Below are 44,296 nucleotides of genomic sequence, written 5' to 3' on the forward strand. Positions count from 1 at the left end.
ATGGGTGAAGCGCGAGAGTTCTTAAGGAAGAACTCAAATATCGAACGCGCGTAACCCATCAGGCGGCGCAAGCCGCCGTTTTTCGTGGCAAGCGCAAATGCCGGCTTGCGCCGGCCGATGGGTTACGCGCGTTCAGCAATAGCGTTCTTTCTTAAGAACTCTCGCGCTCCACCCATCCTACACCGCCCTGATTCCTGTTGCGGCGAGTTTCAACTGCGGGCCGCGATGCTGGAAACCGGGACGGTCTAGTAGACAATACGGCTTTCCCCGCCAGCGCCCGAACCGTTCCATGTCCGAAAGCCGTCCTGTCTCTCCGCCCGCCCGTTGGAACCGCCGCCGTCTCGTCGGCCTGGCGGTGCTGTTGCTAGTCGCGGCGGGCATCGCCTGGCTGGTCCTGCGGCCATCGGCGAAGCCGGGCGGCGCGGGCGGGCCCGGGGGGCGACCCGGCGGCCGCCCGCCCGCGGGGGCCATGGCCAGCGTGGCGGTGCCGGTGCGCATCGCCACCGCCACCCAGCAGGACATCGACATCTACCTGAAATCGCTGGGCACCGTCACCGCGTACAACACGGTCACCGTCCGCAGCCGGGTCAGCGGCGAACTGGTCGAGGTTGCCTTCCAGGAAGGCCAGCGCGTGAAGGCAGGCGACCTGCTCGCCCAGGTGGATCCGCGCGCCTTCCAGGTGGCCCTGGACCAGGCGCGCGGCACCCAGATGCAGAACCAGGCGCAGCTGGAGAACGCGCGGCGCGACCTGCAGCGCTACCAGGCCCTGTTCAAGCAGGACTCGATCGCCAAGCAGCAGGTCGATACGCAGGCCGCGCTGGTGCGGCAGTACGAGGGTACCGTCAAGAGCGACCAGGCCAACGTGGACAACGCCCGCCTGCAACTGGAATACGCGCGCATCACGGCGCCGATCAGCGGCCGCCTGGGCCTGCGCCAGGTGGACCGCGGCAACCTGGTGTCCAGCTCCGATACGAACGGACTGGTGGTGATTACCCAGACCCAGCCGATTTCCGTGGTCTTCACCCTGCCCGAAACCCAGCTGCCCGAGGTGCGCGCCGAGATCGCCGCGGGCAAGACACTGGCCGTGGACGCCTACGACCGGGCCGACACCCGGCGCATCGCCACCGGCGAGCTGGAAACGTTGGACAACCAGATCGACGTGACCACCGGCACCCTCAAGCTGAAGGCCCGTTTCGACAACGCGGACGACGCGCTCTTTCCGAACCAGTTCGTCAACGTGCGCCTGCACGTGCTGACGCGCAAGGACGTCACCGCCATCCCCACGGCCGCGATCCAGCAGGGCTCGGCCGGGGCCTTCGTGTTCCTGGTGCAGCCCGACAACACGGTCCAGGTGCGCCAGGTGAAGCTGGGCGCGATCAACAACGGCATGGTCGCCGTCAACGAGGGCCTGCAGCCCGGCGACCGCGTGGTCGTCGAAGGCACCGACCGCCTGCGCGCGGGCGCCAAGGTGGAAGTGGTGGGCGGCGGCGACGTGATTCCCGCCACCCGCGACAAGACGCTGGGCGCCGGCGCCCCGGCCGGCACCACGCCGCCGTCGAAGTAAGCCAGGAAACGCCGTGAGCCCGTCGCGCCTGTTCATTCTGCGTCCGGTGGCCACCACCCTGTCGATGGTGGCCATCCTGATCGCCGGCTTCATCGCCTACCGGCTGCTGCCCGTTTCGGCGCTGCCGGAAGTGGACTACCCGACCATCCAGGTCGTGACGCTGTATCCCGGCGCCAGCCCCGACGTGATGACTTCGCTGGTCACCTCGCCGCTGGAGCGCCAGTTCGGGCAGATGCCGGGCCTGAACCAGATGTCGTCCACCAGTTCGGGCGGCGCGTCGGTCATCACGATGCAGTTCAACCTGAGCCTGCCGCTGGACGTGGCGGAGCAGCAGGTGCAGGCGGCCATCAACGCGGCCTCGAACCTGCTGCCCACCGACCTGCCGGTGCCGCCCACCTACAACAAGGTGAACCCGGCGGACGCGGCGGTGCTGACGCTGGCCATCACCTCCCCCACCATGCCGCTGCCGCAGGTGCGCGACCTGGTGGACACGCGGGTGGCGCAGAAGCTCTCGCAGATCCCGGGCGTGGGCCTGGTCAGCGTGGCGGGCGGGCAGCGGCCCGCGGTGCGGGTGCAGGTCAACCCGCAGGCGCTGGCGGCCAACGGCCTGTCGCTGTCGGACCTGCGCACCGCCATCGTCGGCGCCAACGTGAACCAGCCCAAGGGCAACCTGGACGGTCCCCTGCGCTCGACCACCATCAACGCCAACGACCAGCTCAAGACCCCGACCGACTACAACGACCTGATCGTCGCGTACAAGAACAACGCGCCGCTGCGCCTGTCCGACGTGGCGCGCGCGGTCGAGGGCGCCGAAGACACCCGCCAGGCCGCCTGGGCCGGCGACAAGCCCGCGATCCTGCTCAACATCCAGCGCCAGCCGGGCGCCAACGTGATCGATGTGGTCAACCGGATCCAGGCGCTGCTGCCGCAGCTGCGCGCCGCCTTGCCGGCTACCCTGGACGTGACCGTGGTGTCCGACCGCACCCAGACCATCCGCGATTCGGTCGCCGACGTGCAGTTCGAGATGCTGCTGGCCGTGGCGCTGGTGGTCATGGTGACCTTCGTGTTCCTGCGCAGCCTGACGGCCACCCTGATCCCCAGCGTGGTGGTGCCGCTGTCGCTGGTGGGCACCTTCGGCATCATGTACCTGGCCGGCTTCTCCATCAACAACCTGACCCTGATGGCGCTGACGATCGCCACCGGCTTCGTGGTGGACGACGCCATCGTCATGATCGAGAACATCGCCCGCCACATCGAAGAAGGCGAGACGCCCCTGCAGGCGGCGTTGAAGGGCGCCGAACAGATCGGCTTCACCCTGATCTCGCTGACGTTCTCGCTGATCGCCGTGCTGATCCCGCTGCTCTTCATGACGGAGGTGGTAGGGCGGCTGTTCCGCGAATTCGCCATCACGCTGGCGGTGTCCATCCTGATTTCGCTGGTGGTGTCGCTGACGCTCACGCCCATGATGTGCGCGCGCCTGTTGCGCGCCGAGTCCGAACAGAAGCACGGGCGCTTCCACCAGGCCACCGGCGCCTTCATCGACCGGGTCATCGCGGGCTACGACCGCTGGCTGCAGGTGGTGCTGCGCCACCAGCCGCTGACCCTGCTGGTGGCGCTGGGCACCTTCGCGCTGACGGTGGTGCTGTACCTGGCGATTCCCAAGGGCTTCTTCCCGCAGCAGGACACCGGCCTGATCCAGGCGATCACCCAGGCGCCGCAATCCATTTCGTTCAAGGCGATGGCCGAGCGCCAGCAGGCGGTCGCGCGCCTGGTGCTGGAGGACCCCGACGTGGAGGCCGTGTCCTCGTTCATCGGCGTGGACGGCAGCAACGCCACGCTCAGCGCGGGACGCCTGCAGATCGCGCTCAAGCCGCACGCCGAGCGCGACGGCGACCTGCGCACGGTGATGGCGCGCCTGGACCAGGCCCTGGCCAGGCAGGACGGCCTCACGGTGTACATGCAGCCGGTGCAGGACCTCACCATCGAGGATCGCGTGAGCCGCACGCAGTACCAGATGACGCTGTCCAATCCCGACCTGAAAGTGCTGAGCGAGTGGACGCCCAAGCTGGTGGACCGGCTGCGCCAGGTGCCGGGGCTGAAGGACGTGACCGACGACCTGCAGGACGACGGCCTCCAGACCTGGGTCGAGATCGACCGCGACGCGGCCTCGCGCCTGGGCATCACGGCGGCGGTGATCGACGAGGCGCTGTACAACGCCTTCGGCCAGCGTCTGATCTCCACGATCTTCACCCAGTCCAACCAGTACCGCGTGGTGCTGGAAGTGCAGCCGCAGTTCCAGATGACGCCGGCCTCGCTGGGGCAGATCCACATCCCCACCTCGGCGGGCGGCCAGGTGCCGCTGTCGTCCGTGGCGCACATCACAGAGGGCAAGACCGTGCTGGCCGTGAACCGGCTGGACCAGTTCCCCATGGTGACGGTGTCCTTCAACCTGGCCCCGGGCGCCTCGCTGTCCGGCGCGGTCGAGTCCATCGTGGCGGCCGAGGCCGAGATCGGCCTGCCCGCGAGCGTCGAAACGCGCTTCCAGGGCGCGGCGCTGGCGTTCCAGAATTCGCTGTCCAGCACGCTGTGGCTGATCCTGGCCGCCGTGGTCACGATGTACATCGTGCTGGGCGTGCTGTACGAAAGCTATATCCACCCGATCACCATCCTGTCGACGCTGCCCTCGGCCGGGGTGGGCGCGCTGCTGGCGCTGCTCATCAGCGGCACCGAGCTCGACATGATCGGCATCATCGGGATCATCCTGCTGATCGGCATCGTGAAGAAGAACGCCATCATGATGATCGATTTCGCGCTGGACGCGGAGCGCAAGCGGGGCCTGAGCCCGCGGGCGGCCATCCATGAGGCGGCGCTGCTGCGCTTCCGTCCCATCCTGATGACGACGCTGGCCGCGCTGTTCGGCGCGCTGCCGCTGATGCTGTCGACCGGCACGGGCGCCGAGCTGCGCCAGCCGCTGGGCCTGGTGATGGTGGGCGGGCTGCTGCTGTCGCAGGTGCTGACGCTGTTCACCACGCCTGTCATCTACCTGATGTTCGACCGCATGTCGCGCCGCTGGCGCGGCGCGCGCGCCGCCTCGGCGGAGGATGCGTCATGATCCTGTCGGCGCCCTTCATCGTCCGGCCGGTGGCGACTACGCTGCTGAGCCTGGCGGTCGTGCTGGCAGGCCTGCTGTCTTTCTTCCTGCTGCCCGTGGCGCCGCTGCCGCAGGTGGACATCCCCACCATTTCGGTCTCGGCCAGCCTGCCCGGCGCCAGCCCCGAGACCATGGCGTCCAGCGTGGCCACGCCGCTGGAGCGGTCGCTGGGCAGCATCGCCGGCGTGACCGAAATGACCTCCAGCAGCTCGCAGGGCTCGACCCGCATCACGCTGCAGTTCGATCTTTCCCGCGACATCAACGGCGCCGCCCGCGACGTGCAGGCCGCGATCAACGCGGCGCGCTCGCTGCTGCCGACCGGGCTGCGCAGCAATCCCACGTACCACAAGTCCAATCCCTCGGACGCGCCCATCATGACGCTGGCGCTGACCTCCGACACGCTCAGCCAGGGCCAGCTCTACGACATCGCCTCGACCATCGTGGCGCAGAAGCTATCGCAGGTGGACGGGGTGGGCGAGGTGACGGTGGGCGGCAGTTCGCTGCCAGCCGTGCGCGTCACCGTGCTGCCCGGCGCGCTGGCCAACCGCGGGGTGTCGCTGGACGAGCTGCGCGCCACCCTGGCCAATGCCAACGCCAACCGCCCCAAGGGCGTGCTGGAGAACGACCGCTACCACTGGCAGATCATGGTCAGCGACCAGCTCAGCCGCGCCGAGCAGTACCGGCCGCTGATCGTGGCCTGGCGCGACGGCGCGCCCGTGCGGGTCTCGGACGTGGCCCGCGTGGAGGATTCGGTCGAGGACCTGTACCAGACCGGCTTCTTCAACGACCGCAAGGCCATCCTGATGATCGTGCGGCGCCAGGCCGACGCCAACATCATCGAGACGGTGGACGCGGTGCGCGCGCAGCTGCCTGTCCTGCAGGCGCTGATGCCGGCGGACGTGAACATGACGGTGGCGCAGGACCGCACGCCCAGCATCCGGGCCTCGCTGCACGAGGCGGAGCTGACGCTGATCATCGCGGTGGGCCTGGTGGTGCTGGTGGTGCTGCTGTTCCTGCGGCGATGGCGCGCGGCGATCATCCCCAGCGTGGCGGTGCCGGTGTCGCTGATCGGCACCTTCTGCATCATGTATCTCTGCGGCTTCACGCTGAACACCATTTCGCTGATGGCGCTGATCGTGGCCACGGGCTTCGTGGTGGACGACGCCATCGTGGTGCTCGAAAACATCATGCGCCACGTCGAGCGCGGCATGTCGCCCATGCGCGCGGCGTTGCGCGGCTCGCGCGAAGTGGGCTTCACCGTGCTGTCGATGAGCCTGTCGTTGGTGGCGGTGTTCATTCCCATCCTGCTGATGGGCGGGGTGGTAGGCCGCCTGTTCCGCGAGTTCGCGGTGACGCTGTCGGCCGCGATCCTGGTGTCGCTGGTGGTGTCGCTGACGCTCACGCCGATGATGTGCGCGCGCCTGCTGCGCAACGAGCCCGAGGATGCGCGGCCGCCTGGCAGGCTGGCGCGCTGGTCGGAACGCGGCTTCGAGGCCATGCTGGGCGGCTACCGCCGCTCGCTGCACTGGGCGCTGGACCACGGCCGCCTCATGATGCTGACGCTGGCGATCGCCGTGGGCCTGAACGTCTACCTGTACACCGTCGTGCCCAAGGGCTTCTTCCCGCAGCAGGACACGGGCCAGCTGCTGGGCTTTTTCCGCGTCGACCAGGGCACGTCCTTCCAGGCCACCGTGCCCAAGCTGGACGCGTTGCGCAAGGTCGTGCTGGCGGATCCGGCGGTGCAGAGCATGACGGGCTACGCCGGCGGGCGCGGCGGCAGCAACAGCAGCTTCATGCAGATCCAGCTCAAGCCGCTGGAAGAGCGCAAGGTGTCGGCCGAGGTGGTCATCAACCGGCTGCGCGGAAAGCTGCAGAACATGCCGGGCGCGCGCATGTTCCTGGTATCGCAGCAGGACATCCGCATCGGCGGGCGCCAGAGCCAGGGCTCGTACGACTACACCCTGATGTCGGGCGACCTGCAATTGCTGCGCGCCTGGATGCCCAAGGTGCAGCAGGCGATGGCGAAGATTCCCGAGATCACGGACGTGGATACCGACGTGGAGGACAAGGGCCGCCAGATCAACCTGGTGATCGACCGCGAGGCCGCGACCCGGCTGGGCGTGAGCATGTCCACCATCTCCACCGTGCTCAACAATTCCTTCAGCCAGCGGCAGGTGTCGGTGATGTACGGGCCGCTCAACCAGTACCACGTGGTCCTGGGCGTGGATCCGAAGTTCGCCGAGGACATCGAATCGCTCCGGCAGGTCGAGGTCATCACCGCGGCGGGCGCGCGCGTGCCGCTCTCGGCGTTCACGCGGCTGGAGAACGCGAACGCGCCGCTCAGCGTGCAGCACCAGGGCCTGTTCGTGGCCGATACGGTCTCGTTCAGCCTGGCGCCCGGCGTCTCGCTGGGCCAGGCCACCAGCGCCATCGACGCCGCGGTGGCGCGCATCGGCCTGCCTTCGGACCAGATCCAGGCCGGCTTCCAGGGCACGGCCGCGGCCCTGCAGCAGACCCTGGCGCAGCAGCCCTGGCTGATCCTGGCGGCGCTGGTCACGATGTACATCGTGCTGGGCATCCTGTACGAGAGCTTCGTGCATCCGCTCACCATCCTGTCGACTTTGCCCTCGGCCGGCCTGGGCGCGCTGCTGGCGCTGCTATTGGTGCGCTACGACTTCACGCTGATCGCGCTGATCGGGGTGTTCCTGCTGATCGGCATCGTCAAGAAGAACGCCATCATGATGGTGGACTTCGCGCTGGAAGCCGAGCGCGGGCAGGGCATGAGCCCGCGCGAAGCCATCTTCCAGGCGTGCCTGACGCGCTTTCGCCCGATCATGATGACCACCATGGCCGCGATCTTCGGCGCGCTGCCGCTGGTGCTGGCCACCGGCGCCGGCGTCGAAATGCGCCAGCCGCTAGGCATTACCATCGTGGGCGGCCTGGTCCTGAGCCAGATCCTCACGCTGTACACCACGCCCGTGGTCTATCTTTACCTGGACCGATTCCGCCTGTGGGCCGCGCGCGGGCGCGCCCGCGGGAACGGATCCGCCGCTTCCATAGAACAAATATGATGCGCAACGCCAAGTATTTCCCGAACGCCTTCCTTCCTCGCGTCGCCGCCGTGGCGGCGCTGTCCGCGCTGCTGGGCGCCTGCGCGGTCGGCCCCGACTACCAGCGGCCGACGCTGGACGTGGGCGCGGCCTACAAGGAAGGGCAGGGCGAAGTGGAGGGCTGGAAGCCCGCGCGGCCGCGCGACGAGGCCGACCGCGGCGAGTGGTGGCGGGTCTACGACGACGCCACGCTGGACGGCCTGGTGACGCGCCTGAACGCCTCGAACCAGACCATCGCGCAAGCCGAGGCCAATTACCGCCAGGCGCTGGGGCTGGTGCGCGGCGCGCGCGCCGGCTTCTTCCCCACGGTGGGCGCGGGCGCCGGCATGACCCGCGCGGGCACCGGCGGCGGACAGAGCGGCTCGTCCGGCGGGTCGGGCAGCAACGTATCGAACCAGTATTCGCTCACGGGCAACGTCAGCTGGGAAGTGGATCTCTGGGGCCGGGTGCGCCGCAACGTCGAGTCCTCGGAGGCCAGCGCCGCGGCCAGCCTGGCCGACCTGGGCGCCACGCGCCTGAGCGCGCAGGCCGCGCTGGTGCAGTCCTACCTGCAACTGCGGGTGCTGGACGAGCAGAAGCGCCTGCTGGACGCCACCGTGGCGGCGTATGAAAAGTCCCTGCAGCTGACGCAGAACCGCTATGCCGTGGGCGTGGCGGGCCAGGCCGACGTGGCCGTGGCGCGCACGCAGGTGGAAAGCACGCGCGCGCAGTCCATCGACCTGGACTGGCAGCGCGGCCAGCTCGAACACGCCATCGCCGTGCTCATGGGCCAGGCGCCTTCCCAGTTCAGCTTGCCGCCCGAGGCCTTCGCGCTGCGCCTGCCGCAGATCCCGGTGGGCCTGCCGTCCGAACTGCTGGAGCGCCGCCCCGACGTGGCGGCGGCCGAACGCCGCGCGGCGGCGGCCAACGCGCAGATCGGCGTGGCGCAGGCCGCCTGGTTCCCCACCCTGACGCTGTCGGCCGACGGCGGATTCCGCAACGGCCAGTTCGCCGAGCTGCTGACCGCGCCGGCGCGTTTCTGGTCGCTGGGGCCGGCGCTGGCGCTGACGATTTTCGACGGCGGCGCGCGCGAGGCCCAGGTCGAACAGGCGCGCGCGTCCTACGATTCGCAGGCCGCGGCCTACCGCCAGGCGGCCCTGACCGGCCTGCGCGAGGTCGAGGACTACCTGATCCAGCTGCGCGTCATGGAGAACGAACAGACGGTGCAGCGCCGCGCGCTCGAAGCCGCGCGCGAGTCGTTGCGGCTGATCCAGAACCAGTACAAGGCCGGCCTGGTGGACTACCTGAGCGTGGCCGTGGTGGATGCCACCGCCCTCAACAGCGAGCGCAACGCGTTGAGCCTGCTGGGCAGCCGCCTGACCGCCAGCGTGAACCTGATCGTGGCGCTGGGCGGCGGCTGGGACGGGCTGCCTCCGGCCGGGGCGCAGGCGCGCGCGGACAATCAGCCCGCGGGCGCGCCGCCCGCGCAGCCCTGAGGTGCCGCCGGACGGATGCGCGACGGCGCATCCGCCCGAACGCGATCAACGCCGGCGCCGATTCACGCGCGCGGCAGGAACGCGACGAGCAGCCACGCCGCTGCCGCGGGCACCGCGAACACCAGCAGCAGGATCGGCAGTTCCTCGCGCACCGTGTAGCCGGCGCGCGTGACGCCGACCCACATGTTGACGATGGCCATCAGCAACCATGCGGGCAGGAACAGCTTGGCGGCGGCAATCGAGCCGGCGGCATCGCCGCCCCATTGCCTGCCGAACAGCGCGAACACGGCCAGCAGCAACAGGCCTCCGACGATGGTCCACAGGACGTGCATGGCGTTCGCTCCTATTTGGTGGTGTAGCCGCCGTTGATCAGCATCGTCTGGCCCGTGATCCACCAGCCGTCCGACACCAGGAAGCGGATGAAGGGCACCACGTCCTCGATATCGGTCAGCCCGGTCTTCGAGAACGGCGACAGGGCGGCCGCGGTCTTGTGGTAAGCCACGGCATCGGCGCCTTCGGCCGGATAGAAGAATGGCGTGTCCATGGGGCCGGGGCCCACCGCCGTCACCGAAATGCCGCGGGCGCCGAACTCCTTGGAGGCCGCGCGCGTGTAGTGTTCGACCGGCGCCTTGGTGCCGGCGTAGGCGGCGTAGAAGGGCGTGTAGGCGCCCAGCAGCGAGGTCACCAGGGTGCAGATCTTGCCGTTATCGTTGACGTGCCGGCCCGCTTCGCGCAGGAAGAAGAAGGCGGACTTGGCGTTCACCGCCGCCATCTCGTCGTACTCCGCCTCGGTGATTTCGGTGAAGGGCTTTTTCAGCACCTTGCCGACGGTGTTGATCGCGATGTCCGGCCTGCCCACCGCGGCGACGGCGTCGGCGAACAGCCGTTCCATCGCGCCCGCCGTGCTCAGGTCGGCCTGGAGCGCCACCGCTTGCGCGCCCGCGGCCTGGACGGCCGCCACCGTGGCCTGCGCGTCTTCCCGGGAGCCGGGGCTGTTGTAGTGGATCGCCACCGCGCGGGCCCCTTGCTGCGCGAGATCCCGCGCGATCAGGCCGCCCAGGTTTTTCGCGCCGCCCGCGATGATGGCCGTTTTGCCTTTGATGCCATGGTCTGCCATGTCCGTCTCCGCTGTCCGGGCCGCCCGATGCAAGCCCTCTGCGGACGATGATATATTCCAGAAAATCGGGATAAAACCGATAATCCTGGTATATCCATCCAGAAAATACGAACAATAAAATGCGCGGCCCCGCCCGCGCCGGAGCGCCGCCCATGGATCGCATCGACCTGTTCCGGGTCTACGCCCGCGTCGTCGAATGCGCGAATTTTTCCCGCGCCGCGGACACGCTGGCGCTGCCGCGCTCGACGGTGTCCGCCGCCGTCCAGGAGCTTGAGGGCCGGCTGGGCGCGAGGCTGCTGAACCGCACCACGCGCCAGGTCGCGCCGACGCAGGAAGGCGCGGCGTTCTATGAACGCTGCTTGCGCCTGATCGCCGACATGGAAGAGGCCGAGAATCTCTTCCGCCACGCCGCGGGCGGGCCGAGCGGCACCTTGCGCGTCGACGTGCCGGGGCGCGTGGGCCGCCTGATCGTCGCGCCGGCGCTGCCGGAGTTCCTGGAAGCGTATCCGCAGATCGACATCGCGCTCGGCGTCACCGACCGCGCCGTCAATCTCATCGAGGAAGGGGTGGACTGCGTGCTGCGGGTGGGCGCTCTGCCGGACTCCGGCCTGGTGGCGCGGCCCATCGGCATGTTGCCGCTCATCAACGTCGCCAGCCCGTCCTACCTGGCCCGCCACGGCGTGCCGGCAACGCCGGCGGACCTGGCGGGGCACGGTTGCGTCAACTATGCCTCGCCCACCACCGGACGGCCGGCGCCGTGGGAATGGCGGGAGGGCGGCGCGACGCGCAGCCAGCCGCTGCGCGGTCGCGTCACGGTCAATAGCGCGGAGGCCTACATCGCGTGCTGCGTGGCCGGACTGGGCCTGATCCAGATCCCCGCCTACGACGTGCAGGCGCAGATCGCCGCCGGCGAACTGGTGGAAGTGATGCCCGGCCATCGACCCGCGCCCATGCCGATGACCTTGCTTTACCCGCAACGGCGGCCGCCTTCGCGTCGCGTCCAGGTATTCGCCGACTGGCTGGAAGTGCTGCTGAAGCCGGCCTGCGGGCTGCGCTGAGCCGGCGCTGGCCGGGGCGGCCTTGAGGTTTGGCCCTCCATCGCTTACCATTGCTAATAGTTCTTATTTATATTTAGCATTTGCGTCCGCAATGGCGGGGTGGTGGGCAGTGACTGAGCAATCCTCTTCTTCGATCGTCGAAACGCTGTACTCCGACCATCACGGATGGCTGCAGGGGTGGCTGCGCCGCAAGCTGGGCAATGCCACCGAGGCCGCGGACCTCGCGCACGACACCTTCGTGCGTATCCTGGGCAGGCGCCAGCGGGACGCCATCCAGGAACCGCGGGCCTATCTCGCGACCATCGCCAACGGGCTGGTCGTGAGTCACTGGCGGCGGCGCACGCTGGAGCAGGCCTGGCTCGATGCGCTGAAGGCGCAGCCCGAGCCGCTGGCGCCCTCGCCCGAGGAACGGGCGCTCATACTCGAAACGCTGGAAGAGATCGCCCGCCTGATCGACGGACTGCCCGAGCGGGTCCGGGAAATATTCCTGTATTCGCAGATCGAGGGCTACACGTATACGCAGATCGCCCAGAAGCTGGCGCTGAGCGTGAACGTCGTGCAGAAGGCGATGACGCGCGCCGTGGCGCACTGCTACAAGGCGCTCTATGCCTAGGACCGCGGGTCATTGCGCGCCGGCCGCGCGGGCGGCGGCGTGAGCGCCGCCTCCGTCCGTCCCCAGGCCGGCCCGGCCGCGGCCGGGCCTTCCATTCCCGAAGACGTGGTGGATGCCGCCATCCAGTGGTATGTGCTGCTGGCGTCCGGCGCCGCGACCGCGCAGGACCACGCCGCGCTCGTTCGCTGGCGCGCGGAAAGCGCGACGCATGCCGCGGCCTGGTCGCGGTTCGAAGCCATGGGGGGCCGGCTGCAAGGCGGCGCGGCGCGCCAGGCGCCGGCGGCGGCGCACGCCGCGCTGACGCAAGCCGCGTCCGCCTCCGGCCGGCGGCGCGCGCTCAAGACGCTGGCCTGGGCCGGCCTGGGCGGTACGGCGTTCTATCTCGCGCAAGCGCAGCTGCCGTGGCGCGGCCAGCTCGCCGGCGCGCTGGCCGACCTGCGCACCGGCACGGGCGAACGCCGCAGCCTGGTCCTGGAAGACGGAACGCACCTGCAATTGAACACCGCGACGGCGGTCGACCTGCGGTTCAGCGCCGGCGAGCGGCGCATCGTGCTGCGCGAAGGGGAGATCCTGGTCGCCACCGCGGCCGACGCCCTGGGCCGTCCGCTGGTGGTCGAGAGCCCGGCGGGCACGCTCGTGCCGCTGGGCACGCGCTTCACCGTGCGCCATGTCGCCGACGAGGCGGATTGCAGTCCGACACGGCTGGCGGTCATCGAGGGCGCCGTCCGCATCTACGCGGATGGCCGGCCCGACGGCGAGACCGCGCTGGTGATGGCGGGGCAGCAGGCGCGGTTCACGCGCAAGCGCATCCACGCGCCCGCGCCGCTGGACGAGGCCGGCCATAGCTGGGTCGACGGCACGTTCAGCGCCGAGGGCATGCGGCTGGCGGATTTGCTGGCCGATCTGGGCCGTTACCGGCCGGGAAGGCTGCGATGCGTGCCTCAAGTGGCGGACCTCCGCATCACCGGCGCCTGGCCGCTGGACGGCCCGGACGCCACGGACCGCATCCTGGATGCGCTGGCGCGCAGGCTGCCGGTGCGCGTCAGCCGCTATACGCGGTATTGGGTCACTGTCGGGCCGCGATGAGCGGCGATGCCGGGCCTAAATATTCAGTAACAAAATAAGCGGCAGGTTTTTCGGTCTGCTGCGGCCTCCTCTGTGGAAGCCGAGCCTGACTGCGCCTCGCAAGGGATGTTCTGCGGTGCTTCTGACCATCAACAAGCATCAAGGAATCCGTCCATGGCCCTGGGTCACGCCTCGCCGCCGCCTCTCGTTCCGTTCGCCTCCGTCCTGCTGTGCGCCGCCCTGGGATTGGCGGGCATGGCGGCGCCCGCGCCCGTCCATGCGCAGGCCGGCGAGGCCGCCGGGGCGCTGCGCCGTTTCGACATTCCGGCCGGCACGCTCGACCAGGCGCTGAGCCGCTACGGCCGTCAGGCCGGGGTGTCGATTTCCGTCAACGCGAGCCTGACCGCGGGCCTGCGCAGCGGCGGGCTGAGCGGCAGCCATACGGCGGCCGAGGCGCTGGATTTGCTGCTGGCGGGAACGGGCCTGCAAGCCGAGCGCGAGGGGCAGGGCGAGTACACGCTGCGCCGGATGCCGGCTGCGCCGAGCACGGAAGGAAGCGTCGCCGCGCTGCCGGCCATCACCGTGACCGGCCGCGGAGCGGGCGAGCTGCCGCCGGCCTATGCCGGCGGCCAGGTGGCCACCGGCGGACGCGTGGGGTTGCTGGGCGAGAAGGACTTCATGGAGACGCCTTTCAGCACCATTGTCTACACCGAAGACTACATCCAGGACATTCAGGCGCAGGACGTCTACCGCGTGATCGGCCTGACCGATCCTTCCGTCTACCTCAACGGCAGCACGGGGATGATCACGGAGTACTTCAATCTGCGCGGCTTCGGCGTTTCGGCCAACGACATCGCCTACAACGGGCTCTACGGCATGATCCCGTACTACCGCGCGACGGCCGAACTGGCCGAGCGCGTCGAAGTGCTCAAAGGACCTTCCGCGCTGCTGAACGGCATGCCGCCGGGCGGGTCGGTCGGCGGCAGCGTCAACGTCGTGCCCAAGCGGGCCGGCGACAAACCGCTGGCGCGCGTCACCGGCACCTACGCCTCCGATTCGCAATTCGGCGTGCACGTGGACGTGGGGCAGCGCTTCGGCGACGAGAAACTGTTCGGCATCCGCTTCAACGGCGTCTACCGGGACGGCGACACCAGCGTGAACGACCAGTCGAAGCGGACCAAGCTTGCCGCGTTGGGCCTGGACTGGAGAACGCAGCGCGTCAGGCTGTCCGCCGATTTCTACACCAGCGAAGACCACTTGAACGGCCTGAACCGCGGCGTCTCCCTCGCGCCCGGCCTGGGCGTGCCCAGGCCGCCCAAGGCCGACACCTTGCTGGCCCCCGACTGGACCTTCACCAATACCAAGGACGACGCCATCATGTTGCGCGGCGAGGTGGACATCGCCGATAACCTCACCGCCTACGCCGCCTGGGGGCACAGCGAAACCGATTTCCAGTCGTTGGCTTCTTCGACCAACACCATCTTCAACGAGCGCGGCGACTACCGCAACAACTTCTCCTTCCAGCGCATCCAGCTTTCCAAGAATTCCGCGGAGATCGGCACCCGGGCGCGCTTCAGGACGCTGGGCGTGGGCCACGAACTGGCGTTGACCGGCACCTACTACCAGCACGACTACAAATTCGGCTTCCAGCGCAACATGCTGGCGAAGGACTGGGTCACCAACATCTACGACCCGGTCTGGGGACCCGCCGTGGACACCAGCTTCCGGCATGCCACCCTGCCCAAGACGGCCGAACTGCGCACCACCAGCTACGGCATTGCCGATACCTTGTCGTTCGCCGACGACCGGGTCCTGTTCACCGCGGGCGTGCGTCGCCAGAACGTGGTCAGCGACACGTTCAACCCGGCAACCGGCGAGCGGACGGCGCGCTACGACGCCGGCGCCAACACGCCCGCGTTCGCGCTGCTCGTCAAGGCCACCGACCGGCTTTCGCTCTACGGCAACTACATCGAAGGCCTGAGCCAGGGCGCGACCGCGCCCGTGACCGCGGTCAACGCGGGCCAGGTCTTCCCGCCCTACAAGACCAAGCAGCGCGAGGTCGGCTTCAAGGTCGACCTGGGCAGCTTCGCCGGCACCGTCAGCGCATTCCAGATCGAACGGCCCAGCGCCTATACGGATCCGTTCACCAATGTGTATTCCTTCGGCGGAGAGCAGCGCAACCGCGGACTGGAATTCGGCTTCTTCGGGGAACTGATGCCCGAACTGCGGCTGCTGGGCGGCGTTTCCTATACGCAGGCCAAGCTGACCAAGACGGCCGGCGGCGTGAACCAGGGGCTTTCGGCCACCGGCGTGCCCGCCTGGCAGGGCAAGCTGGGCGTGGAGTGGGACGTGCCCGCGCTGCAGGGCCTGACGCTCACCGGCAACGTCGTTTCGATGTCCAAGCAGTACGTGAGCGCCGACAACGCGCTGTCGGTGCCGGGCCGCACCGTCTACGACGTCGGCGCGCGCTATCGCGCGACGGTCGCCGATCATCCGGTCACGCTGCGGGCCAACGTGCTGAACCTGACCAACAAGGCGTACTGGGCCGGCGGCCTCGGCAACGGCCTGGGCGCGCCGCGCACGTTCCTGCTGTCCGCCAGCGTCGAATTCTGATCCTTTCCCTCTCTGGAGACTTGAATGAAGAAAACCCTCATCCTGCTGGCCGCCGCCCTGGGCCTGGCCTCGACGGCGCACGCGCACCAGGCCTGGCTGGAACAGGCCGACGGCAAGGCCGCGGTACTGCGCTTCGGCGAGTTCGCCGAGAACCTGCGCGAAACCTCGCCCGGCCTGCTGGACCATTTCGGCAAACCGGCGGCCACGCTGATCTCCGCCAAGGGCGAATCGCCGCTGACCATCACCAAGCGCGCCGACGGCTTCGGGCTGTCGTCGGGCGCGGCGCCGGGCCAGAGCATCGCCGTCGAGGATCCCGTGTTCCCGCTGCGCACCTTCAAGCAGGGCGACAAGGACATCACCAGCTGGGTCTGGCCGGCGGCCCGCTACGTCACCGGCTTCGCCGCGCAGCAGCCGAAGCTCGCGCTGGACCTGGTGCCCACCGGCACGGCCGGCGAGTTCCAGGTCCTGCTCAAGGGCCAGCCGCTGCCCAAGGCCAAGGTCGCCATCGCCGTGCAGTCCGGCTGGGGCAAGGAGGCCCATGCCGACGAGCAGGGCAAGGTCCGCTTCGACCTGCCGTGGAAGGGGCAATACGTCATCGAGACCAGCCACATCGACCGCAACCCGGGCGAACGCGCGGGCGCTTCCGGCGCCGAGAAATATGACGGCATCAACTACGTGACCACGCTGAGCTTCGTCAAGGCCGACGGCGCGGCGCCGTTCCCCGCCGGCCCCGCGGCCGCGCCCGCCAAGTAGGAGGCCGAGCGCGTGGCAGCCGGCCGCCCAATCCCTTTCCCCTTGATCTCCCGGATCGCGGCGGCCCTTTGCGGCGGATACGCGCTCGCGGCGCTGGCCTCCGTCGCCGCGCTGGCGCTGCCGCTGGCGCGCACCGAGGCCGTCTTCACCGGCATGATGGCCAGTTTCCTCGTGTATGCGGGCGCGGTGGTCTGGGTGTTCGCGGTGCGTTCCGCGCGGCGCGCCTGGATCGGGCTGGCGGTGGCGGCGATGCCGCTGCTGGCGGCCGCCTGGCTTGCCTGAGGCGGCCCGCCATGAACTCCCCACGCAAGCCGGCGGGCAAGGCGCGCGGCATCCGCCAGACCATGTCCGAGCTGCACATCTGGACCGGCCTGCTCGCGGGCTGGCTGCTCTATGCCATGTTCCTCACCGGCACGGTGAGCTATTTCCGCGACGAACTGTCGGCCTGGATGCGGCCCGAACTGCCCGCCGCGCAACAGCGCCCGGACCCGGCCGAGGTCGCGCAGCGCATGATCGACGCCCTGGGCGAACGGCACGCGCCGGGCTCGGCGCAGTGGAGCATCGGGTTGCCCACCGCGCGCAATCCCGCGGCCTCGGCCTTCTGGCGAGGCGGCCCGCGCTTCAAGAGCGGCGTCTTCGATGCGGCCACCGGCAACGAGCTGTCGGCGCGCGACACCCGCGGCGGCGATTTCTTCTACACCTTCCATTTCAATCTGCACTACATCCCGACGCTGGCGGGGCGATGGATCGTCGGCCTGTGCGCCATGTTCATGCTGGTGGCGATCGTCAGCGGCGTGATCACGCACAAGAAGATCTTCGCGGACTTCTTCACCTTCCGCCGGGGCAAGGGCCAGCGCTCGTGGCTGGACGCGCACGCGGCCCTGTCGGTGCTGGGCCTGCCGTTCCATTTCATGATCACCTACAGCGGGCTGGTGATGCTGGTGCTGCTCTATATGCCCTGGGGCGCGGACGCGGCCTTCAAGACGCCGCCCGAGCGCCAGGCGCTTTTCGCGCAGATGAGCGCGCTGGTGCCGGCCGGGCCGCCCTCGGGCACCCGCGTGCCGCTGGCCCCGGTCGGAGACATGTTCGGGCAGGCCGAAACGCGCTGGGGCAAGGGCCAGGTGGGCCGCGTGACGGTCAACAATCCGGGCGATGCGGCGGCGCGGGTGGTGATGGTGCGGGGCGAAGACGGGCGCGTGTCCGTCAGTCCGCGCTACCTGGTGTTCGACGGCACGAACGGGCGGCTGCTCCAGGAGCAGGACGCAGTCGGCCCGGCGGCGGAGACGCGCGGCGTCCTCTACGCGCTGCACCTCGGGCGGTTCGGCGACACCGTGCTGCGGTGGCTCTACTTCCTGGTGAGCCTGGCGGGCACGGCCATGGTGGGGACCGGCCTGGTGCTCTGGACAGTGAAGCGCAGGGCGAAGCTGCCGGACCCCGGGCGGCCGTATTTCGGCTTTCGCCTGGTGGAGCGGCTCAACATCGCGGCGATCGCCGGACTGTCCGTCGCCATGGCCGCGTTCCTGTGGGGCAACCGGCTGTTGCCGCGCGGCGTGCCCGCCAGGGCGGACTGGGAGATCCACCTATTCTTCATCGCCTGGGCGCTGGCGGCCGCCTACACCGCGGCGCGGCCGCCCAAGCGCGCCTGGGTGGAGCTGCTGTGGCTGGCGTGCGCCCTGCTGGCGCTGCTCCCCGTGCTGAATGCCCTCGTCACGCCGCGCGGCCCGTGGCGCAGCCTGGCGCAAGGAGACTGGGTCTACGCGGGCATGGACCTGACGCTGTGGGCGCTGGCCATGCTCCACGCGGCGCTGGCCTGGCGGACTGCCCGCCACAAGCCCCGGGGTTCGCCCAGAGGCGAGCCGGCGAGGGCGCGCGCCGCCGCGCGAGACGCCGGCGAACCGGCGGCGTGACCGGGCAAGGGCCGGCGCGGCGGCGGATCGGCTATAGCCCGATCGTCGCGAGGTCGGGCCGCCGCAGGTGCCAGTCGGTGGCCGCCTGGAACGCCATGCCGAGCCGGCCCAACGCGGCTTCCCCTTCGGGCCCGCCCAGCAGTTGCACGCCGATGGGCAGGCCGTCCGCGGTGAAGCCGGCGGGCAGGGCCAGGCCCGAGGCGTTGACGTAGTTGCCCGGCCGGGTGAATGCCGCCAGCGGCGTGGCGTTCTCGTCCACTTCCTCCAGCGGGCAGGCGGCAAACGGCAGGCAGGGCGCCAGCACGGCGTCGAAATCGCGCATCCAGTTCCGCCATGCCGCGCAGGCGGCGGCATGGGCCTGCAATGCCCGGATGTAATCGGCGGCCGTCACCTGCTTGCCGCCCAGCACGCGGGCGCGCACGTAGCGGCCCAGGGGCAGCGCGTCGTCTTCGATGTAGTCGCGGTGCTGCGCATAGGCTTCGGCCGCGATGATCAGGCCGTTGCGCAGCATCATGTCGTGGAAGTCGAAGGGGAAGGGCGCTTCCACGAATTCCGCGCCCAGCGCCGCCAGCACGCGCTGCGCGTCGTCCAGCGCGCCCTGCACCGCGTCGTCGACGGCGATGGGATATTGCGCCGCCGGCATGACGGCGATGCGCGTGCCGAGCAGCGGCTTCGCGCCCGCGAGCGGTTCGCGGAAGCGGTAGGCGGGCACGCCCCGCGTGACGGGGTCGAGCGGATCGGCGCCGGACAGGGCCTCGGTCAGCAGCAGCGAGTCGCGCGTGTCGCGGGTGAGCGGGCCGATGGAATCCAGCGTGTGCGACAGCGCCACCGAGCCGTGCAGGCTGATGAGGCCGCGCGTGGTCTTCAGGCCGGTGATGCCGTTGAGCGCGGCGGGAATGCGCACCGAGCCGCCGGTGTCCGAGCCCAGCGCGGCGGGCGCGAGGCCCGCGGCGACGGCCACGCCGGAACCGCTGGACGAGCCGCCCGGGATGCGGGCGCGAACCAGGTCCCAGGGATTGCGCGGCGTTCCCATCACGGGATTCGTGCCCCAGCCGCCGAAGGCGAACTCCACCATGTGCGTCTTGCCGAGCACCACCATGCCGGCGTCGAGCAGCCGGGTGACGGCGGTGGCGGTGAGCGTACTGCGGCGCTGCCGCCAGGCTTGCGAGCCGGCAGTGGTGACCTGGCCCTGGATGTCGCACAGGTCCTTCACGGCCACGGGCAGGCCGTCCAGGGGGCCGAGCAGGCCGTAGCCCGCGCGTCGGCGCGCGTCGGCGGCCTCGGCCAGTTTCAGCGCGCCGTCGTGGTCGACGCTGACGTAGGCGCCCAGGGCGGGATTGGCCCGGTCGATGCGGTCCAGGTAGTGTCGCGCCAGTTCCACCGAGCTGTAGCGGCCGGCGGCCAGGCCTTGCGCCAGCTCGCCCAGGGTGGCAAATGCGATGTCAGACATGTTTTCCTCGGGTGATGTCCGGGCGGCACGGCAAGCCGTGCCGCCTTGCGGTTCGCGCGGGTTCAGCGCTTGTTCCAGTCGGGAGTGGGGTACACCGGCTTCTGCGTGGCCACGTCCTCGGGCCAGACGGGCACCATGCCCTTGCCCGGCAGGAGCTGCACGACCGGGAAGGGCATCAGCAGCTGCTTGCCCGTATCGTCGATGGCATACGGGCCGGCCATGACGGTGAGCTTGCCGGACAGGTCCACCGATGCCTTCTTCAGCGCGGCCGCGTCGGTGTTGCCGGCCTTCTTCACGATCTCTTCGGTCAGCGCGCCGGCGCCGTAGGCCAGCGCGGTCTGGAAGTCGGGCGGGAACTCGGCCTTGGGGAACTGGCGGTCGTAGGCGGCGGCGAACTGCTCGCGCGTCATGCCCGCGTTGACCTTCCAGTTGATCGCGGGGTGGTAGTTGGTGTGGCTGTAGATGTAGTTCGCGTCCGCGCCGATGGCCTGGAACTGCGGCGTCGAGGCGTACACCATGAAGACGTACGGGAAGTTGATGTCCAGCTGCTTCATCTGGCGAGTCATGCTGATCAGGTCGCCCTCGTACGAGGTCGGCACCAGCGCTTCAGCGCCCGCGGCGCGCGCCTTCTGCAGGATGGTGCTGAAATCCTTCTGGCCCTTCGGGTACTTCTCGAACAGCACCACCTGCATGCCGTTCTTGGCGGCCTGCTCGCGTCCGCCTTCGGCCAGGCCCGCGGGGAACGGTTCGTCCGAATACAGCAGCGCCACCTTCTTCACGCCTTGCTTGGCGGCCAGCTCCATGTTGGCGCGCAGCATGGCCGACACCGGCATCTGCGTGCCGGAGACCATGTTCTTGAAGCCCTGCTTGTAGAGATCGTCGCTGGCGGCGGACCAGACCATCATGTACTTGCCGAGCCGTTCGGTCACGGTCGCGGCGGCGGCCGTCAGTGTGGAGCCGAAGGGGGCGAACACCAGATCCACTTTTTCATCGACAATCAGGCGTTCGTAAACGCGGGTAACCATCTGCTTGTCGCTGCGGTCGTCCAGCTTGACCAGTTCGACCGGGTATTTCTTGCCATTGACCTCGATGCCGCCGCGGCGGTTGACGTCTTCCACCCACAGTTCCACGCCGCGCACGCCGGACTGCGACGCCAGGGCAAAGCTGCCGGTGGATGACACCGTCATGCCTACCCGGATCTTGTCCGAGGTCTGCGCGGTGCCGATGGATGGGGTGAGGGCGGCCATGGCCAGGGCCAGCGCCGGTAAGCGGAACAGCCAGGATTTCGCGAACATGGGTTGTCTCCTATCGTTTTTGGATGTGGGGCCGGTCCTCCCGCGGAGCTTGAGTCCCAGGCCCGGTACTGGGCAATAATTGCTCAATACGCGAGAAAGCGTATAACAAATAGGCATGGAGTGCACGTCTTGAATAAATTGAGCTACCGACAGACCGAAATGCTCTGGGCCATCGTGATGGCCGGATCGATCAGTGGCGCCGCGCGCCTGCTGAATATTTCGCAGCCCGCGGTCAGCCGGATGTTGGCGCAGACCGAGAAATCCATGGGGCTGACGCTGTTCGAGCGGGTGCGCGGGCGGCTTCGTCCCACACCGCAAGTCCATAGCCTGTTTGAGGAAATCGAGAAAACGCAGCGCATGATGCAGCGCGTCAACGACCTGGCGGACGCGCTGTCCGAGCATGGCACGGGCGTGCTGCGGCTGGCTTCCATCCCGAGCCTGGCGCAGTTCCTGGTGCCGCGCGCCGTGGCGCGCTTCCAGCAGCGCCATCCCGAACTGCTGTTGCGGCTGAACACCAGCGCGCTGCCCAACCTCATCACCGAGGTGCTGCAGGGCGAGGCCGAGCTCGGGCTGGTGGTCATGCAGGCCGATCATCCCTTCCTGACGTCCGAGCCTCTGCACGTGGGGCGCATGGTGGCGGCGATCCCGAAAGCCCATCCGCTGGCCCAGCGCGGCCTGGTCAGCCTGGCCGACCTGTCCCCGCATCCGCATATCGTGGTGGGCACGCGCATGCCCTTCGGCATGCTGGTGCTGGGCGCGTTCGAGCAGGCCGGGCTGCCCTGCAATATGTGCGCCGACGTGCCCTGGAGCCAGCTGGCCTGTGCGCTGGTCAACGCCGGGGTCGGGATCGCCATCGTGGACGAATTCACCGTGATGCAGAACACCATGCCCGACGTCGTGATCGTGCCCCTGGCCGAGCGCATTCCGCTGAATATTTCGGCCGTCTACGCTGGTGGCCGGGAGCCTTCCCAGATCGCCGTGCAGTTCATCAAAGAGCTGCGCCAGGTGCTGAGCGAGGCATTTCCGGCGCCTGCTCAGGGTTAATACTTAACCTGAAGTTATGGTTTTATCAGTCATAATCGCCTCCAAATAAATCGGCCGTCCACCCCGGACAGGCCCGGAGGAAGACACCATGAGCAGCAGTCCCGCCCTGGCGGCGGGCGCGGCTTCGCATCGCGCGCAGGATCAGCGCGCGGTGCGATTGCGCACCCGCATCGCAATGACCGTCTTTGTCGCGTTGACGGTCGTCCTGGCCTCGATTCCCCTGGCGACTTCGAACATTTCGTTCGCGTTCTACCTGATGCTGTGGATCACCATGGCCAGCGCCATGAACATCTGCGTGGGCTTCACCGGCTACCTGCCGTTCGGCTACGTGGTGTTCTACGGCGTGGGTTCCTACGCCACCGGCATCTGCTACAAGATCCTGGGCTGGCCCATCGTGCCTTCGCTGCTGGCCGCGGGCGGCGTCGGGGTGGCCATCGCCTTGCTGCTGGCGCCCACCCTGCGCCTGCGGGGGGTGTACTTCGGCATCGTCAGCCTGGCGCTGGCCACCATCGTGAAGCTGGTCATCTCCAACCTGCCGCAATCCTTCACCGGCGGCAGCATGGGCATCATCCTGTCCAACGCCAATAATCCTGCGCACAGCTATTACGCGATGCTGATCGTGATGGGCGCCACGCTGGCCACCGTCACCTGGCTGTCGGTGTCGCGCCTGGGGCGCGCGCTCAAGGCGATCCGCGACGACGACGGCGCCGCGGCCTGCGTGGGCATCCACGTGCCCAACACGCGCCTGAAGGCCTGGCTGCTGGCGGCGCTGTTCCCGGCGCTGGCCGGCGGCATCGAGGCCTGGTACACCAACGTGGTCGATCCGGAATACGCCTTCCACGTGCTGATCACGGCCAAGAGCATCATCTACGCCATGGCGGGCGGCTTCGGCACCATCCTCGGGCCGGTCGTCGGCACCCTGGCGCTCCTGGGCATCGACCACGTGATCTGGCAGAAATTCCCGGTTGTGAACCTGCTGCTGCTGGGCCTGATCATCGTGCTGCTGATGCTGTTCCTGCCGCGCGGCATCGTCGGCAGCCTGATCAAGCGCAAGCCGCAATTGCGCCGCTACATTGCCTGAGGGATACCCATGACCGGACTGATTATCCAGGGCCTGATCAACGGCCTTATCCTGGGCGCCATCTACGGCCTGATCGGCGTGGGGCTGAACGTGGTGTTCGGCGTGCTGCGGGTGGTGAACTTCGCGCACGGCGAGTTCCTGGTGCTGGGCGCCTACTTCGCGTTCTACCTGATGGAGTACGCCGGCATCAACCCGCTGCTGGCGCTGCCGCTGGCCTTCGCGGCCTTCTTCCTGGCGGGGTACCTGCTGTACTTCGTGCTGATCCCGCGGCTGAACAAGGCGGACGATCCGGAGATCAGCTCGCTCTTGCTGATGTTCGGCGTGTCCATCATGCTGGGCGCGCTGATGCTGTTGGCGTTCGACGCCGACGCGCGTTCGCTGCCGTACGAGATCGAGCCGGTGTTCCTGAAGTTCGGCCCGGTGCTGATTCCCACCGTGCGCCTGCTGGCGCTGGTCATCGCGCTCGCCATCATCGGCGGCCTGACGCTGTTCCTCTACCGCAGCCAGGTGGGCAAGGCGCTGCGCGCCATCATCATGAACCGCGACGCGGTGCGCATCGTGGGCATCAACGCCGAGCGCCTGTCGGCGGTGGCGTTCGGCCTGGGCGTGGGGCTGGCGGCGGCCAGCGGCGTGCTGGTGGCGATGGTGTTCCCGGCGTTCTCCCCCTTCATGGGCAACGACTACACGCTGATCGGCTTCATCGTCATCGTGCTGGGCGGGCTGGGCCATCCGGTCGGGGCGCTGGTCGGCGCGCTGCTCTACGGTATTACCGAACAGGTGTCGGTGGTGTTCTTCAACCCGTCGATCGCCACGATCTGCGGCTTCGCGCTGATGGTCGCGATGATTTTCGTGAAGCCCAGCGGCCTGTTCGGCCGCCAGGCGTTGCGCTGAACGGGAGCCGGACATGTTGAAAGTCACGAATCTCAAGAAGCGCTTCGGCGGGCTGGTCGCTTTGCAGGGCGTGGACCTGGAGGTGCCGCGAGGCTCCATCCTGGGCGTCATCGGCATGAACGGGTCGGGCAAGACCACCATGCTCAATTGCATCAACGGCATCTACACGCCGGACGAAGGGCGCATCGAACTGGACGGCCAGGACATCGCGGGCCGCCAGATCCACGAGGTGGCGAGGCTGGGCGTGGGGCGCACTTTCCAGGTGCCGCGCATCTTCCGCCAGCTGAGCCTGCTGGACAACCTGGACGTGGCGCAGCAACAGGCGGGCCGCAGCGCCGACGAGCGCTATGCGCAGTCGGAATATTGGCTGCACAAGGTGGAGCTGCACCGCTTGCGGCACAACTATGCCGAGGAGCTGTCCGGCGGGCAGCAGAAACTGGTGGAGCTGGCGCGCATCATGGTGGCGCGGCCCAAGGTGGTGCTGCTGGACGAGCCTTTCGCGGGCGTCAATCCGGCGCTGGCCCAGTTGCTGATCTCGGTGATCCGCGAGCTGCCCACCGAGCACGATTGCTCGGTGGTGCTGGTGTCGCACGACCTGACATCCATCTATCAGCTGTCGCACCACATTATCGTGATGAACGAGGGCGCCATCCTGTGCGAAGGCGACGCCGACCGCGTGCGCGCCGACCCGCGGGTGGTCGAAGCCTATCTGGGAGCCTGACATGAGCACGCCTATCATTGCGCTGGAGGACGTGACGGTCGCCTATCACGGCGATATCACGATCCTGAACCGCATCAACGTGCAGGCGCGCGCGGGCAAGGTCACGGGGGTGATCGGGCCGAATGGCGCGGGCAAGTCCACGGTGCTCAAGACGCTGTTCGGCTTCCTGCCGCCGCGCACCGGCCGCATTACGCTGCGCGGGCAGGACATCAGCGCCCAGCCTTCGCATGAGCGCGCGAGCCACGGCGTGGCGTTCGTGCCGCAGCATCGCAGCCTGTTCGGCGAGCTGTCGGTGCACGACAATCTGCTGCTGGGCTGCTGGCCGTTTCGCGGCGACAAGGCGCGGGTGCGCCAGCGCATCGATTCGGTGTACGACCGTTTCCCTATCCTGGCGCAGAAGCGCAACGATCCCGTGTCGAGCATGAGCGGCGGGCAGCAGCGTTTCGTGGAGTTCGGGCGGGCGCTGCTGATCGAGCCTTCGGTGATTCTGCTGGACGAGCCGACCGCGATGCTGGCGCCGAAGATTTCCAAGGAGATCTACGGCCTGATCCGCGGCTTCGCGGACGAGGGCATGACGGTGGTGCTGGTGGACCAGAACGTGCGCCGTTGCGCGGAGGTGTCCGACTATATGTATATCCTGGAACTGGGGCGCAACAAGGCCGAGGGCGGCCGTGAGTCTTTCGAGGACGGCGGCGGGCTACGGGAGATGGTGGCTTCCTGGATGGATTACAAGATCGATTGAGGTGCCGCTTTTCTTTGCGCTTGAGGGTGTCGGTTGTTTTCTTGGCGGGATGATTTGAGTCCTCGGGGCCTTGAGTTCTTGAGACGCCGGCCACGGCGAGGGCCGGGGGTGCGCGGGGCCACGATTGCGGTCCGGAGCCTTCGCTCCGGACTTCCCCATCGTCATCCTCGTTGTCGCCTGCGGCGACTGCCTTCGGATTCCCTCGGGCTTATCGACGCCCCGCGCACCCCCGGCCCTCGCCGCGGCCGGCTCCAATGGAGTTGATTTCACGGGCGTTGGGGCGGTTCGAGTTCTTGAGGTTCTTGCCGGGATTTGGGGATGCTCGGACGATCTTGCGGGGCCCGCCCCATGCCGGCCGCCCGGGCGGCCTCGTGGGGCTTACGCGGTGTCTTGCGTCGCGCGACGACGCTGCGCGCCGCTGGTCATCTCTTGCGATTCATGAAGCCCTGCTCACCATCGCCGTTACGTCGAGTTCTGGGCGCCTGCCTGCGAGGGCTTGTATCCGGATAGGCCAGTTGCAGTTTGGCGGCTATCTCGTACAGGCGCGAGATATCGATGCGCGCTTGTTTAGTGCGCTCGGTGCAAACACCCTAAGCCCACACCGGCGCGCAGCGGCATCTTGACGACGCAAGACGTCGTGTAAGCCCCACGAGGCCGCCCGGGCGGCCGGCATGGGGCGGGCCCCGCAAGATCCTTGGAAACCTTCACGGTTCATGGCAAGAATGCCAAGCAAACAAGCCGTCGCAGCGATCCGGAAACCAGAGATGTGCGAGCCGGTTGCGGCGGGGGGCTGGGGTGCGCGGGGCGTCGATAAGCCCGAGGGAATCCGAAGGCAGTCGCCGCAGGCGACAACGAGGATGACGATGGGGCAGTCCGGAGCGAAGGCTCCGGACCGCAATCGTGGACCCGCGCACCCCAGCCCCCCGCCGCAACCGGCGTCTCAAGAACTCTTGCTCAGAGCAACCCGCGTATCCCGGCAATCCCATGCGCGCCATGACGCAACGCGGCAGAGACCGTGGCGGCGGATTGCCCTCCCAACGCGTACACCGGAATGCCCGCATCGCGGTTGCCGGCGACGAAGCCTTCCCAGCCCAGCGTCGGGGCGCCCGGGTGCGACTCCGTTTCCAGAACCGGGCCCAGCACGGCGAAGTCCGCGCCGAGTTCCCGCGCATGCACGACTTCCGCGTTGTCGTGGGCCGATACCCCGACCAGCGCGCCGGCGGGCAATGCCGGGCGGGCGGTCAGGCGGGCCGCGTCGGCGCTGCGCAGGTGCACGCCGTCGGCTTCCTTCCACCATGCGGCGGGGTGCGCGCTGTTGATCAGGACCCGGGCGCCTGCGGCACGGCAGCGCTTGAGCACGCTGTGCAGCACCTCATGCAAAGAGCTGGCGCCCACGCCGTCCGGCCATTGCGGCTCGCGCAGCTGCACCAGTTTCAGGCCGCGCGCGAGCGCCGCGTCCAACCGGGCCAGGAACGCCGGCACGCCCGCGCGCGAGCCGATGCTGCTGATGCCGTAGGCGGTGGGCAGCTGCAGCCAGCGCAGCGGAGGAAGCGTGGCGGGGAGCAGGTCGCCCACCGATGCCGCCTGGGCCGGGTCCACCCATTCCAGGCGCTGGTTTTCCAGGCTGCGCGGCTCGCCTTCCCAGCCCGTGACGTGGCAGAACGCCAGGCGCACGGTGGTGTGCGGGTACGCATGCACGTAGGTGACCCAGGGACGCGATTGCGTGACCCGGATGCCGATCTCTTCCTGGAGTTCTCGCGCCAGCGCTTCCAGCACCGTTTCGCCGGGTTCGAGCTTGCCGCCCGGCAATTCCCACCAGCCCGACCAGGGCTTGCCTTCCGGACGCTGGCCCAGCAGCAGCATGCCGTCCGGGCGCAGGATCAGGCCGGCCGCGACGTCGACGATTTTCTCAGACATGCCGGGCAGCCCAGTCGCGCGCGAACTGGTAGGCCACGCGGCCCGAGCGCGAGCCGCGCTCGATGGTCCACTGCAAGGCCTCGGTGCGCGAGGGCTCGATGTGCGCTTCCGGGCAACCCAGTTCGCGCAGCCAGTGGTAGACGATGTCCAGGTAGTCGTCCTGCTTGAAGGGGTAGAACGACAGCCACAGCCCGAAGCGTTCGGACAGCGAGATTTTTTCCTCGACGGTTTCGCCGGGGTGGATCTCGCCGTCGGGCTGGTGCTTGGCCGCCAGGTTCTCGCTCATGTATTCCGGCATCAGGTGGCGCCGGTTGGAGGTGGCGTAGATCAGCACGTTGTCGCCCGAGGCCGACACCGAGCCGTCCAGCACCGATTTCAGCGCCTTGTAGCCGGCTTCGCCTTCCTCGAAGGACAGGTCGTCGCAGAACACGATGAAGCGTTCGGGACGCGAGGCCACCATTTCGACGATGTCGGCCAGGTCGCCGAGGTCGGACTTGTCGACTTCGATCAGGCGCAGGCCGCGGTCGCCGTAGGCGGCCAGCATGGCCTTGACCAGCGAGCTCTTGCCGGTGCCGCGGGCGCCGGTCATGAGCACGTTGTTGGCGGGCTTCTTTTCGATGAACTGCAGCGTGTTGCGGTCGATGGTGGCCTTCTGGCGCTCGATGTGCTGAAGGTCTTCCATGTCGATGCGCGCCACGTGGCGCACGGCGTCCAGCCAGCCGCGCGAGCCGCGCTTGCGCCAGCGGAAGGCGTGGGCGCTCCAGTCGATTTCGGGCGGCGCGGGAGGAAGCCACGCTTCCAGCTGAGCCAGCACGCGCTCAGCGCGCTGGATGAGGGTGGAGAACTCGGTTGCGGTCACGGCTCGGTCCAGGATGTTGGGGCGGATCAGGAACGGTAGTCGGCGTTGATCGACACGTACTCGTGCGAGAAGTCGCAGGTGTAGACCGTGTCGCTCACCTGGCCGCGGCCCAGCGCGATGCGCACCAGGATCTCGGCCTGCTTCATCACGCGCTGGCCGTCGGCTTCCTGGTAGGCGGGATTGCGACCGCCGTCCTTGGCCACCAGCACGTCGTCCAGCCACAGGCGGATCCCGGAGACGTCCAGGTCGTCGATCCCGGCGTAGCCCACGGCGGCCAGGATGCGGCCCAGGTTGGGGTCCGAGGCGAAGAAGGCGGTCTTGACCAGGGGCGAGTGCGCGACCGCGTACGCCACCTTGAGCGCTTCCTCGGTGTTGCCGGCCTCTTCGACGCGGATGGTCATGAACTTGGTGGCGCCTTCGGCGTCGCGCACGATCTTGGTCGCCAGCTCCAGCGCGGCGGCGGTCAGGGCCTCGCGCACGGCGGCGTAGGCGGCGTCGGATTCGCTGTTGACGTTGACGCCCGACTTGCCGGTCGCGGCAATGATGAAGGAGTCATTGGTGGACGTGTCGCCGTCGACCGTGATGCGGTTGAAGGATGCGTCGGCGATTTCGACGGCGAGCTTGCGCAGCAGCGGCTGGGCGATGCCGGCGTCGGTTGCCAGGAAGCTCAGCATCGTGGCCATGTTGGGGCGGATCATGCCCGCGCCCTTGCTGATGCCGGTGAAGGTGACGGTCTTGCCGCCGATGTCCACGCGGGCCGAGGAAATCTTCGGCAGCGTGTCGGTCGTCATGATGCCGTGGGCGGCGCTGGACCAGTGGTCGGGGCCGAGGTCGGCGATGGCGCGCGGCAGGCCGGCGACCAGGCGGTCCAGGGGCAGCGGCTCCAGGATGACGCCGGTGGAGAACGGCAGGATCTGGGCGGCGGGCACGCCCAGCAGCTGGCCCAGCGCCGCGCAGGTGTCCTGCGCCTTCTTCAGGCCTTCCTCGCCGGTGCCGGCGTTGGCGTTGCCCGTGTTGATGACCAGCGCGCTGATGGGGCCGCCGGCGGCCAGGTGGGCCTGGCAGACCTGCACCGGGGCGGCGCAGAAGCGGTTGCGCGTGAACACGCCGGCCACGCTGGTGCCCTCGGCCAGGCGGAATACCGTCAGGTCGCGGCGGTTGGCCTTGCGGATGCCGGCCTCGGCGACGCCGATGTCAACGCCGGCAACAGGAAAAATTTCGGACTCGGAGGGGATCTGCAGGTTAACGGCCATGACTTCGTCTCATGAATGAGCAGGACGGAATCGCCGCCAGGCGAGGCGGCGCGCGGGGGAAAGCTTCGTATTATCCCACCGGTTTGGGCGGGCGGCGGTCAGCGGGCCGTCAGGGGCCGATTCGCATGGCAGCCACGTCCAGCACGCCGGCCTCGCGGTTGCCGAGCACGGCCCGCACGGCGCCGTCGGGCGCCTGCAGCACCGATTTGCCGGCGGGCACGTCGTCGCCGCCGGCGCGGCGCGCCGAGCGGCCGCGCGAGGGCGAGAACAGCAGGTCGCCAGCCTGGGCGCCCGGCAGCCGGGGGTTGGCGGCCAGCACCCGGGTGCCAGGGGGATAGGTCATGTCGCCCAGCGCGGTTTCGCGGGCCAGCAGACCCTCGAAGCCCAGCATGCGGCGCTGGCCGTCCAGCTGCATGTCGACTTTCAGCAGGGGCAGGCGGGCGACGTCCAGGGCGTCGCTGCCCTCGGTGCGCAGCAGCCAGCGCGGGGCGTCGCCGGCCGCGCCCGGCGCGGCGGCGGCGCCGACGACCTTGAGCCAGGCCCCGGCGGGCACGGGCTGCTGGTCCAGCGTGTTGCCGATGGCCAGGTGGCAGCTGGCGAAGCGGGGATGCCCGTCGCGCATCACGAATTCGATCCGGTGGCCGTGCGCGCACAGCCAGCCTTCCATCGCCTGGTCGCGCTCGATTTCCACCGACAGGGTTTCCGCCTGCTTGCCGTTGGCGGGGTAGCGGAACAGGCGCGACGCCGTGATGCCCTGGATGGGAGCGGGGTGGGCCTCGGGAAAGACGGCGCGGTCGAAGGAGCCCAGGTCGCCCGGCGCGGCCAGGCGGAGTTCCGTGCCCGCGGGCATTTCCACGCCGGCCAGCAGCGTGGGCTGAGCCAGCACGGTCTTGCGGCCGGCGTCGGCCTGGGCGTCGCGCTGGGCCGAGAACCACAGGCTGAACTGCTGGTACGGGAAAATGGCCCCGACGATGGCGAGGAACGCCATCAGGACCGTGCCGATGCGGCGATGGTCGCCCAGCCAGTGGCGGGCGCTGCGGGTGGTGGCCAGCACGGCCAGCCAGGTCAGCAGCGTAGAAAGGCAGGCCAGCGAAGCTGCCATCAGCACGTAGAAATTGCCGCCAGGAAGAGAAACCGGAATCATGGCGGAATTATGCGCCAAACCGGCAGGCGGTTCAGCCTGGATCGCGCATCAGGTCTTGGCCGCCGCCGAGCGGGTGGCCACCACCTGCAGCTTGAGCTCGCCCAGGGCCTGGAACAAGGCGTTGCGGGTGCTCTCGGGCAGGTCGCCGAACATGGACTTGACCCAGGACTCATGGGCGCGCGCCATGCGGGCGAAACTCTTCTTGCCCAGCGGCGTGAGCTTGATGAGCGAGCTGCGGCGGTCGGTTTCGACCTTGGTGCGCACCACCAGGCCTTCCTTTTCCAGCTGGTCGGTGATGCCCGTGATGTTGCCGTTGGTGACCATCATGTGGCGTGACAGTTCGCCCATCTTCATGCCCTTGGGCGCGCGCTGCAATTGCGCCATCAGGTCGAAGCGGGGGAGCGTCGTGTCGAATTCGTTGCGCAGGCGGCTGCGGATCTCGCTTTCGACGAGATTGGCGCAGGTCAGCATGCGCAGCCACAGGCGCAGCGCGTGGTGGTCGTCCGGCGCGGCGCGGGATTCCAGGTCGGGGGCGTTGATCATGGCGGTTTACCGGGAATGAGGGGCGGGCGCCAGACCCATCTGCTCGAAGATGGCGCGGGTCAGCGGGCTGTCGGGATCGTTCAGGCTAAGGACGATGTCGTAGTGGTTCGTGCCGGGCATGGGCACATAGCGCCCGGGAAAGCCGCGCTCGATCCAGGCGGCGAGGTAGTCGTCGCTCTGGCGCTTGAACTCGGCGGTCTCGGTTTCGCCGTAGCTGACCACCAGCGGGCAGCCCGCCTGGGGCAGTTGCAGGGCGGGGCTGTTGCGGATGGCGTCGGCCTCGCTCATGCGCATCCATTCGTTGATGTGGGTGTGCACCAGGGGCCGCAGGTCGAACAGGCCCGACAAGGGCGCGGCGCCGCGGATCAGGTCGGGCGGGACTTCGTAGCCGGCATGCCAGCCGTTTGCCAGCAGCGCGCCGACCAGGTGGCCGCCCGCGGAACTGCCGCAGACGTGGATGCGCGTCGGATCGCCGCCGTATTCGGCGATATGGCGGTGGATCCAGGCCAGGGCGCGCCGGTTCTGGTCCACGATGCGGTCCAGCGTGACGGCGGGCGCCAGCGAGTAGTTCACGGCCACGACGACGGCGCCGGCCCGGGTGAACGCCGGCGCCATGCCGCTGGAATCGCTCTTGGACAGCAGGCGCCAGTAGCCGCCATGGATGAACACGAACACCGGCGCGTTGCGCGCGCCGGCGGCGGCGGGGAAGATGTCCAGCGATTCGTCGGCGTGCTCGCCGAAGGGCACGTCCAGCGCGCAGTCCAGCGTGCGGCGCGCCTCGGCGCTGTCCTCGGCGTACTTCTTGAGTATCGGCTGGATGTCGGGTACTGTCGCGCGAGCGTTGTACTGGATGTCCAGCGCGGCGCGGTCATAATTGCGGTAGAGGGTGGCCATGGCGGTCGCTGTTGGGGAACCCGTTGGTAAAAACCCTAGACTTGTTTTGGTGGATACTTTAAACCTAAACTATGAACCATGCCAGCTTTCCCCATGATGCACAAGGGGATTGGGGCAGCTCAGGACATCGGCGCCACGGCGCCGGCAGGCCGGGCATAGAAGTCTTTCGAATCGCACCACAAGAATGCCTCGACGCTGTGCCTTCGGCTTGCCGCCCCCGTGGCTGCGGTTTTTACCTTGGGGCGGCCCGGCGGTAAAAAAAGAACACCCATTCTGCGCGGCTCGCGCACGGAGCACACCACCATGCGTTTGATCACTTCCCTTCTGGCCGCTGCGGCCCTGGTCCCGGCAATGGCCAGCGCCGACACGATCAAGGTCGGCATCGCCAACGATATTTCCGGCCCCTTCTCGGCCTTGGGCGCCGAAGCCCGCGACGGCTTCAATCTCGCCATCAAGCAACTGGGCGGCAAGCTGGGCGGACAGCCCGCCGAATTCGTGCAGACCGACATGGGCGGCAACCCCGACCAGGCCCGCCAGCTCGTTACGCGCTACATCCAGCGCGACAAGATCGATTTCTTCACCGGCCCCATCGGCTCGAACGTGGCGCTGGCCGTCGGCCCGGCGCTGTTCGCCGCCAAGGTGCCGTACCTGTCGAACAACCCCGGCCCCAGCCAGTTCGCCGGCGCGCAGTGCAACGCCTACTGGTTCGGCACGTCCTACCAGAACGATGCCTTCCACGAGGCGGCCGGCAAGGTCGCGGCGGACCGCGGCTTCAAGAAGATGTTCATCATGGCCCCGGACTACCCGGCGGGCAAGGATGCGCTGACCGGCTTCAAGCGCGGCTACAAGACCGCGCCCGGCGACGAGGTCTACACCAAGCTCGGCCAGATCGACTACGCCGCCGAACTGGCGCAGATCCGCGCGGCCAAGCCCGACGCGGTCTACATCTTCCTGCCGGGCGGCATGGGCATCAACTTCGTCAAGCAATTCGTGTCGACTGGCCTGTCGCAAAGCGTCAAGCTGATCGGCCCGGGCTTCTCGGCCGACGAGGACGTGATCCAGGCCGTGGGCGACCCCATGCTGGGCATGTACAACACGGCGCAGTGGGCGCATGACCTGGACGTGCCGCAGAACAAGGCCTTCGTCGAGGCGTTCCGCAAGGAATACAACGGCCGCTATCCCTCGGTCTATGCCGCCCAGTCCTACGACGTGATCATGGCCATGGACGCCGCGGTCAAGCAGGCCGGCGGCAAGGCCTCCGACCGCGCCGCCATCATCCAGGCGCTGCAGAAGGCCGACTACCCCTCGGTGCGCGGCAGCTTCACCTACGGCAAGAACCACTATCCGATCCAGTCCTACTACCTGCGCGTCGTCGAAAAGGACGGCAGCGGCCGCGTCACCAACAAGCTGGTGGGCAAGGTGTTCGACAAGTACCAGGACGTCTACGTCGGCGACTGCAAGCTGTAGAGGGAAGCCCACCCCGAAGCGCTGCGCGCTTCCCCCTCAAGGGGGCATGCCTGCGGACCGGCGAAGCCGGCTCCGCGGCATCCGGATGGAGTGACACCAGTGCATGCGCCGCGCGTGATGGGCAATTGGATTGGCTTTGGTGATTTGACCGCGAGCTAGGCCATCGGCAATTCGCGGCAGGGAGAAGTCTTCATGACGTTTACGCTGATCGTCGAGCAATTGCTGAACGGTCTGCAGTTTGGGTTGATGTTGTTTCTGATCGCGGCCGGGCTGACCCTGGTGTTCGGCATCATGGACATCATGAATCTGGCTCACGGCTCGCTCTACATGGCCGGCGCCTACGTGGCCGCCGAAACCATGCAGCGCACGGGTTCCTTCACCGCCGCCGTCCTGGTGGCGGCCGTCGCCACCGGGCTGGTCGGCGTGATCCTGGAACTGGTCCTGATCCGCCGCCTGGCGCTGCGCGACCACCTGGCCCAGGTGCTGGGCACCTACGCCGTCATTCTCATCGCCAACGACCTGGTCAAGATGATCTGGGGCCCGGCCCCGGTGATGCTGAACATGCCGGCCGCGCTGTCCGGCCCGGTGCGCCTGCTGCCCGACCTGCTCTATCCCGCCTACCGCCTCATGATCATCGTGTTCGGCGTGGCCGCGGCCGCGGGGCTGTACTGGTTCGTGACCCGCACCCGCGCGGGCGTGCTGGTGCGGGCCGGCGCCTCCAACCGCCAGATGGCCACGCTGATGGGCGTGCGCGTGCCGATGCTGTTCCTGGGCGTGTTCGCGCTGGGCGCCATGCTGGCCGCGGTGGCCGGCGCCCTGCTGGGCCCGATCACGTCGGTGCAGGTAGGCATGGGCGAGGAAATCCTGATCCTGGTGCTGGTGTGCATCGTCATCGGCGGCATCGGCTCGATCCGCGGCGCCTTCGTCGGCGCGCTGCTGGTGGGCATGGTGGACACGGCGGGGCGGGCCTTCCTGCCCATGCTGCTGCGCCAGGTCTTTTCGCCGGCGGTGGCGTCCAGCGTCGGTCCGACGCTGGCGGCCATCGCCATTTACGTATTGATGGCGGCGGTGCTGGTGTTCCGGCCCTCAGGCCTGTTTCCGGCGCGGGGTTGACTGTGAGATCCGCAATCTGGACTGTGATCCTGCTGGCCGCGCTGGCGGTCTTCCCGCTGGTGGCGCCGGCCCTGGGCCTGGACTTCTACATTTCCTTCGTGCGGCGCGTGCTGATCTACGCGCTGGCCGCCACCAGCCTGAACCTGATCCTGGGCTACGGCGGCATGGTGGCGCTGGGGCATGCGGCCTTCTTCGGCGCCGGCGCCTACGCCGTGGGCATCCTCGCCATGGCGGGCGTCACCTCGGCGCTGATCGTCTGGCCGGTCGCCATGCTGCTGGCGGCGGTGCTGGCCTGCGTCACCGGGGCGATCTCGCTGCGCACCCGCGGCGTGTACTTCATCATGATTACGCTCGCTTTCGCGCAGATGCTGTTCTACATCTTCATCTCGCTGCGCCAGTACGGCGGCGAGGACGGACTGAACCTGCCGGGCTATTCCAGCCTGCCGGGCATCGACCTGGCCAACGACACGAGCTTCTATTACCTGGTGCTGGTCCTGTTCGCGCTGCTCATGTGGGCATTCGGACGCGTGGTGGCCTCGCGCTTCGGCACGGCGCTGCAAGGCATCCGCGAGAACGAGTCGCGCATGGAATCCATGGGCTATCCCGTCTACCGGATCAAGCTCACGGCCTTCACCCTCAGCGGCGCGGTGGCCGGGCTGGCGGGCGCGCTGCTGGCCAACCACAACCTCTTCATCTCGCCCAGCCTGATGCACTGGACCCAGTCGGCCAACCTGCTGATCATGGTGCTGGTGGGCGGCATCGGCCTGCGCTACGGCGGGGTGGCCGGCGCCGTGGTGATGCTGACGCTGGAGGAAGTGCTGCGCCTGTGGACGGAATACTGGCACCTGCCGCTGGGCGTGCTGCTGCTGTGCGTGGTGTTCGGCGCGCCGCGCGGCCTGGTCGGGCTGTTCGGCCCGCTGTTCGGCGGCCGCGCCGCCCCGCAATCCAGCAAGGTGGGATCATGAACGCTGCCGCAACTCCGGCCCTGCAGGCATCGGGGCTGGTGCGCCGTTTCGGCGCGCTGGTCGCCACCGACAATGTGTCGCTGTCGCTGAACCCGGGCGAGATCCACGCCCTGATCGGCCCCAACGGCGCGGGCAAGTCCACCCTGATCCACCTGCTGTCGGGCACGCTGTCCGCGGATTCGGGCAAGCTGACGGTGGACGGCCGCGACGTCACCGGCATGAATGCGCACCAGCGGGTGTCCGCGGGCCTGTCGCGTTCCTACCAGATCACCAACATCTTCAAGCAGTCCAGCGTGCTGGACAACCTGGTGCTCGCGGTGCAGGCGCATGCCGGCAGCAGCTTCCGGTTCTGGAAGCCGCGCGCGGCCGAAGCCGCCCTGTACGAGGAGGCGCGCGAACTGGCGCGGGAATGCGCCATCGACGCCAGCCTGCTGGAGCGGCCTGCCGGCACCTTGCCGCACGGCGAACAGCGCAAGGTGGAATTCGCGCTGGCGCTGGCGGCCCGGCCCCGCGTGCTGTTGCTGGACGAGCCCATGGCGGGCATGGGGCCGGACGAAACCGTCCGCCTCACCGAACTGATCGAATCCCTGCGGGGACGCGCCGCCATGTTGCTGGTGGAACATGATATGCAGGCGGTATTCCGCCTGGCCGACCGCTTGTCGGTGCTGGTGTACGGCCGGGTCATCGCGACGGGCACGCCGGATGAAATCCGCGCCAATCCCGAGGTGCGGCAAGCCTACCTGGGCGACGAGGAGACCGCGTGATGCTCACCATCGAATCGGCCAAGAGCGGCTATGGCGCGAGCCAGGTGCTGTTCGGCGTGGACCTGCAGATCGGCGCGGGGCAGGTCGTGACCCTCCTGGGCCGCAACGGCATGGGCAAGACCACGCTGCTGCGCACCCTGTTCGGCCAGCTGCCATTGCGCGGAGGCAGGATCCACTTCGCCGGGCAGGACATCAGCGGCTGGAGCCCGGACCGCATCGCGCGGGCCGGCATGGCGATCGTGCCGGAAGGGCGGCAATGCTTCCCCAACCTGACGGTGCGCGAGCACCTGACGGCCTTCGTGGCGGGGCGCAATCCCGACATCGGCGCGCCCTGGACGCCGGAACGGGTGTTCGAACTCTTCCCCCGCCTGCACGAGCGCGCCCGCAACATGGGCAACCAGCTCTCGGGCGGCGAGCAGCAGATGCTGGCCATCGGCCGGGCCCTGGTCACCAATCCCCGGCTCCTGATCCTGGACGAGGCCACCGAAGGCCTGGCGCCCAAGATCCGCGAAGAGATCTGGAACTGCCTCGCGCGGCTGCGCCAGGCGGGGCAGACCATCCTGGTCATCGACAAATACGTCGAAAGATTGCTGAGCCTGGCCGACCAGCACGTGATCCTGGAACGCGGCAAAGTGGTGTGGACGGGCGACTCCCCCGCCCTGGATGCCGACCGCGGTCTCTGGGAACGCTACCTCGGCGTGTAGCGAGAAAGCCTCAATCGGGCGCCCGGCAAGCGGGCTCCGATGACATAAATCGCAATAAATCGGCATTTACATTGCAACGATGAAACTTATGGCGTCCCGGGTGCTTACACTCGTTTTCGCCTGTTTCAATTGGATCCACTGTTATCTAAACTTGTCGCGCCGGACGTGCCGCGTGGTACGCCCGCAGCAGGCTCTAGGCCGAAGAGGCGGGGCGAATGGCGCGGCAAGAGGCGGGTTTTACGGCCGCCGCCCGCGCACGCGCCCCCTTTTTACGCACGTCACGTCTTATTAAGGTTGTCAGGAAGACTTCGCATGGCGAAATGGGGTTTGCGCAGAAAATCGTTGATGGCGCTGTTGTTGGCGTGCGTGGTCGCCCTGGCGCCGGCGGCCTTGATCGGATGGCAGGTGCTGGACGGTGTCCGGGAACACTTCGGGCGGGCCTTTGCCGACAATTTCACGCAGTTGAACCGCCAGCGCGTCCTCGCGCCGGTGTCGCGCGAACTGGCCCTGTCCCTGCGGCTCGCCGATAGCGAGGTCACGCGCCGCTGGCTGCGCCATGAGGGCGATCCGGCCGCGCGCGAACTGTTCTTCCGCGAGGCCGACGGCTACCGCCGGGACCTGCTCGGCCGGGCCTACTTCATCGCCAGCGCCGCGTCCGGCAATTATTACTTCAACGACGACCAGCCCCTGTCGGAGTCGCCCCGCTACACCCTGAGCCGGACCGCCGCCGACGACGGCTGGTTCTACCTCACGCTGAAGTCCGCGGCCAAGTACAACATCAACGTCAATCCGGACCTGAAGCTCAAGACCACCAAGGTCTGGATAAACGTCCAGGTGCGCGATGGCGACCGGGTGCTGGGCCTGACCGGCTCGGCCCTGGACGTGGGGGGCTTCCTGCGCGACTTCGTCAACAGCGGCCAGCCGGGAGTCACGCCCATCATCGTCGATGCGGACGGCGCCATCCAGGCGCACATGGACGCCTCGCTGATCGCCTACAACTCGGGCGCGGCCGGCGCCGGCGAAGGCCGCGGCAAGGTATTCGACCTGCTGGAGGGCGGGGAAGGGCGGGCCGAACTGGCCGCCGCGATGAAGGCGGCCCAGGCCGATCCCCAGTCGGTGCAGTCGGCCTGGGTGACCATGGACGGGATCCGCCAGCTGGTGTCGGTGGCCTACATGCCCGAACTGCACTGGCACGTGCTTACCGTGGTGGACCTGGGCGCCGCCCGCGTGCTGGATACGGATTGGATCTGGCCGGCGGCGATCGGCCTGGTGGTGCTGTTCGCGGCCATGCTCCTGTGCTTCGGATACGCCATCGAGCGGCTGATGCTGCGTCCGCTGCACCGCCTGCAGCAGTCGGCGCGGGCCATCGCCGACGGCAGCTACGACGTGCGCCTGCCGCCGGGCGGCCAGGACGAGATCGGCGACCTCAGCCGCGCTTTCGGGGTGATGGCCGACAAGGTGCGCCAGCACACCGCCGAACTGGAGACCAAGGTGCGCGAACGAACCTCCGAGCTGGAGGACGCCAACCGCGCCATGGCCGCCGCCCACAAGAAGATCGGCGATTCCATCGACTACGCCAGCCTGATCCAGCGCGCCATCCTGCCGGACCGCCAGCTGACCCAGTCGCTGGGGGCGCACCATTTCGTGCTGTGGAAGCCGCGCGACGTGGTGGGGGGCGACTTCTACGTGTTTCGCTCCGACGGCGCCAATTGCCTGCTGGGCATCATGGACTGCGCCGGCCATGGCGTGCCGGGCGCCTTGATGACCATGCTGGCCCGCGCGGCCATCGACCTGGCGATCACGGAAGTGGGGCCGGCCGATCCGGCGGCCATCCTGGGCCGCACCGACAGCGCGATCCGCGCCATGCTTGCGGACGCGCAATTGCCGCGGGCGCTGGCTACCAATACGGATGCGGGGCTGGTATATATTGACCGCCAATCGGGCCGGCTGCTGTACGCCGGCGCCAAGATCAGCCTGTACGCAAGCAACGGCGAGATCCTGCGCGAAGTGCCCGGAGGCAAGCGCGCGCTGGGCGACAAGCGCGCCGCCGCCTATGAAAACGTCGAATTGAAACTGGAGGCTGGCTGGACGTACTACCTGGCCACGGATGGATTCCTGGACCAGGCCGGCGGCGAGCATGGTTTCGGTTTCGGCAACACGCGTTTCGCCGGAATGCTCAAGAGGCACGCGCGCCAGCCGTTAACCGAACAGGCGGCTGCCTTTACCCAGGCCCTGGCCGAATATCAGGGCGGGCGGCCACAGCGTGACGACATCACCTTGCTGTCGTTCCGTTTCGAATAAACGTTATCAGGGCGTAACCCTCATGAATGCCTCCGATCTCTACGCATTGGGCGAACGATTCAACCAGAATCGCACCTTGCTGTGCTTCAACGGACCGATTTCCCGCAGCCTGATCGAGGAAATCGGCAATGCGCTCAAGAATTACCTGAACGCCGAGCATGCCCGGCCCGCGGAGGCCATGGACGTGTTCTCGGTCTATATCGAGATGATCCAGAACATCCGCCAGTACGCCGCGCTGAACGGCGACGTCGACGCGTCGGCCACGGTGGTGATCGGCCGCCGCGACGATAGCCGCTACGTGGTGTCGGCCGGCAACCTGGTCAAGGCCGAGGACGGCCGGAGCCTGGTGGCGCGCATCCAGGAGCTGGCGGCGCTGGACAAGCCGGCGCTGAAGGCCGAATACAAGCAGCAACTGCACAAGCCGCGCGCCCAGGGCGTCGCCTCGGGCGCGGGCCTGGGGCTGATCGACATCGCCCGCCGCGCCGGCGCTCCGCTGGAAGCCGGCCTGACCCCCGCCGCCGGCGCGGGCCAGGCCTTCTTCAGCCTGAGCGTCGTGATTTGAAGGCGAGCGCACCCAAGCAATATCTTCGGAGCAATTGATGAAAGACTTGAACATTCCCGGGACCCAGTCCACGCCCGCCATCGACGCCGACGCCGCCGCCGGCGTGCTGGCGATGCGCGGCGACTCCTATCCCGAGAATTCCTTCGAACTGTTCGGCCCGGTCATCGAGTGGGTCGAGGCCTACCTGCTGAGCGGCGCGGCCCCCCTCAGGCTGGAACTGGAACTGCTCTACCTGAACACCAGCAGCATCAAGTCCGTCATGGACATCTTCGATGTGCTGGAGGCGGCGCACGGCAAGGGCCGCGACGTCAGCGTGACCTGGTACTACGACATGCGCAACGAACGCGTGGGAGAGCTGGCCGAGGAATTCAAGGAAGACTGCACCTTTCCCTTTTCGGTCGTCGGCCGCCAATGAAACCGGACGCCGCCCAGCTGGACAAACGCATCGCCGCGCTGCTGGCGGACCCGGCCTATGAAGGCCATCCGCTGCGCGAGGCGCTGGACGCGCTGTGGCGGCATACGGCGGAACAGATGGCGCGCATCGAACGCGTGACCCAGCTGTCGGACGCCTACCAGAGCATGGCGCACGAGCGCGAGCTGGGCCTGTGCGACCGGTTCGACCGCCAGCTGCGCCGGCTTACCCGGATCGCGCGGATCTCGGACCACTACCAGAGCATGATGCGCGACCTGAACGTCGCGCTGCTGGAAACCTCCAACCGCGATGCGCTGACCGGGCTGCTGAACCGCCGCGCCCTGATGGAAATGATCAAGCAGGAGGTCCTGCGCGCGTCCCGGGGCGGCGAGAGCTTCGTCGTGGCGATGCTGGACGTGGACCATTTCAAGTCGGTCAACGACCGCTACGGCCACGAAATGGGCGACCGCGCGCTGGTCGAACTGGCCGGGGTGCTGGGCAAGAACCTGCGCGAGTACGACCTGTGCGGCCGTTGGGGCGGCGAGGAATTCCTGGTGCTGCTGCCCAATACCCAGTCCGAGTCGGCCCAGCGCGTCATGGACCGGCTGGTGGGCGCGGTGCGCGCGCTGACGATCGCGGCGGGCGACGGCGTATTGAGGCTCACGGTCAGCATCGGCATGGCGTATCACCAGTTGGGAGAGACCTTTTCGGAAACGCTCAGCCGCGCCGACCAGGCGCTGTACCTTGCCAAGCAAGACGGCCGCGACCGCGTCGCGCTGGGCTTTCCCAAGCGCTGAATGAAACCGGATCAGCTGTTATCCGGCATGGAGCCCCATATGCTTGATTCTCATCCAGGCGCTTTCCCCGCGGGGCCGCAAGGCGCTGCTTGGAGCACGGGCAATTACCTGACGTCGATGGATCGGGCGCTGCTGCTGTTCGATTTCGACCTCGCCGGCTCCTTGTTGAAGGCCAATGAAAACTTCCTGGCCGCGGTGGGATATTCCCGCGACGAGGCCCCGGCCCTGCGCCACGACATGCTGTGCGACAGCCTGGACGAAGGCAAGGGCATCGTGGGCGGCGAGCAGGTCTGGAGCCGGCTGCTGGGCGGCCGGCATTTCTCGGGCACTTGCCGCTACCGCCGCAAGGACGGCGGTTTCCTGTGGATCGAGGCCACCTACCTGCCAGTGCTCGACGCGGCCGGCGAGGTCGCCCGCATTTCGGTCGTGTCCCGGCGTTCCATCGCCGACGCCGAGCGCCAGGAAGAGATCCGCCTGCTGCTGCTGGGTATCAACGAAACCGGCAACGCGGTTGCCGTGTCGGGCCGCGACGGCCGCATCCTGTACGTGAACGACGGCTTCAAGCGCATGCTGGGTTTCTCCCGCGGCGACGCGGTGCACCAGGAGCTGGGCGAATTGCTGTCGGGCGGCAGGCAGGACGGCGGCACGCGCGAAGAGCTCGCGCGCCGCATCGCCTGCCGCGAGGGCTATCACAAGGACGTGCTGGTCTACGACCGGGCGGGGCGGCCGCTGTGGGTGTCGGTGATGGCCAACTCCGTGTTCGACGACCGCGGCGCGCTGGTCAACATCGTGGACGTGCTTACCGACATCACGCCGACCAAGGTGCACGAAGTGCTGCAGCGGCGCGTGCTCCAGGCGATGGTGAACGAGGCCTCGGTGGTCGAGGTCATGAACATGGTGTGCCGCGAAGTGGAGCGGCTGGCGCCCGAAGTGGCCGCCAGCGTGCTGCGCGTGGACGACGCGGGGCTGCTGCGCCCGCTGGCCGCGCCCAGCCTGCCCGCGGCCTACGCCGACGCGCTCGACGGCGCGTCCATCGGCCCGCAGGCGGGCGCCTGCGGCACCTCCGCCTTCCTGGGCCGGCCGGTCATCGTGCCGGACATCGCCACCGACCCCCTATGGGACGGCTATCGCGACATGCCGCTGCCGGAGGACATCAAGGCCTGCTGGTCCTCGCCGATCAAATCCAGCGACGGCCGGGTGATCGGAACCTTCGCCTTCTATTTCCGCGAGCGCCGCCTGCCCGACGATTTCCACCACCGGCTGGTGGACGTCTGCGTGTACCTCTGCGCCCTGGCGCTGGAGCGGGAAGAGGCCCGCGCCCGCATTCGCCAGCTGGCGTTCTACGACGAGCTGACGGGCCTGCCCAACCGCAACCTGCTGCTGGCGCAGGCCGAACAGGCCATCGCGCGCGCCGAGCCGGAACGCAAGCGCGTGGCGGTGCTGTTCCTGGACCTGGACCGTTTCAAACAGGTCAACGACACGCTGGGCCATCCCATCGGCGATGCGCTGCTGCGCGACGTGGCCCAGCGCCTGCGCCGGCTGGCGCGGGCGACCGACATCGTGGGCCGCTTGTCGGGCGACGAATTCGTGATGCTGATGCCGGACTTCGAGCATGGCCGCCTGACCGCCGCGGCCGAGCACGTGCTGGTGGCGCTGGCCCAGCCCTTCTCGGTGGGCGGCATTACGCTGAACCCCTCGGTCAGCATCGGCATCAGCGTGTTCCCCGAGAACGGGCGCGACATGGACACGCTGCTGCGCCACGCCGACATGGCGATGTACCAGGCCAAGACGGCCGGACGCAACCGCATCTCCTTCTTCAGCGCCGAGATGAACCGGCAAGCCCAGGAACGGCTGGCGCTGGAAGCCGCGCTGCGCGACGCGCTGGAGGAAAAGGCCCTGCGCCTGCATTACCAGCCGCAGGTCGGGCTGAAGAACGGCACGCTGTACGGGGTCGAGGCGCTGGCGCGCTGGCGCCATCCCACGCTGGGCGATATTTCCCCCGCGCGCTTCGTGCCCCTGGCCGAAGAATGCGGGCTGATCGGCGACCTGGGCGACTGGGCCCTGCGCGAAGCGTGTTCCCAGCTGGCGGTCTGGCGCGGCAAGGGGCTGCGGGTGCCGTCGGTGTCGGTGAACCTGTCGGCCACCAATTTCCACAACCTGAACCTGCCGCGGCTGATCGAGGCCATCCTGGCCGAGTTCGGCCTGGCGCCGGCGGACCTGATGCTGGAAATCACCGAAGGCGTGGTGCTCGACGCCACCGCCGGGACGCTGCGCACCATCGCCGAGCTGCACCGGCTGGGGGTGCGCCTGTCGATGGACGACTTCGGAACGGGTTATTCCAGCCTGGGGCACTTGCGACGCCTGATCGTGGACGAACTGAAGCTGGACCGCAGCTTCGTCCAGGGCCTGGAAAGCGACGACGCGGCCCGGGCGCTGACCAGCGCCGTCATCCGCATCGGCGAGAGCCTGAGCCTGCCGGTGGTGGCCGAGGGCGTGGAAAACGAAGAGCAGCGCCGGTTCCTGATCGAACAGGGGTGCGCGGCGGGGCAGGGGTTCCTGTTTTCTCCGCCGTTGCCGGCGGATGACCTCGAAGAGTGGTTGCGGGGGAGGCCTTAGGGGCTTGCGCTTTGGGGCTGTTGTTTGAGTTCTTTCGAGGTCTGAGTTCTTTCGAGGTTTGAGTTCTTGAGACGCCCGCCGCGTCGGGGGCCTGGGGTGCGCGGGGCCACGATTGCGGTCCGGAGCCTTCGCTCCGGACTGCCCCATCGTCATCCTCGTTGTCGCCTGCGGCGACTGCCTTCGGATTCCCTCGGGCTTATCGACGCCCCGCGCACCCCAGGCCCCCGACGCGACGGGCTCTGGCGGTTGAAACCTGGCGGTCGCTGGGGAGGGTTGGGTGCTTGGGGTTCTCGCCCCGGGTGGTGGGGTGGTGGAGGATCTTGCGGGGCCCGCCT

The 44,296-nt window shown here is 68.4% G+C and carries 36 protein-coding genes; 26 read left to right on the forward strand and 10 right to left on the reverse strand.

Features of this window, described 5'->3' with window-relative positions; genetic code table 11:
• Positions 1–289: 289 nt before the first annotated feature.
• Genes ADE01S_RS26460 through ADE01S_RS26475 form a run of 4 tightly spaced genes read left to right on the forward strand, consistent with a single transcriptional unit; the run spans position 290 to position 9,300 of the window.
• Complete coding sequence (locus tag ADE01S_RS26460) at positions 290–1,564, forward strand: MdtA/MuxA family multidrug efflux RND transporter periplasmic adaptor subunit (protein ID WP_062684749.1); 1,275 nt, start codon at positions 290–292, stop codon at positions 1,562–1,564.
• A gap of 13 nt (positions 1,565–1,577) precedes the next feature.
• On the forward strand, positions 1,578–4,676 hold the full coding sequence (locus ADE01S_RS26465; protein ID WP_062684750.1) for an MdtB/MuxB family multidrug efflux RND transporter permease subunit: 3,099 nt from the start codon (positions 1,578–1,580) through the stop codon (positions 4,674–4,676).
• Complete coding sequence (locus tag ADE01S_RS26470; RefSeq protein ID WP_062684751.1) at positions 4,673–7,786, forward strand: multidrug efflux RND transporter permease subunit; 3,114 nt, start codon at positions 4,673–4,675, stop codon at positions 7,784–7,786. The genes ADE01S_RS26465 and ADE01S_RS26470 overlap by 4 nt, the downstream gene beginning before the upstream one ends.
• Positions 7,783–9,300, forward strand: coding sequence for an efflux transporter outer membrane subunit (locus tag ADE01S_RS26475; protein WP_062684752.1), 1,518 nt, complete (start codon positions 7,783–7,785; stop codon positions 9,298–9,300). Before ADE01S_RS26470 ends, ADE01S_RS26475 begins: the two co-directional genes overlap by 4 nt.
• Positions 9,301–9,362: 62 nt before the next feature.
• On the opposite strand, the gene ADE01S_RS26480 is transcribed toward ADE01S_RS26475, so the two are convergent.
• Both ADE01S_RS26480 and ADE01S_RS26485 read right to left on the reverse strand, forming a co-directional pair.
• Positions 9,363–9,632: a hypothetical protein gene (locus ADE01S_RS26480; protein WP_062684753.1), complete on the reverse strand. Its 270-nt coding sequence runs from the start codon at positions 9,630–9,632 to the stop codon at positions 9,363–9,365.
• An 11-nt stretch (positions 9,633–9,643) separates the two neighbouring features.
• Positions 9,644–10,417: an SDR family oxidoreductase gene (locus ADE01S_RS26485; protein ID WP_062684754.1), complete on the reverse strand. Its 774-nt coding sequence runs from the start codon at positions 10,415–10,417 to the stop codon at positions 9,644–9,646.
• A 152-nt stretch (positions 10,418–10,569) separates the two neighbouring features.
• On the opposite strand from ADE01S_RS26485, the gene ADE01S_RS26490 reads away from it, so the two are divergent.
• The 7 genes from ADE01S_RS26490 to ADE01S_RS26520 all read left to right on the forward strand — a co-directional run bounded on the left by ADE01S_RS26490 (position 10,570) and on the right by ADE01S_RS26520 (position 18,426).
• Complete coding sequence (locus ADE01S_RS26490; protein WP_062684755.1) at positions 10,570–11,475, forward strand: LysR family transcriptional regulator; 906 nt, start codon at positions 10,570–10,572, stop codon at positions 11,473–11,475.
• A gap of 109 nt (positions 11,476–11,584) precedes the next feature.
• Positions 11,585–12,088, forward strand: coding sequence for a sigma-70 family RNA polymerase sigma factor (locus ADE01S_RS26495; protein ID WP_228468402.1), 504 nt, complete (start codon positions 11,585–11,587; stop codon positions 12,086–12,088).
• Between the two features lie 39 nt (positions 12,089–12,127).
• Entirely contained in the window at positions 12,128–13,174 is a 1,047-nt protein-coding gene (locus ADE01S_RS26500; protein WP_167543429.1) for a FecR domain-containing protein, read from the forward strand.
• A 153-nt stretch (positions 13,175–13,327) separates the two neighbouring features.
• Positions 13,328–15,766 (forward strand): TonB-dependent receptor, encoded by a 2,439-nt coding sequence (locus ADE01S_RS26505; RefSeq protein WP_062684758.1) that lies wholly within the window; start codon positions 13,328–13,330, stop codon positions 15,764–15,766.
• A 24-nt stretch (positions 15,767–15,790) separates the two neighbouring features.
• Positions 15,791–16,519 (forward strand): DUF4198 domain-containing protein, encoded by a 729-nt coding sequence (locus ADE01S_RS26510; RefSeq protein WP_062684759.1) that lies wholly within the window; start codon positions 15,791–15,793, stop codon positions 16,517–16,519.
• Between the two features lie 12 nt (positions 16,520–16,531).
• Complete coding sequence (locus ADE01S_RS26515; protein WP_062684760.1) at positions 16,532–16,801, forward strand: DUF3649 domain-containing protein; 270 nt, start codon at positions 16,532–16,534, stop codon at positions 16,799–16,801.
• 11 nt (positions 16,802–16,812) lie between these two features.
• Positions 16,813–18,426, forward strand: coding sequence for a PepSY-associated TM helix domain-containing protein (locus ADE01S_RS26520; RefSeq protein WP_082775904.1), 1,614 nt, complete (start codon positions 16,813–16,815; stop codon positions 18,424–18,426).
• A gap of 31 nt (positions 18,427–18,457) precedes the next feature.
• Here ADE01S_RS26520 and ADE01S_RS26525 read toward each other — a convergent pair whose 3' ends face one another.
• Both ADE01S_RS26525 and ADE01S_RS26530 read right to left on the reverse strand, forming a co-directional pair.
• On the reverse strand, positions 18,458–19,876 hold the full coding sequence (locus ADE01S_RS26525; protein ID WP_062684761.1) for an amidase: 1,419 nt from the start codon (positions 19,874–19,876) through the stop codon (positions 18,458–18,460).
• 62 nt (positions 19,877–19,938) lie between these two features.
• Positions 19,939–21,171 (reverse strand): amino acid ABC transporter substrate-binding protein, encoded by a 1,233-nt coding sequence (locus ADE01S_RS26530; RefSeq protein ID WP_062684762.1) that lies wholly within the window; start codon positions 21,169–21,171, stop codon positions 19,939–19,941.
• A 120-nt stretch (positions 21,172–21,291) separates the two neighbouring features.
• Between ADE01S_RS26530 and ADE01S_RS26535 the strand changes: the two genes are divergently transcribed.
• The 5 genes from ADE01S_RS26535 to ADE01S_RS26555 all read left to right on the forward strand — a co-directional run bounded on the left by ADE01S_RS26535 (position 21,292) and on the right by ADE01S_RS26555 (position 25,650).
• Positions 21,292–22,215, forward strand: coding sequence for a LysR family transcriptional regulator (locus ADE01S_RS26535; protein WP_062684763.1), 924 nt, complete (start codon positions 21,292–21,294; stop codon positions 22,213–22,215).
• 88 nt (positions 22,216–22,303) lie between these two features.
• Positions 22,304–23,296 carry a branched-chain amino acid ABC transporter permease gene (locus tag ADE01S_RS26540; protein WP_062684764.1) on the forward strand — a complete coding sequence of 331 codons (993 nt, stop codon included), beginning with the start codon at positions 22,304–22,306 and terminating at the stop codon, positions 23,294–23,296.
• 9 nt (positions 23,297–23,305) lie between these two features.
• Complete coding sequence (locus tag ADE01S_RS26545; RefSeq protein WP_062684765.1) at positions 23,306–24,187, forward strand: branched-chain amino acid ABC transporter permease; 882 nt, start codon at positions 23,306–23,308, stop codon at positions 24,185–24,187.
• A gap of 13 nt (positions 24,188–24,200) precedes the next feature.
• Positions 24,201–24,908 carry an ABC transporter ATP-binding protein gene (locus tag ADE01S_RS26550; RefSeq protein ID WP_062684766.1) on the forward strand — a complete coding sequence of 236 codons (708 nt, stop codon included), beginning with the start codon at positions 24,201–24,203 and terminating at the stop codon, positions 24,906–24,908.
• Between the two features lies 1 nt (position 24,909).
• Complete coding sequence (locus tag ADE01S_RS26555) at positions 24,910–25,650, forward strand: branched-chain amino acid ABC transporter ATP-binding protein (RefSeq protein WP_062684767.1); 741 nt, start codon at positions 24,910–24,912, stop codon at positions 25,648–25,650.
• A gap of 954 nt (positions 25,651–26,604) precedes the next feature.
• Here ADE01S_RS26555 and ADE01S_RS26560 read toward each other — a convergent pair.
• The 6 genes from ADE01S_RS26560 to ADE01S_RS26585 form a co-directional block, all read right to left on the reverse strand.
• The gene (locus ADE01S_RS26560; RefSeq protein WP_062684768.1) at positions 26,605–27,567 is read right to left on the reverse strand and encodes a Nudix family hydrolase; all 963 of its coding nucleotides are present in this window, start codon (positions 27,565–27,567) and stop codon (positions 26,605–26,607) included.
• Complete coding sequence (locus tag ADE01S_RS26565) at positions 27,560–28,426, reverse strand: ATP-binding protein (protein ID WP_062684769.1); 867 nt, start codon at positions 28,424–28,426, stop codon at positions 27,560–27,562. The genes ADE01S_RS26560 and ADE01S_RS26565 overlap by 8 nt, the downstream gene beginning before the upstream one ends.
• 26 nt (positions 28,427–28,452) lie before the next feature.
• On the reverse strand, positions 28,453–29,679 hold the full coding sequence (gene argJ, locus ADE01S_RS26570) for a bifunctional glutamate N-acetyltransferase/amino-acid acetyltransferase ArgJ (protein ID WP_062684770.1): 1,227 nt from the start codon (positions 29,677–29,679) through the stop codon (positions 28,453–28,455).
• Between the two features lie 109 nt (positions 29,680–29,788).
• A complete protein-coding gene (locus ADE01S_RS26575; RefSeq protein ID WP_062684771.1) occupies positions 29,789–30,823 on the reverse strand; it encodes a hypothetical protein in 1,035 nt (344 codons plus the stop codon).
• Between the two features lie 48 nt (positions 30,824–30,871).
• Positions 30,872–31,366, reverse strand: coding sequence for a MarR family winged helix-turn-helix transcriptional regulator (locus ADE01S_RS26580; RefSeq protein ID WP_062684772.1), 495 nt, complete (start codon positions 31,364–31,366; stop codon positions 30,872–30,874).
• 6 nt (positions 31,367–31,372) lie between these two features.
• Positions 31,373–32,260 (reverse strand): alpha/beta hydrolase, encoded by an 888-nt coding sequence (locus ADE01S_RS26585; protein ID WP_062684773.1) that lies wholly within the window; start codon positions 32,258–32,260, stop codon positions 31,373–31,375.
• A 303-nt stretch (positions 32,261–32,563) separates the two neighbouring features.
• On the opposite strand from ADE01S_RS26585, the gene ADE01S_RS26590 reads away from it, so the two are divergent.
• The 10 genes from ADE01S_RS26590 (at position 32,564) to ADE01S_RS26635 (ending at position 43,961) form a co-directional block, all read left to right on the forward strand.
• Complete coding sequence (locus ADE01S_RS26590) at positions 32,564–33,727, forward strand: ABC transporter substrate-binding protein (RefSeq protein ID WP_062684774.1); 1,164 nt, start codon at positions 32,564–32,566, stop codon at positions 33,725–33,727.
• Positions 33,728–33,919: 192 nt separating this feature from the next.
• Entirely contained in the window at positions 33,920–34,840 is a 921-nt protein-coding gene (locus tag ADE01S_RS26595; RefSeq protein ID WP_062684775.1) for a branched-chain amino acid ABC transporter permease, read from the forward strand.
• Positions 34,841–34,842: 2 nt separating this feature from the next.
• On the forward strand, positions 34,843–35,805 hold the full coding sequence (locus ADE01S_RS26600) for a branched-chain amino acid ABC transporter permease (protein WP_062684776.1): 963 nt from the start codon (positions 34,843–34,845) through the stop codon (positions 35,803–35,805).
• Positions 35,802–36,569 carry an ABC transporter ATP-binding protein gene (locus ADE01S_RS26605; RefSeq protein ID WP_062684777.1) on the forward strand — a complete coding sequence of 256 codons (768 nt, stop codon included), beginning with the start codon at positions 35,802–35,804 and terminating at the stop codon, positions 36,567–36,569. Before ADE01S_RS26600 ends, ADE01S_RS26605 begins: the two co-directional genes overlap by 4 nt.
• Positions 36,569–37,273, forward strand: a complete 705-nt coding sequence (locus ADE01S_RS26610) for an ABC transporter ATP-binding protein (RefSeq protein WP_062684778.1) — start codon at positions 36,569–36,571, stop codon at positions 37,271–37,273. The genes ADE01S_RS26605 and ADE01S_RS26610 overlap by 1 nt, the downstream gene beginning before the upstream one ends.
• Before the next feature lie 312 nt (positions 37,274–37,585).
• Positions 37,586–39,574, forward strand: a complete 1,989-nt coding sequence (gene siaA, locus ADE01S_RS26615; protein ID WP_198317980.1) for a biofilm regulation protein phosphatase SiaA — start codon at positions 37,586–37,588, stop codon at positions 39,572–39,574.
• Positions 39,575–39,596: 22 nt separating this feature from the next.
• On the forward strand, positions 39,597–40,136 hold the full coding sequence (siaB, locus tag ADE01S_RS26620) for a biofilm regulation protein kinase SiaB (RefSeq protein ID WP_062684780.1): 540 nt from the start codon (positions 39,597–39,599) through the stop codon (positions 40,134–40,136).
• A 37-nt stretch (positions 40,137–40,173) separates the two neighbouring features.
• Positions 40,174–40,551 (forward strand): biofilm regulation phosphoprotein SiaC, encoded by a 378-nt coding sequence (gene siaC / locus ADE01S_RS26625; RefSeq protein WP_062684781.1) that lies wholly within the window; start codon positions 40,174–40,176, stop codon positions 40,549–40,551.
• Positions 40,548–41,345, forward strand: a complete 798-nt coding sequence (gene siaD / locus ADE01S_RS26630; protein WP_062684782.1) for a biofilm regulation diguanylate cyclase SiaD — start codon at positions 40,548–40,550, stop codon at positions 41,343–41,345. The genes siaC and siaD overlap by 4 nt, the downstream gene beginning before the upstream one ends.
• Positions 41,346–41,384: 39 nt before the next feature.
• Positions 41,385–43,961, forward strand: coding sequence for a sensor domain-containing protein (locus ADE01S_RS26635; protein ID WP_232482049.1), 2,577 nt, complete (start codon positions 41,385–41,387; stop codon positions 43,959–43,961).
• The last annotated feature ends 335 nt before the right edge of the window (positions 43,962–44,296 follow it).

Source organism: Achromobacter denitrificans NBRC 15125 (genome assembly GCF_001571365.1).
GTDB lineage: Bacteria > Pseudomonadota > Gammaproteobacteria > Burkholderiales > Burkholderiaceae_B > Achromobacter > Achromobacter denitrificans.

Coding starts and splice junctions, on each gene's coding strand:
- ADE01S_RS26460 (WP_062684749.1), top strand. CDS start 290: ATGTCCGAAAGCCGTCCTGTCTCTCCGCCCGCCCGTTGGAACCGCCGC.
- ADE01S_RS26470 (WP_062684751.1), top strand. CDS start 4,673: ATGATCCTGTCGGCGCCCTTCATCGTCCGGCCGGTGGCGACTACGCTG.
- ADE01S_RS26475 (WP_062684752.1), top strand. CDS start 7,783: ATGATGCGCAACGCCAAGTATTTCCCGAACGCCTTCCTTCCTCGCGTC.
- ADE01S_RS26480 (WP_062684753.1), bottom strand. CDS start 9,632: ATGCACGTCCTGTGGACCATCGTCGGAGGCCTGTTGCTGCTGGCCGTG.
- ADE01S_RS26485 (WP_062684754.1), bottom strand. CDS start 10,417: ATGGCAGACCATGGCATCAAAGGCAAAACGGCCATCATCGCGGGCGGC.
- ADE01S_RS26490 (WP_062684755.1), top strand. CDS start 10,570: ATGGATCGCATCGACCTGTTCCGGGTCTACGCCCGCGTCGTCGAATGC.
- ADE01S_RS26505 (WP_062684758.1), top strand. CDS start 13,328: ATGGCCCTGGGTCACGCCTCGCCGCCGCCTCTCGTTCCGTTCGCCTCC.
- ADE01S_RS26510 (WP_062684759.1), top strand. CDS start 15,791: ATGAAGAAAACCCTCATCCTGCTGGCCGCCGCCCTGGGCCTGGCCTCG.
- ADE01S_RS26520 (WP_082775904.1), top strand. CDS start 16,813: ATGAACTCCCCACGCAAGCCGGCGGGCAAGGCGCGCGGCATCCGCCAG.
- ADE01S_RS26525 (WP_062684761.1), bottom strand. CDS start 19,876: ATGTCTGACATCGCATTTGCCACCCTGGGCGAGCTGGCGCAAGGCCTG.
- ADE01S_RS26530 (WP_062684762.1), bottom strand. CDS start 21,171: ATGTTCGCGAAATCCTGGCTGTTCCGCTTACCGGCGCTGGCCCTGGCC.
- ADE01S_RS26540 (WP_062684764.1), top strand. CDS start 22,304: ATGAGCAGCAGTCCCGCCCTGGCGGCGGGCGCGGCTTCGCATCGCGCG.
- ADE01S_RS26545 (WP_062684765.1), top strand. CDS start 23,306: ATGACCGGACTGATTATCCAGGGCCTGATCAACGGCCTTATCCTGGGC.
- ADE01S_RS26550 (WP_062684766.1), top strand. CDS start 24,201: ATGTTGAAAGTCACGAATCTCAAGAAGCGCTTCGGCGGGCTGGTCGCT.
- ADE01S_RS26555 (WP_062684767.1), top strand. CDS start 24,910: ATGAGCACGCCTATCATTGCGCTGGAGGACGTGACGGTCGCCTATCAC.
- ADE01S_RS26560 (WP_062684768.1), bottom strand. CDS start 27,567: ATGTCTGAGAAAATCGTCGACGTCGCGGCCGGCCTGATCCTGCGCCCG.
- argJ (WP_062684770.1), bottom strand. CDS start 29,679: ATGGCCGTTAACCTGCAGATCCCCTCCGAGTCCGAAATTTTTCCTGTT.
- ADE01S_RS26575 (WP_062684771.1), bottom strand. CDS start 30,823: ATGATTCCGGTTTCTCTTCCTGGCGGCAATTTCTACGTGCTGATGGCA.
- ADE01S_RS26580 (WP_062684772.1), bottom strand. CDS start 31,366: ATGATCAACGCCCCCGACCTGGAATCCCGCGCCGCGCCGGACGACCAC.
- ADE01S_RS26585 (WP_062684773.1), bottom strand. CDS start 32,260: ATGGCCACCCTCTACCGCAATTATGACCGCGCCGCGCTGGACATCCAG.
- ADE01S_RS26590 (WP_062684774.1), top strand. CDS start 32,564: ATGCGTTTGATCACTTCCCTTCTGGCCGCTGCGGCCCTGGTCCCGGCA.
- ADE01S_RS26595 (WP_062684775.1), top strand. CDS start 33,920: ATGACGTTTACGCTGATCGTCGAGCAATTGCTGAACGGTCTGCAGTTT.
- ADE01S_RS26605 (WP_062684777.1), top strand. CDS start 35,802: ATGAACGCTGCCGCAACTCCGGCCCTGCAGGCATCGGGGCTGGTGCGC.
- ADE01S_RS26610 (WP_062684778.1), top strand. CDS start 36,569: ATGCTCACCATCGAATCGGCCAAGAGCGGCTATGGCGCGAGCCAGGTG.
- siaA (WP_198317980.1), top strand. CDS start 37,586: ATGGCGAAATGGGGTTTGCGCAGAAAATCGTTGATGGCGCTGTTGTTG.
- siaB (WP_062684780.1), top strand. CDS start 39,597: ATGAATGCCTCCGATCTCTACGCATTGGGCGAACGATTCAACCAGAAT.
- siaC (WP_062684781.1), top strand. CDS start 40,174: ATGAAAGACTTGAACATTCCCGGGACCCAGTCCACGCCCGCCATCGAC.
- siaD (WP_062684782.1), top strand. CDS start 40,548: ATGAAACCGGACGCCGCCCAGCTGGACAAACGCATCGCCGCGCTGCTG.
- ADE01S_RS26635 (WP_232482049.1), top strand. CDS start 41,385: ATGCTTGATTCTCATCCAGGCGCTTTCCCCGCGGGGCCGCAAGGCGCT.